At 63.2% G+C, this 55283-nt stretch carries 54 protein-coding genes and 4 tRNA genes (2 of these 58 only partly in view); 12 read left to right on the plus strand and 46 right to left on the minus strand.

All coding sequences use genetic code 11. The features are described 5' to 3' along the window. The 4 genes from ACMV8A_RS08415 to ppsR all read left to right on the plus strand — a co-directional run. Window positions 1-276: the 3' portion of an electron transport complex protein RnfA gene (locus tag ACMV8A_RS08415; protein ID WP_495325327.1), read on the plus strand. Its footprint begins 306 nt before the window's first position; 276 of the gene's 582 nt are visible here — the last part of the coding sequence; its start codon lies off the left edge, out of view; it ends in the stop codon at window positions 274-276. Beyond that, window positions 276-479, plus strand: coding sequence for a hypothetical protein (locus ACMV8A_RS08420; protein WP_495325328.1), 204 nt, complete (start codon window positions 276-278; stop codon window positions 477-479). Before ACMV8A_RS08415 ends, ACMV8A_RS08420 begins: the two co-directional genes overlap by 1 nt. Window positions 480-498: 19 nt before the next feature. Further along, window positions 499-2919 (plus strand): phosphoenolpyruvate synthase, encoded by a 2421-nt coding sequence (gene ppsA / locus ACMV8A_RS08425; RefSeq protein ID WP_495325329.1) that lies wholly within the window; start codon window positions 499-501, stop codon window positions 2917-2919. A gap of 111 nt (window positions 2920-3030) precedes the next feature. Continuing rightward, entirely contained in the window at window positions 3031-3867 is an 837-nt protein-coding gene (ppsR, locus tag ACMV8A_RS08430; RefSeq protein WP_495325330.1) for a posphoenolpyruvate synthetase regulatory kinase/phosphorylase PpsR, read from the plus strand. Between the two features lie 73 nt (window positions 3868-3940). On the opposite strand, the gene ACMV8A_RS08435 is transcribed toward ppsR, so the two are convergent. The 17 genes from ACMV8A_RS08435 to ACMV8A_RS08515 all read right to left on the minus strand — a co-directional run bounded on the left by ACMV8A_RS08435 (window position 3941) and on the right by ACMV8A_RS08515 (window position 21098). Then, a tRNA-Leu gene (locus tag ACMV8A_RS08435) sits at window positions 3941-4027 on the minus strand. Between the two features lie 79 nt (window positions 4028-4106). Then, a complete protein-coding gene (locus ACMV8A_RS08440; RefSeq protein ID WP_495325331.1) occupies window positions 4107-5156 on the minus strand; it encodes a protein-glutamate methylesterase/protein-glutamine glutaminase in 1050 nt (349 codons plus the stop codon). A gap of 1 nt (window position 5157) precedes the next feature. Next, the gene (locus ACMV8A_RS08445) at window positions 5158-5655 is read right to left on the minus strand and encodes a chemotaxis protein CheD (RefSeq protein ID WP_495325332.1); all 498 of its coding nucleotides are present in this window, start codon (window positions 5653-5655) and stop codon (window positions 5158-5160) included. Next, window positions 5652-6452: a CheR family methyltransferase gene (locus tag ACMV8A_RS08450; RefSeq protein WP_495325333.1), complete on the minus strand. Its 801-nt coding sequence runs from the start codon at window positions 6450-6452 to the stop codon at window positions 5652-5654. Before ACMV8A_RS08450 ends, ACMV8A_RS08445 begins: the two co-directional genes overlap by 4 nt. Before the next feature lie 2 nt (window positions 6453-6454). Further along, window positions 6455-7189, minus strand: a complete 735-nt coding sequence (locus tag ACMV8A_RS08455) for an oxygen-binding di-iron domain-containing protein (protein ID WP_495325334.1) — start codon at window positions 7187-7189, stop codon at window positions 6455-6457. Then, the gene (locus tag ACMV8A_RS08460) at window positions 7186-7821 is read right to left on the minus strand and encodes a hypothetical protein (RefSeq protein ID WP_495325335.1); all 636 of its coding nucleotides are present in this window, start codon (window positions 7819-7821) and stop codon (window positions 7186-7188) included. The genes ACMV8A_RS08455 and ACMV8A_RS08460 overlap by 4 nt, the downstream gene beginning before the upstream one ends. Before the next feature lie 9 nt (window positions 7822-7830). After that, entirely contained in the window at window positions 7831-9780 is a 1950-nt protein-coding gene (locus ACMV8A_RS08465) for a methyl-accepting chemotaxis protein (RefSeq protein WP_495325336.1), read from the minus strand. A 31-nt stretch (window positions 9781-9811) separates the two neighbouring features. Further along, window positions 9812-10339: a chemotaxis protein CheW gene (locus ACMV8A_RS08470; RefSeq protein ID WP_495325337.1), complete on the minus strand. Its 528-nt coding sequence runs from the start codon at window positions 10337-10339 to the stop codon at window positions 9812-9814. A gap of 2 nt (window positions 10340-10341) precedes the next feature. Next, a complete protein-coding gene (locus ACMV8A_RS08475) occupies window positions 10342-11979 on the minus strand; it encodes a methyl-accepting chemotaxis protein (RefSeq protein WP_495325338.1) in 1638 nt (545 codons plus the stop codon). Window positions 11980-12034: 55 nt separating this feature from the next. Continuing rightward, window positions 12035-14215 (minus strand): chemotaxis protein CheA, encoded by a 2181-nt coding sequence (locus tag ACMV8A_RS08480; protein WP_495325339.1) that lies wholly within the window; start codon window positions 14213-14215, stop codon window positions 12035-12037. A 25-nt stretch (window positions 14216-14240) separates the two neighbouring features. Further along, the gene (locus ACMV8A_RS08485) at window positions 14241-14525 is read right to left on the minus strand and encodes an STAS domain-containing protein (RefSeq protein WP_495325340.1); all 285 of its coding nucleotides are present in this window, start codon (window positions 14523-14525) and stop codon (window positions 14241-14243) included. Window positions 14526-14539: 14 nt separating this feature from the next. Next, a complete protein-coding gene (locus ACMV8A_RS08490) occupies window positions 14540-14908 on the minus strand; it encodes a response regulator (protein WP_495325341.1) in 369 nt (122 codons plus the stop codon). Between the two features lie 11 nt (window positions 14909-14919). Continuing rightward, window positions 14920-16107, minus strand: coding sequence for a methyl-accepting chemotaxis protein (locus ACMV8A_RS08495; protein ID WP_495325342.1), 1188 nt, complete (start codon window positions 16105-16107; stop codon window positions 14920-14922). 10 nt (window positions 16108-16117) lie between these two features. Then, the gene (locus ACMV8A_RS08500; protein ID WP_495325343.1) at window positions 16118-16540 is read right to left on the minus strand and encodes a hypothetical protein; all 423 of its coding nucleotides are present in this window, start codon (window positions 16538-16540) and stop codon (window positions 16118-16120) included. 14 nt (window positions 16541-16554) lie between these two features. Beyond that, window positions 16555-17097, minus strand: coding sequence for a chemotaxis protein CheW (locus ACMV8A_RS08505; RefSeq protein ID WP_495325344.1), 543 nt, complete (start codon window positions 17095-17097; stop codon window positions 16555-16557). A 183-nt stretch (window positions 17098-17280) separates the two neighbouring features. Next, window positions 17281-17910: a response regulator gene (locus ACMV8A_RS08510; protein WP_495325345.1), complete on the minus strand. Its 630-nt coding sequence runs from the start codon at window positions 17908-17910 to the stop codon at window positions 17281-17283. Continuing rightward, the gene (locus tag ACMV8A_RS08515; protein ID WP_495325346.1) at window positions 17907-21098 is read right to left on the minus strand and encodes a PAS domain S-box protein; all 3192 of its coding nucleotides are present in this window, start codon (window positions 21096-21098) and stop codon (window positions 17907-17909) included. The genes ACMV8A_RS08510 and ACMV8A_RS08515 overlap by 4 nt, the downstream gene beginning before the upstream one ends. 76 nt (window positions 21099-21174) lie before the next feature. On the opposite strand from ACMV8A_RS08515, the gene ACMV8A_RS08520 reads away from it, so the two are divergent. Further along, the gene (locus ACMV8A_RS08520) at window positions 21175-21834 is read left to right on the plus strand and encodes a nucleotide-binding protein (RefSeq protein WP_495325347.1); all 660 of its coding nucleotides are present in this window, start codon (window positions 21175-21177) and stop codon (window positions 21832-21834) included. A 73-nt stretch (window positions 21835-21907) separates the two neighbouring features. Here the strand turns inward: ACMV8A_RS08520 and ACMV8A_RS08525 are convergent. The 6 genes from ACMV8A_RS08525 to ACMV8A_RS08550 form a co-directional block, all read right to left on the minus strand. Continuing rightward, window positions 21908-21981 (minus strand) — tRNA-Cys (locus ACMV8A_RS08525). 72 nt (window positions 21982-22053) lie between these two features. After that, a tRNA-Gly gene (locus ACMV8A_RS08530) sits at window positions 22054-22129 on the minus strand. A 55-nt stretch (window positions 22130-22184) separates the two neighbouring features. Continuing rightward, window positions 22185-22772 (minus strand): CDP-diacylglycerol--glycerol-3-phosphate 3-phosphatidyltransferase, encoded by a 588-nt coding sequence (pgsA, locus tag ACMV8A_RS08535; RefSeq protein WP_495325348.1) that lies wholly within the window; start codon window positions 22770-22772, stop codon window positions 22185-22187. Window positions 22773-22778: 6 nt separating this feature from the next. Continuing rightward, entirely contained in the window at window positions 22779-24620 is a 1842-nt protein-coding gene (gene uvrC / locus ACMV8A_RS08540) for an excinuclease ABC subunit UvrC (protein WP_495325349.1), read from the minus strand. Window positions 24621-24675: 55 nt separating this feature from the next. Beyond that, a complete protein-coding gene (uvrY, locus tag ACMV8A_RS08545; protein ID WP_495325350.1) occupies window positions 24676-25314 on the minus strand; it encodes a UvrY/SirA/GacA family response regulator transcription factor in 639 nt (212 codons plus the stop codon). 324 nt (window positions 25315-25638) lie between these two features. Further along, a tRNA-Ser gene (locus ACMV8A_RS08550) sits at window positions 25639-25728 on the minus strand. 157 nt (window positions 25729-25885) lie between these two features. On the opposite strand from ACMV8A_RS08550, the gene ACMV8A_RS08555 reads away from it, so the two are divergent. Next, a complete protein-coding gene (locus ACMV8A_RS08555; RefSeq protein WP_495325351.1) occupies window positions 25886-26554 on the plus strand; it encodes a Bax inhibitor-1/YccA family protein in 669 nt (222 codons plus the stop codon). Window positions 26555-26650: 96 nt separating this feature from the next. On the opposite strand, the gene mltG is transcribed toward ACMV8A_RS08555, so the two are convergent. The 10 genes from mltG to ACMV8A_RS08605 form a co-directional block, all read right to left on the minus strand. Beyond that, window positions 26651-27670 (minus strand): endolytic transglycosylase MltG, encoded by a 1020-nt coding sequence (gene mltG / locus ACMV8A_RS08560; protein ID WP_495325352.1) that lies wholly within the window; start codon window positions 27668-27670, stop codon window positions 26651-26653. Then, entirely contained in the window at window positions 27663-28475 is an 813-nt protein-coding gene (gene pabC, locus ACMV8A_RS08565) for an aminodeoxychorismate lyase (RefSeq protein WP_495325353.1), read from the minus strand. Before pabC ends, mltG begins: the two co-directional genes overlap by 8 nt. Before the next feature lie 41 nt (window positions 28476-28516). After that, window positions 28517-29755, minus strand: a complete 1239-nt coding sequence (gene fabF / locus ACMV8A_RS08570; protein WP_495325354.1) for a beta-ketoacyl-ACP synthase II — start codon at window positions 29753-29755, stop codon at window positions 28517-28519. 92 nt (window positions 29756-29847) lie between these two features. After that, window positions 29848-30084, minus strand: a complete 237-nt coding sequence (gene acpP, locus ACMV8A_RS08575) for an acyl carrier protein (RefSeq protein ID WP_495325355.1) — start codon at window positions 30082-30084, stop codon at window positions 29848-29850. A 147-nt stretch (window positions 30085-30231) separates the two neighbouring features. Further along, window positions 30232-30975, minus strand: coding sequence for a 3-oxoacyl-ACP reductase FabG (fabG, locus tag ACMV8A_RS08580; protein WP_495325356.1), 744 nt, complete (start codon window positions 30973-30975; stop codon window positions 30232-30234). A 10-nt stretch (window positions 30976-30985) separates the two neighbouring features. Further along, window positions 30986-31918: an ACP S-malonyltransferase gene (gene fabD / locus ACMV8A_RS08585; protein ID WP_495325357.1), complete on the minus strand. Its 933-nt coding sequence runs from the start codon at window positions 31916-31918 to the stop codon at window positions 30986-30988. A 133-nt stretch (window positions 31919-32051) separates the two neighbouring features. Beyond that, window positions 32052-33014 carry a beta-ketoacyl-ACP synthase III gene (locus tag ACMV8A_RS08590; RefSeq protein ID WP_495325358.1) on the minus strand — a complete coding sequence of 321 codons (963 nt, stop codon included), beginning with the start codon at window positions 33012-33014 and terminating at the stop codon, window positions 32052-32054. Further along, window positions 33011-34042: a phosphate acyltransferase PlsX gene (plsX, locus tag ACMV8A_RS08595; RefSeq protein WP_495325359.1), complete on the minus strand. Its 1032-nt coding sequence runs from the start codon at window positions 34040-34042 to the stop codon at window positions 33011-33013. Before plsX ends, ACMV8A_RS08590 begins: the two co-directional genes overlap by 4 nt. A 104-nt stretch (window positions 34043-34146) precedes the next feature. Next, window positions 34147-34326, minus strand: coding sequence for a 50S ribosomal protein L32 (gene rpmF, locus ACMV8A_RS08600; protein WP_495325360.1), 180 nt, complete (start codon window positions 34324-34326; stop codon window positions 34147-34149). Window positions 34327-34351: 25 nt separating this feature from the next. Further along, the gene (locus tag ACMV8A_RS08605) at window positions 34352-34867 is read right to left on the minus strand and encodes a YceD family protein (protein ID WP_495325361.1); all 516 of its coding nucleotides are present in this window, start codon (window positions 34865-34867) and stop codon (window positions 34352-34354) included. A 340-nt stretch (window positions 34868-35207) separates the two neighbouring features. Here ACMV8A_RS08605 and ACMV8A_RS08610 point away from each other — a divergent pair, with 340 nt between their 5' ends. From ACMV8A_RS08610 to ACMV8A_RS08620, 3 genes are all read left to right on the plus strand, one after another. Then, complete coding sequence (locus tag ACMV8A_RS08610) at window positions 35208-36626, plus strand: acetyl-CoA carboxylase biotin carboxylase subunit (RefSeq protein WP_495325362.1); 1419 nt, start codon at window positions 35208-35210, stop codon at window positions 36624-36626. A 27-nt stretch (window positions 36627-36653) separates the two neighbouring features. Further along, window positions 36654-38477 carry a sodium-extruding oxaloacetate decarboxylase subunit alpha gene (gene oadA, locus ACMV8A_RS08615; RefSeq protein ID WP_495325363.1) on the plus strand — a complete coding sequence of 608 codons (1824 nt, stop codon included), beginning with the start codon at window positions 36654-36656 and terminating at the stop codon, window positions 38475-38477. Between the two features lie 178 nt (window positions 38478-38655). Next, window positions 38656-39228: a Maf family protein gene (locus ACMV8A_RS08620; RefSeq protein ID WP_495325364.1), complete on the plus strand. Its 573-nt coding sequence runs from the start codon at window positions 38656-38658 to the stop codon at window positions 39226-39228. 56 nt (window positions 39229-39284) lie between these two features. On the opposite strand, the gene ACMV8A_RS08625 is transcribed toward ACMV8A_RS08620, so the two are convergent. The 3 genes from ACMV8A_RS08625 to rluC are packed head-to-tail and all read right to left on the minus strand — an operon-like array spanning window position 39285 to window position 41915. Then, on the minus strand, window positions 39285-40247 hold the full coding sequence (locus ACMV8A_RS08625) for a S49 family peptidase (protein ID WP_495325365.1): 963 nt from the start codon (window positions 40245-40247) through the stop codon (window positions 39285-39287). Between the two features lie 49 nt (window positions 40248-40296). Then, window positions 40297-40968, minus strand: coding sequence for an HAD-IA family hydrolase (locus ACMV8A_RS08630; protein WP_495325366.1), 672 nt, complete (start codon window positions 40966-40968; stop codon window positions 40297-40299). Further along, on the minus strand, window positions 40968-41915 hold the full coding sequence (gene rluC / locus ACMV8A_RS08635) for a 23S rRNA pseudouridine(955/2504/2580) synthase RluC (protein WP_495325367.1): 948 nt from the start codon (window positions 41913-41915) through the stop codon (window positions 40968-40970). Before rluC ends, ACMV8A_RS08630 begins: the two co-directional genes overlap by 1 nt. A gap of 359 nt (window positions 41916-42274) precedes the next feature. Here rluC and rne point away from each other — a divergent pair, with 359 nt between their 5' ends. Continuing rightward, the gene (gene rne / locus ACMV8A_RS08640; RefSeq protein ID WP_495325368.1) at window positions 42275-44869 is read left to right on the plus strand and encodes a ribonuclease E; all 2595 of its coding nucleotides are present in this window, start codon (window positions 42275-42277) and stop codon (window positions 44867-44869) included. 77 nt (window positions 44870-44946) lie between these two features. On the opposite strand, the gene ACMV8A_RS08645 is transcribed toward rne, so the two are convergent. Then, on the minus strand, window positions 44947-45423 hold the full coding sequence (locus ACMV8A_RS08645; RefSeq protein ID WP_495325386.1) for a low molecular weight protein-tyrosine-phosphatase: 477 nt from the start codon (window positions 45421-45423) through the stop codon (window positions 44947-44949). Window positions 45424-45484: 61 nt separating this feature from the next. On the opposite strand from ACMV8A_RS08645, the gene ACMV8A_RS08650 reads away from it, so the two are divergent. After that, window positions 45485-45757 carry a hypothetical protein gene (locus tag ACMV8A_RS08650; RefSeq protein ID WP_495325369.1) on the plus strand — a complete coding sequence of 91 codons (273 nt, stop codon included), beginning with the start codon at window positions 45485-45487 and terminating at the stop codon, window positions 45755-45757. A gap of 13 nt (window positions 45758-45770) precedes the next feature. On the opposite strand, the gene kdsB is transcribed toward ACMV8A_RS08650, so the two are convergent. The 7 genes from kdsB to ACMV8A_RS08685 all read right to left on the minus strand — a co-directional run bounded on the left by kdsB (window position 45771) and on the right by ACMV8A_RS08685 (window position 52974). Further along, window positions 45771-46529, minus strand: coding sequence for a 3-deoxy-manno-octulosonate cytidylyltransferase (gene kdsB, locus ACMV8A_RS08655; protein ID WP_495325370.1), 759 nt, complete (start codon window positions 46527-46529; stop codon window positions 45771-45773). Then, complete coding sequence (locus tag ACMV8A_RS08660) at window positions 46529-46708, minus strand: Trm112 family protein (protein WP_495325371.1); 180 nt, start codon at window positions 46706-46708, stop codon at window positions 46529-46531. Before ACMV8A_RS08660 ends, kdsB begins: the two co-directional genes overlap by 1 nt. Window positions 46709-46714: 6 nt before the next feature. Continuing rightward, complete coding sequence (lpxK, locus tag ACMV8A_RS08665) at window positions 46715-47689, minus strand: tetraacyldisaccharide 4'-kinase (protein ID WP_495325372.1); 975 nt, start codon at window positions 47687-47689, stop codon at window positions 46715-46717. A gap of 87 nt (window positions 47690-47776) precedes the next feature. Further along, on the minus strand, window positions 47777-49552 hold the full coding sequence (gene msbA / locus ACMV8A_RS08670; RefSeq protein ID WP_495325373.1) for a lipid A export permease/ATP-binding protein MsbA: 1776 nt from the start codon (window positions 49550-49552) through the stop codon (window positions 47777-47779). Window positions 49553-49556: 4 nt separating this feature from the next. Beyond that, window positions 49557-49979 carry an ExbD/TolR family protein gene (locus ACMV8A_RS08675; RefSeq protein ID WP_495325374.1) on the minus strand — a complete coding sequence of 141 codons (423 nt, stop codon included), beginning with the start codon at window positions 49977-49979 and terminating at the stop codon, window positions 49557-49559. Beyond that, on the minus strand, window positions 49976-50605 hold the full coding sequence (locus ACMV8A_RS08680) for a MotA/TolQ/ExbB proton channel family protein (protein WP_495325375.1): 630 nt from the start codon (window positions 50603-50605) through the stop codon (window positions 49976-49978). The genes ACMV8A_RS08675 and ACMV8A_RS08680 overlap by 4 nt, the downstream gene beginning before the upstream one ends. Window positions 50606-50676: 71 nt before the next feature. Next, entirely contained in the window at window positions 50677-52974 is a 2298-nt protein-coding gene (locus ACMV8A_RS08685) for a DNA internalization-related competence protein ComEC/Rec2 (protein WP_495325376.1), read from the minus strand. A 68-nt stretch (window positions 52975-53042) separates the two neighbouring features. Between ACMV8A_RS08685 and ACMV8A_RS08690 the strand changes: the two genes are divergently transcribed. Beyond that, window positions 53043-53585, plus strand: a complete 543-nt coding sequence (locus ACMV8A_RS08690; protein ID WP_495325377.1) for a DUF2062 domain-containing protein — start codon at window positions 53043-53045, stop codon at window positions 53583-53585. Window positions 53586-53631: 46 nt separating this feature from the next. On the opposite strand, the gene lolD is transcribed toward ACMV8A_RS08690, so the two are convergent. Next, a complete protein-coding gene (gene lolD, locus ACMV8A_RS08695) occupies window positions 53632-54309 on the minus strand; it encodes a lipoprotein-releasing ABC transporter ATP-binding protein LolD (RefSeq protein ID WP_495325378.1) in 678 nt (225 codons plus the stop codon). Then, on the minus strand, window positions 54302-55283 hold the 3' portion of the coding sequence (locus ACMV8A_RS08700; protein WP_495325379.1) for a lipoprotein-releasing ABC transporter permease subunit. The gene runs 266 nt beyond the window's last position; 982 of the gene's 1248 nt are visible here — the last part of the coding sequence; its start codon lies beyond the right edge, outside the window; its stop codon occupies window positions 54302-54304. The genes lolD and ACMV8A_RS08700 overlap by 8 nt, the downstream gene beginning before the upstream one ends.

Below are 55283 nucleotides of genomic sequence, written 5' to 3' on the forward strand. Positions count from 1 at the left end.
GCCCTCGGCATCTTCCTGCCGCTGATCACCACCAACTGCGCCATCCTCGGCCTGGCCCTGTTCCAGACCGCCAAGGAATACGACTTCGTGCAGTCGGTCAGCTACAGCCTGGGCGCCGGCACCGGCTTCATCCTGGCCCTGGTGCTGATGGCCGGTCTGCGCGAGAAGCTGGAGCTGGCCGAGGTGCCCACGGTGAGCCAGGGCGCGGCGCTCAGCCTGATGCTGGCCGGCATGCTGTCGCTGGCCTTCATGGGCTTTGCCGGACTGGGGGCCTGATGCTGCTGAAACAATTTCTCATGGCCGGCGGTGCTATCCTGTTGTTGTTGCTGGGATGGATCGCCGTACAGAAGGTGGCGCGGGCCTTTGCCCGCCGTCACCCCGAGTTCGGTGCCTACCGCGAGGCGGGCGCCGGGTGTGGAACCGGCAAGTGTGCCTGCGCCAGTGCCGATTACTGTCGCAAACGCGATGTCGAACATTAATAACGACTGGGGAATGGTGATGAATTCCGTGATCCAACCACCAACCGAACAAAGGGGTGTAACAGTGGACGAACGCGTGATCTGGTTCGAGTCTCTCGGCATGGATGATGTGGCGCGGGTAGGCGGCAAGAATGCCTCCCTGGGGGAAATGATCCGGGGGCTCACCGCCGCCGGCGTGCGGGTGCCGGATGGCTTTGCCACCACCTCCGCCGCCTTCCGCGAGTTCCTGCGTCATGGCCATCTGGCCGAGCGCATCAACGCCCGCGTCAGCAAGCTCGACATCGACGACGTCGAAGAACTGGCCCGTGCCGGCGCCGAGATCCGCCAGTGGATCATCGACACCCCCTTCCCCGACTCGCTCAACGCCGCCATCACCGCCGCCTGGCGCAAGATGGAAGAAAAAGCCGGTGGTGAGGTCGCCGTGGCGGTGCGTTCCTCCGCCACCGCCGAGGACCTGCCCGACGCCTCCTTCGCCGGCCAGCAGGAAACCTATCTCAATGTGCGCGGCCTGGATAACGTGCTGACGGCGATCCATCACGTCTTCGCCTCGCTCTACAACGACCGCGCCATCGCCTACCGCGTGCACCACAACTTCGAGCACCACGAGGTGGCGCTGTCCGCCGGCATCCAGCGCATGGCCCGTTCCGACATCGGCGCCGCCGGCGTGATGTTCACCCTGGACACCGAGTCCGGCTTCCGCGACGCAGTGTTCATCACCGGCGCCTACGGCCTGGGCGAGACCGTGGTACAGGGCGCGGTGAATCCGGACGAGTTCTACGTCTACAAACCGGCCCTCGCCGCGGGCAGGCACGCCATCCTCAGCCGCAAGCTGGGCAGCAAGGCGATCAAGATGATCTACGGCGACAGCAGCGCCCACGGCAAGACCACCAAGACCGTGGACGTGGCCGAGTCCGAGCGTCAGCGCTTCTGCCTCACCGACGAGCAACTGCTCGATCTGGCCCGCCAGGCGGTGATCATCGAGCAGCATTACAAGCGTCCGATGGACATCGAATGGGCGCTGGACGGCACCGATAACAAGGTCTACATCGTGCAGGCACGCCCGGAGACGGTGAAGAGCCGCAGCAACGGCCAGATGATCGAGCGCTACCGCCTGAAGGAAAAGGGCGAGGTGCTGTCCCAGGGCCGTGCCATCGGCCAGCGCATCGGCGCCGGCCCGGCCCGCATCATCATGGACATTTCACAGATGAGTTCGGTGAAGCCCGGCGACGTGCTGGTCACCGACATGACCGACCCGGACTGGGAACCGATCATGAAGCGCGCCTCCGCCATCGTCACCAACCGCGGCGGCCGCACCTGCCATGCGGCGATCATCGCCCGCGAGCTGGGCATTCCGGCAGTAGTCGGCTGCGGTGATGCCACCAGGCACATCAAGGACGGCGTGGATGTCACCGTCTCCTGCGCCGAAGGCGATACCGGCCACATCTACAAGGGCAAGCTGGATTTCGAGGTGCAGCGCGCCGACGCCGGCAAGATGCCCGACCTGCCGGTGAAGATCATGATGAACATCGGCAACCCGGGCCACGCCTTCGAGTTCGCCAACATCCCCAATGCCGGTATCGGTCTCGCCCGCCTGGAGTTCATCATCAACTCCACCATCGGCGTGCACCCCAAGGCGCTGCTCGACTTCGACAACCAGAGCGATGAGATCAAGCAGGCCATCACCAAGCGCATGGCCGGCTACCGCGACCCGGTGAGCTTCTACGTCGAAAAGCTCACCGAAGGCATCGCAACCCTCGCCGCCGCCTTCAACCCCAAGCCGGTGATCGTGCGCATGTCGGACTTCAAGTCCAACGAGTACGCCAATCTGCTGGCCGGCGACGGCTTCGAGCCGCACGAGGAAAACCCGATGATCGGTTTCCGCGGCACCTCGCGCTACCTGTCGGAAGACTTCCGTCCCTGTTTCGCGCTGGAGTGCCGCGCCATCCGCAAGGTGCGTAACGACATGGGTCTGACCAATGTCGAGGTGATGATCCCCTTCTGCCGCACCCTGGAAGAGGCGGAGCAGGTGGTCAAGCTGCTGGCGGAGAATGGCCTGAAGCGCGGCGAGAACGGCCTGCGCGTGATCATGATGTGCGAGATCCCGTCCAATGCCGTGCTGGCCGATGAGTTCCTCGAATACTTCGACGGCTTCTCCATCGGCTCCAACGACATGACCCAGCTCAGCCTGGGCCTGGATCGCGATTCCGCTCTCATCGCCCATCTGTTCGACGAGCGCAACCCGGCGGTGAAGAAACTGCTCAGCATGGCGATCAAGGCAGCCAAGGCCAAGGGCAAATACGTCGGCATCTGTGGCCAGGGCCCGTCCGACTACCCCGACCTGGCCGACTGGCTGGTGAAGGAAGGCATCAGCAGCGTGTCGCTCAACCCCGACACCGTGGTCGATACCTGGCTGTATATTGCCAGCCAGCAGGGGAAGTAAACCAAAATCATCCGCAAATGAATGCCAATAAACGTGAATACCGCAGTACGATTATCATTTGCGTACATTCGCGTTCATTTGCGGATTCATTTTTAAACCCTGGATATCAATGTGACTGAACCGCAACACCGGCCCGTCTTCTTTGTCTCCGATCGCACCGGCATCACCGCCGAGACCCTCGGTCACAGCATGATGACGCAGTTCGACGGCGTGGAGTTCAGCTATACCCGTCTGCCCTTTCTCGATACGGCGGATAAGATGGCCGAGGCGGTGCAACGCATCAATGCGGTGATGGCGCAGGACGGCGTGCGCCCCATCGTGTTCAGTACCCTGGTGGATGCTGAACTACTGGAGCAGATGCGGCGCGACTGCCGGGGACTGGTGTTGGATTTCTTCGATGCCTTCAACGCGCCGTTGGAAATCGAACTGGGCATCAAGGCCTCCCACGTCATGGGGCGTTCCCACGGCATGGGCAACTTCGCCAATTACACCGCACGTATCGAGGCCCTCAACTTCGCCCTCAACAACGACGATGGCGTCAGCACGCGCAACTACGGCTCCGCCGACATCATCCTCATCGGCGTGTCGCGCTCGGGAAAAACGCCGACTTCGCTGTTCCTCGCCCTGCAATACGGCGTCTACGCCGCCAACTACCCGCTCACCGAGGAAGACCTGCAACTGCGCGCCCTGCCCGAGGCCCTGCGCCCGCACCGCGAGAAACTGTTCGGCCTCACCATCGACCCGGACCGTCTGCAACAGATCCGCAGCGAGCGCCGTCCCAACAGCCGCTACGCCCAGTCCACCCAGTGCCAACTGGAAGTGGACGCAGTGGAAAGCCTGTATCGCAAGGAAGGCATCCGCTTCCTCAACACCACCCACATGTCCATCGAAGAGATTTCCACCACCATCCTGCAAACGGCCGGACTCAAACGTCGTCTGTCCGGCTGAAACAGCCGCATCACCCGTGCGTGCTGCCGCAGGCACGGGGCGAATGCCCTATACAGGGATGGATTGGAAAGAATGGTGCCCGGGACCGGAATCGAACCGGTACGGTGTTGCCACCGAGGGATTTTAAGTCCCTTGCGTCTACCAATTTCGCCACCCGGGCAAGGCTGCGGAGGCCGGCATTCTACCGAGAATCAACCATGTAATAAAAGTTTCACCCCAGATGAGATGGCATATGGCCATCAGCCGGTAAGGCGCATGATCTCCCCCGCCAGTGCCTCCAGCGGCATCACGCTGCGGGCGCCGCCCAGCTTGATGGCCTCCTTGGGCATGCCAAATACCACGCAGCTGGCCTCGTCCTGGGCGATGGTATGGGCTCCGGCACGCGACATCTCCAGCAGGCCGCTGGCGCCGTCGTCCCCCATGCCGGTCATGATCACGCCCACGGCGTTGGCCCCGGCATGGCGCGCCACCGAGCGGAACAATACATCCACCGAGGGCTTGTGGCGGTTCACCGGCGGGCCGTCGCGCACTTCGACCAGATACTGCGCGCCGCTGCGCTTCAACAGCATATGACGCCCGCCGGGCGCTATCAGGGCCAGGCCGGGGCGCACGCGGTCGCCGTCGCGGGCCTCGCGCACCTCCAGCTGACACAGACCGTTGAGCCGGCTGGCAAAGGCGGCGGTAAATTTTTCCGGCATATGCTGCACCACGACGATGCCGGGGCAATTGGCCGGCAATGCGGTCAGCACCACCTCCAGCGCCTGGGTGCCGCCGGTGGAGGTGCCGATGGCCACCAGCTGTTCGGTGGTACGTAACGAAAAGCTTGACGCAGCGTCAGGAGTGGCCATGGCAGGCGCCACGTCGCGAAGTGACGCAGTGCGCCCCACCCGGGCACGGGCGGCGGCCCGCACCGCCTTGAGCAGATGGGCCGTTTCCTCCTGCAGAAAGTCCTTCACCCCCACCTTGGGCTTGGTGATGATCTCCACCGCACCCGCCGCCAGGGCCTGCATGGTGGTCTCGGCGCCGCGCTCGGTGAGGGTCGAGCACATCACCACCGGCGTCGGCCGTTCCGCCATCAGCTTGCGCAGAAAGGTGATGCCATCCATGCGCGGCATCTCGACGTCCAAGATGATGACGTCGGGCCACTCCACCTCCATGCGCTTCATGGCGAACACCGGATCGGCCACCGCGCCAATCACCTCCACCTCACTGTCGGTAGCCAGAACCTCCTTGATGACCTGACGGATTACCGCAGAGTCGTCGACGATCAATACCTTGATGGCAGCCATCTCAACTCCTAGGAATAACGGTGGTGATATCGGTACGCACACAACTCACCGTGCCGTCCTGCAGGTCGAGCAGGACATTGCGATAGCGCGCCGTGCCCACATCCCGCTGCATGATGCGCAGGCCGAGGCGGCGGCTGAGCCGGTCGGCCATCTCGATGTTCTGCGCCCCCACCAAGGGGGTCGCGTTGGCTGGCACGTGAGGAAACATATTGCCGCCGCCGAACAGCCAGACCTTGTATTCGCGCAGGGAACTGCCCTCCTTCAATGCCGCCAGACGCAGCAGCTCTATCGCCTCGTCACCATAGCGACCATCCAGCGGGCCGTCGGTGCCGTGGCGCTGCGGCAGCACGTAATGGCACATGCCGCCCAGCAGGCGGCGCGGATGCCACAGCACCATGGCTACGCAGGAGCCGAGCACCGTACGCACCCGCCCCTGCCCTCGTCCGAAGAATATCTGCCCCGGATGGAGGAACAGGACATCGTCGGTCGGGAGGGTCATTTAAGCTGATAGATGGACGGCGACAGCGTACGAAATCGTTCACTGACGCCGTTGAGCGTCTCGGAGTGGCCAATGATAAGATGGCCGCCGGGTGCCAGTTGGTTGGCCAGCCGCTCGATGAGGCGCGCCTTGGTGTCACGCTCGAAATAGATCATCACATTGCGCAACATAATCAGATCGAATTTCTGTGCCATTTCCCAGGCGCCGTTCAGATTGAGCTGGCGGAAGTTGACCGCCTCGCGCAAACGGCGTTCGATGGCGAAGTTGCCCTGCTGCTCCCGTACACCCTTCATACAGTAGCGTTTGAGATACTCGGCCGGAATATGACGTGCCTCGGCCAGCGTATAGACACCACGTCGCGCCTTGTCCAACACCTGGCTGCTGATATCGGTGCCAAGCAGGCTCCAGCGGCCATGGCCCAGACGATCGGCCAGCACCATGGCCAAGGTATAGGGTTCCTGACCGGACGAGCAGGCTGCACTCCATACCTTGAACTCACCGCCGCGATGGTGCGGCAGGATCTGCTCGCGCAAAAATTCAAAGTGGCGCGGTTCGCGGAAAAAATAGGTTTCATTGGTAGTGAGCAGGTCGACCAGCACCTGCTGCTCCGCCGGTTCCTGGCCACTGGTCACCAGACGGTAATACTCGCTGTAGCTGTTCAGCGCATGGTGACGCAGCCGGCGCCCGAGCCGGCCACTGACCAGCGCCTTCTTGGCGCTGGACAGATGGATGCCGGCCAGTTCGTAGATCAGGCGGCTGAAGCGATCAAACTCATTGTCGCTCAACGGCACATTCATGATCATTTCAACCCCACATCAAGGCGATGGAACCAATCGATGAAGCGTTTGACATCGTCACCGCGGTAGATGGCGCCGTGCTGCGGGCATAGCATGTCGATCTCCATGCTGGAGACACGTTCACACCACTGATCCTTGTGATAATTGGACCCCATCCAGCGGCGATGAAAGCCTTCCGCATGGCGGATGTGGCTGGCGAAATCGTCCACGAACAGACCGGCGTCATGGTCCGGCAGCAGGCCGGCTCCGACATCGCCGGAGAAGAGGATGCGCGCCTTGGGGTCATACAGGTGAAAATTGCCGGAAGAATGCAGGTAGTGCGCCGGAATGAACTCCAGCTTGAGACCATTGAAATCCATGGTCATCCCCTCATCGGGCAAGGCGATGAATGTTTCATCAGTACCGCCGAAGTGGGGGATGAATCCAGTCCACAGGCGACTGAGGTAGCATTTCAGCTCCGGCTTGAAGTCCAGCCACAGGCCCAACGACGAAATGATGTCCGGGTCCTGATGCGAGGCAAAGATCGCGGCGATGCGCGTCGGGTCATACTCGCGGCTGATGGCGGAGAACACCGCTGGAAATATCTCCATACCACCCGGATCGGTCAGCAGGGACTGCTCGCCCTTGGCGATCAGATATTCGTTGGTGTCGATGATGTAATCAGGGCGTGCCGGGTCGCGCGCCACCACCGCCCAACGGTGATCGCCATCGGCGTAAATGGTTTCCAGTTTTTTCATGCTGCCAGCTCCCTGCGCCCACCCAGATGGTGCAGCGCCTCAAGTAAGAGTGATTCGATGGCCTCTACCGTAAGGCCGGTTTCATCCGCCACACTGCGCAAGCGCGCTTCGGCGGTGGCGCCGGCACTGCCCGCCTCGATCTTGCCGAGCACCGCCAGGCTGGCGCCGATCTGGCACAGGCGCAGTGCCCGCTTCACCGCATTGCCCACCTGGCTACGTGCCTCCGCCAAACGTTTCATCCGATGTTCGCGCTTGGCCAGTACGCGACGGCGGAAACCGGCCATGGCCAGCTGTTCCAGACCATCGCTGCACTGCTGCAAGGCGTCTGCCGCCAGCTCGCCGTAGTGCATGTCACGCTGGTACTCCACGGCATATTCCACCAGGCGTTCCACCTCCTGTTGCAGCTGTGCCATCACCTGCCCCAATTGACTGCTGAAGCTGCGCAGCTGGGCGGTCACGCGGACGAAACCCTGTGCGGATCCCCCGGCGGTACGCGCGGTGAACATGGCATTGAGTGAACCGAGATAAACCTGGCGCGATAGGCGCACCACCTGCTTGATGGCCTCATTCAACTCGGCACTGTCATGAATTACATTGCCTTGCCGCACCATCCCGAAATTCAAGATTTGCATGACTGTCTCCTAGGCCGGCTGCGGGCAATAGTCGCCATCGCCCATGGCCATGACGCCCTGCATGGCCGGGTGCGGGGCTGCGGCAACCGTGGTCTGTGCCAAGCGGAAGAAGGCCACTGCTTCGATCAGCTGCTGGGCCTGGGCGCTCATCTCTTCGGCGGTGGATGCCAACTCTTCCGACGAGGAGGCATTCTGCTGCGCCATGCGATCCAGTTCGGACATCGACTGATTGAGCTGGCCGATCGCTCCGGTCTGACCTTCGGCGGCCTGGGCGATCTGCTGCACCAGATCTGCCGTCCCGGTAATCGCCGGCACCAGGCTCTGCAACAATTGGCCGGCATTTTCGGCCACACTCACGCTGTTGGCCGCCAACTCACCGATCTCCTTCGCCGACCCCTCGCTGCGCTCGGCCAGCTTGCGCACCTCCTCGGCCACCACGGCAAAGCCCTTACCCTGTTCGCCGGCGCGGGCTGCCTCGATGGCGGCGTTTAGGGCCAGCAGGTTGGTTTTGTAGGCAATATCCTCGATGATGCCGATCTTCTCGGCAATCTTCTGCATCGCCAGCACCGTCTCGGCTACCGCCTTGCCACCCTCTTCGGCCTGGCGCGCCGCTGCAGTTGCGCTGGCGGCGGTGGTGCGCGCCTCGGCGGCATTGTGCTGTACGGCACCGGCGGTCTGGTGCAGCACGGCACTGGTATTTTCCACCGATGCCGCCTGTTCGCTGGCGCCCTGACTGAGGGATTGTGCCGTGGCACTGACCTCCTCCGAGGCCGACGACAACGCATCCGCGGCGCCGCCCACCTCGCCGATGACGCGCGCCAGGCGCTGCACCATGTATTTCAAGGCCGCCAACATCTGGCCGGTTTCATCCGTGGAATTCGCCTGCACCTGCACGGTCAGATCGCCGTCCGCCAGGCGCTTCGCCACCTCCACCGCCTGTTGCACCGCGCGGCTGATGACCCGGGTAATGAACCAGGTGGTGCCGAGGGCAAACAGCACCGCGACCAAGGTGATGCCGATGGACAGGTTACGCGCAGCAAGGGCCACATCCAGGCGATTCATCACGGCGTGATCAATGTCTTTGGACAGCCGCTCCTCCACCTCGCGCAGACGGTCGATGCGCGCGGTGGCGGCATCGAACCAGTGGGTCGGATCCACACCGAAGCTCAGCGCGCCCTCCGCCTCCACCCGCGCCTTGAGCGCGGCCACCGTATCCACCGCCGACCCGCGCACGGTCTGCTCGAAGAGGGCCAGCTGCCCGATGCTGGCAAAGCGGTTGAACACGTCCAGGTAGGTTTCAAAGGCGGAGCGATTGAGGTAATAGCGTCGCTGCATCTCTGGAGTGAGACGGTCGGCGGCGAACACATTGGCCAGAATGGCGCGCTCGATACCGGCACGCTCCTTGGCCTCGAGGAAGTTGGCGTAGGCGGAGGCCAGCCGGGCCACTTCGGCATTGGAGCTGAGCGAGGCGATCAGGGAGGGGACCGTCAGCAGTGAACCGATGGTCTGCGAGTAGTAGCCGATGGCCTGCGGACCGGCGATGGTCTGCTGGCTCACTTCACCACGCACCGTGGCCAGCCGATTCAACTGTGCCGCGGCGGTCTCGACGGCCGTGCGCAGGGCGACTATCTCCACCTGAGCATAGGTACCACTCACTACCCGCTGCATGGCGGTGTAACGCCCGTCAGTGATGCGGCGCTGCTCGGTCAGCTCGTTGCCGAAGCGCCCCCCCTTGCTGCCCAGGTAGCCGGCGGTCATGCCGCGCTCCTTCTGCAGTTCATGCACCAGGTCGCCCACTGCCGTGGACAGTTCGGCCATGGCATGCAGCTGTTCCATTTCTACCGCCGCCTGCATACGACGTGCGGTGGCGTCGAAGGAAAAATAGATGACCGGCACTAGCATAACTGCCGTCAGCACCAGAAGCTTGTGCGCAATGCGCATATTATAGAACCAACCCATACCCCCTCCCTCCTGCCCTAGTCCTTTGCGGCTATTGGCCTTGCGCCTGGGCATAATTCGTCTGGGTCAACTCATCCACGGCCAGGATGCGCTCCACGTCCAGCAAGATCACGAACTCGCCCTTGACCTTGGCCATGCCACGCATGAACTCCGTGCGCAGCTTGCCGCCGAAGTTTGGCGGCGGTTCGATTTCGCTCACATCCAGGTCCACAACTTCATTGACCGCATCCACCAACAGGCCAACCATGTCGCCGGAAAGGCCAATAACATCGGCTTCCACGATGACGATACAGGTACGGCGGATCACTGTCGTTTCACCGCGACCAAAGCGGAGCGCCATATCGATGACCGGCACGCCGCGTCCACGCAAATTGATGGAACCGCGCACGAACGGTGGCATCATCGGCACCGGTGTGATGGCGGCGTACTCGATGATTTCGCGGATACGCAGCACTTCGATGCCGTAGCGGTTGTCACCCAGGGAGATCGACAGATACTTGTTCAACTCCGCCCCCCCCGCACGGGGGGAGCTGTTGCTGTGGGCACCGGCCAGATTCATGATCAAGCCACCTCGCGCTCGAACGGCTCAAAGTCATCGTCGTGGTGCTCACCTTGGGCTGGCCGGGTGATTGTTGTGCGCTTCATGCTCGCCACCTTGCCGCGCTTGGGCGCTGCCAGGATTTGCCCCTGCTTCAGCTTGAAGAAGCTGATGGTTTCGATGAGTTGCTGTGCCTGGGCGCTCATTTCTTCGGAGGTGGAGGCCAACTCCTCGGACGACGAGGCACTCTGCTGAGCGACCTTGTCCAGCTCGGACACGGCCTGATTCAGCTGCACGATGCCAGTGGACTGTTCTTCGGACGCGGCGGTGATCTCCTGTACCAGGTCGGCGGTACGCTTGATGGACGGTACCAGCTCTTCCAGCAGGCGACCGGCATTCTCGGCAATGCTCACGCTGTTGCCTGCCAGGTCACTGATCTCCTGCGCCGACACCTGGCTGCGCTCGGCCAGCTTGCGCACCTCGTCGGCCACCACCGCGAAGCCCTTGCCATGTTCGCCAGCACGAGCCGCTTCAATGGCGGCATTGAGGGCCAGCAAATTGGTCTTGTAGGCGATGTCCTCGATGATGCTGATCTTCTCGGCGATCTGCTTCATCGCCTTTACCGTATCGGTCACCGCCTTGCCACCTTCGGTCGCCTGCTGCGCCGCATTGGTGGCGATACCCTCGGTCACCTTGGCGTTCTCGGCATTCTGCTGCACCGAAGCCGCAGACTGCTCCAGGGTCGCGCTGGTCTCTTCCACACTGGCCGCCTGCTCGGAGGCGCCCTGACTCAGCGACTGCGCGGTGGCACTCACCTCTTCCGAGGCAGAGGACAGGGAGTCGGCGGCACCGCCCACCTCGGCGATCACCTTGGACAGGCGCTGCACCATGTTCTGCATCGCCTGCAGCAACTGACCAGTTTCGTCCTTGCTCTGTACCACCAGATCCATGGTTAGGTCGCCATCGGCCATGCGGTTTGCCACGCTCACCGCCTCATTCAGCGGACGGGTGACGCTGCGCATGATCCAGAAGGCGATGGCACTGCCCAACAGGGTGGCGAGCACCGCCAAACCGATCATCAGGTTGCGGGCGGCGTTATAGATAGCTGTGGTTTCTGCGCCGGTCTCTTCCATCGCTTTGCCCTGGAAATCGATCAACGCGCTTACTGCGTCCAGATAGGTACCCTGCCCCTGGCGCACCGTAGTCAAGAGATAATCCGCCGCCTCCCTGCCACGGCCATCGGCTATCATCTTCAGATAGGTGTCCTGAACAGGAACATAGGCGGCACGCGCCGTCTTCACCGCCGTCATCATCGCCCGGCCCTCCTCCGAGGTAATCGTCGGATCAAGCTGTTCGATGCGCTCGACAATGGTCTTGCGCGCCTGTTCGATACGGGCCAACTCACGATCGATCTGCGCCCTGTCGCGCGTGGTCAATTCCAGCAGTCCGACATTGCGCATGGCGCGGGCGATGGTGTTGATGTTGTCGATGATGTCGTTGGCACGTACTGCCTTGGGCCAGCGGTCCTCCACCAACAGGTCGGTACTGGTGTTGATTTGCGCCATCCGCGTGATGCCGACCAGCGCCACCACAATCATCAACACAATCACCAGACCAAACCCAAGGCCAAGCCGGGTGCCAATCTTCATGTTCTTGAACATGCTCTGTCTCCTCATGCGCCGTGGCGCGTATTTGCGTTATTTGGATAACAACAATTCATGCGGCAGCCAGCTGGCTGTTTCGCGCCGTCATACCAGAACCGGACGCGGCCGCCTGTACCAGTTGGGGGATATCAAGAATGATGGCCACATCGCCACTCCCAAGGATCGTGGCGCCGCTGACACCACGCAGGGAACGGAATAGCTTGCCCAGCGGCTTGATGACGGTCTGGAACTCGCCCAGCAGCTCGTCGACCACCAGCCCGGCCTTGGTGCCGGCGTACTGCACCACCACGATATTCTCCCTGCCGCTACCTCCGGTCTGTTCATCGAATACTTCATGCAACTTGAGGAAGGGCAGGATTTCTCCGCGCAGATTGATATAGCGGGCATCGGGGTTGTCTTGCTTATCCCTGTCACTGACCTCGATACACTCCAGCACCATATCGAGGGGGATGACGCAGGATGACTCGCCGACGCGCACCAGGAATCCATCGATGATGGCCAGGGTCAGTGGCAGGCGGATACTGAAGACAGTGCCGACACCCGGCGTGGTATCCACGTCCACCGTGCCGCGCAAGGCCTCGATGTTGCGCTTGACCACATCCATGCCGACCCCGCGTCCGGACAGGTTGGTCACCTTGTCCGCGGTGGAGAAACCCGGCTCGAAGATCAGGCGCACGATTTCCTGCGCCGTCAGCTGCTGGTTGGCCGGCACCAGACCCTTTTCCCGTGCCTTGGCTAGAATGCGCTCGCTGTCCAGGCCCTTGCCGTCATCGGACACCTCGATGACGATACTGCCGGAGTCATGATAAGCATTGAGACGTACCGTGCCGTGGGCGGGCTTGCCGCGTGCCAGGCGTTGCTCCGCCGCCTCGATGCCGTGATCCATGGCATTGCGCACCAGATGCATCAGCGGGTCGCCGATCTTCTCCACCACCGTCTTGTCCAGCTCGGTCTCGCCACCGCTGATCTCCAGCCTGATGTCCTTGCCGATCTCCTGGCTGACATCACGCACCACGCGCTGGAAACGGTTGAAGGTATCGGCGATCTGCACCATGCGCAGGCGCAAGGCACTGTCACGGATCTCTTCCACCAGGCGCCCCATGGCAGAATTGGATTCCAGCAGTTCCTCGTCACCGCGGCGGTGGGCCAGCAAGGTGGTGGTAGCACCGGCGATGACCAGTTCCCCCACCAGGTTGATCAGGTGATCCAGCTTGTCGGCATCGACGCGTATGCTGTTGCGACCGCGCTCCTGCGTCTGCCGGCTCTGCTGCTGCTTGGCCGCGGCAGCCTCCACCACCTGGGGTTCGACCAAACCACTCTCCACCAGCAGCTCACCGATGCGCTCGTGGGGAATATGTGCCGCATCTTCGGCACGCTGGAAGCGCAATGCCGCCTCCAGTTCTTCCGCCGTAAGGGCACCTCCGCGCACCAGGATTTCTCCCAGGCGCAGGTCTTCCTCAGGCAGTTCGTTGATCAGGCGGATGTATTCGCCCACATCGGCACGCGGCTCGATGATGCGGATCTCCGCATCGTCGCGAAAGAAGTCGAATGCCTCTTCGATGGCCTGACGGTGCTCACCGCTGCGCAGGTCGATCTCCAGTCCCATATAGCAGGCCTCGGGGTCGATGGCAGGAAGCGGCGGAACACGGTCGGTCATGGCAGTGACGCAGACCAGATCGCCCAGTCGCGCCAGATAGCGCAGCAACCCCAGCGGATCGAGTCCGTTGCGCAGGACGTCGGCGGAGAAACGCAGCGAGATATGCCAGGTATCGGTCTGCACCGGCCGGGCCGCGGTGCCGCGCACACGTCCCGGCGCCACAGGCGCCGGAACCGCCGACACACCAGCTTCGAGAAAGCGCTCCAGCCCGGCGCGCAAGTTGCTATCCGTCGCCTCCAGTGCTGCATCGCTTCCGCTATTGGAAACGGCGCGCTCTACCAGCTCCGCCATGTGGTCGCGGCACAGCAGCAGCAGGGCCACCAGCTCACCATTGATGATCAGTTTGCCGTTGCGGGCACGGTCCAGCACATTCTCCACGACGTGGGTAAAGGCCTCGACCGCGTCGAAGCCAAATACCCCGCTCGACCCCTTGATGGTATGGGCGGCGCGGAAGATGGCGTTTATAAGATCTTTATCATCGGGCTGGTTTTCAATCCTCAGCAGGGCCGCCTCCATATCCTCCAGCAGCTCCCGGCTCTCCAGCAGAAACGTATTTTGCGCTTCCTCGAAACTCATATTCCCCTCCTCCTTGCGGTCGGGATCAGGCGGCAAAGGCCTGGCTCATGCCCAGCAGATGCAATGCCTCATGGATGGCCGGGCTGGCACTGGCAATCTGCACCACACCACCGCCGGCCTCGATCGAATGCTTGAGGGACAGCAGCAGCTGTATGCCGGCGGTATCGACCTCGGACACCGCACCGAGATTCAGCGCCACACAGCCGCCGCATTCAGCCACGGGCAGCAGCAGCTCCTTCAGCTCCATGCTGCGAAAAATGGTCAACTCACCGACCAGTTCCACCGTCTGCACTGGCTCAACCTTGTTCATGTAATCTCTCCGCCTCAGGGCAATATCAGCTTGGAAACGGCAGTCAGCATCTGATCCGGCTTGAACGGCTTCACCACCCAGGCCTTGGCGCCGGCGGCCTTGCCGCGCTCCTTCATGTCATCACCGGCCTCGGTGGTGAGCATGATCACCGGCGTGAATTTGTAGGCCGCGTTCTTCTTCATCTCCTCGACGAAGGTGAGGCCATCCATGTTCGGCATGTTCACGTCGCTGATGACCAGATGAATCTTGTCGCCATTCAGTTTTCCCAGCGCGTCGCGTCCGTCCGCTGCCTCGGTCACGTCATAACCCGCGCCACGCAGGGCGATGGCTACTACCTGACGCAGAGAGGCGGAGTCATCGACGACCAGTATTTTCTTTGCCATGTTTTGTCTCCTTAGAAGAACGTAATATCGTCATCGGCGGTCTGGGCCACATGCCTGCCCGCGTGAATTGCCCGCTGTTCGCTGGTGGTGTAGCTGCTGTGCATCACGGCCATGAACCGCTCCAGGTCCAGATGCGCCGTAGCATCGCCCTCGGCCAACCGCTCACGCTGCTGTCCCAAATCCTGCTGGAAGTGGTTCATGGTGCCGGTGATGGCCGCCAGGATCTGGCTGACGCGGTCCTGGAATTGCAGTGACACCAGGATGTCGGCGATCTCGTCGCGAATACCGGCGCTTTCCTGTTGCAGGATTTCCGCCGACTGTCCCAGGCCACCGGCGGCCTCCTCCAGGCGGGCCAGTACACGCTGAATGGCACCATCGGCATCATCGACCACGCGCGCGTCTTGCTGCTCGGCACTCTTTGCCGCCGCCAGGGTGGCGGTGATGGCGACACCGATGTTCTGCACCTTGATGCCGATGTTCTGCCCAGTTTCGCCTGACAGGGTCGACAGCTTGCGCACCTCGTCGGCCACCACGGCAAAGCCGCGCCCGGCCTCGCCGGCACGCGCCGCCTCGATGGCGGCATTCAGCGCCAGCAGGTTCGTTTGTGAGGCGATCATCGCCACCGCCTCGGCCATCTTCTGCAGTTCGTCGACAAAGTCACCCATTTCGGCGATCTGGCGGAACATCACATCCTTGGCGGATAACACCTGGCGCAAGGCCTGCACCACCGCCATGAGTTCGCGGCGGCTGTCGGCGAACAGGGCGTTGAGCGCCCCTTCGTTGCCCATATGGCCACCAGCCGACTGGGACGCGTTGACCGCGTTCTCCAATCTCTGCACCAGGGCCGAGAAGCGGCCGGCCAGTGCGGTAATTGCTGCCTCGGTCTGGCCTCGGGCCGATTCCACATGGTTCGCCCACAACGGCAGTGCGCTCTCACATGCCTGCTGCACACCGGCGACCTGACGCTGATTGTGCAAGATGCCGATCTCGGTCCGCGCCGCACGCAACTGCCCGTGCAGACGCGCCACCTGGGCGCGGCTGGTTGCCGTCAGCACCCAAGCCGCCATACCGCCCGCCGCGATGGCCAGCATGGCCATGGGCCAGCCGGGCAGCATGGCACCGCCCGCCCCTACTAGTCCGACACTGAGCGGCAGGGCCAGCGACAGCATACCGTCACGTTTGTTGATTTCCGTTTCCATGCATTACACCTCACACAACGTGGTGGCGCGCGGTTTGCGCCCGTTCATGACTGCGCACCAGCTGCCGCAGCAATATCGGCAGGTATTCGAAATCACGGTTCAGCTCCAGGGCGTAATCCACACCCAGCGAGTTGGCGTGAAACAGGTATTGCCCGTCGAGCCGATCGCACAGCAGAACCACGGCCAGGCCGTGCGGGCGCGCCCCCAACTGCTCGAGCGCCTCGAAGCTGCTGGCATCGGACAGACGCGTTCCCAGCAACAGCAGGTGCGGCCGGGTGGTATGAACGCGGGCGGCAAAGCGCGCAATGGACTGCTCCTGCGCCACCAGTTCCAAACCGGATTGTTCCCGTACCAGTTCCAGCAAACGATTGCGTACCTGGTCCACCGCCTCTGCGATGAAGACCCGCATCGGGGCTACGGCAGAAATCGACATGGGCCATGTCCCACTCATACCGCATGAGCGACGGCTCCACCGCCGATCAGCTCTGCCAGTTCTTCGATGGAAAAGGTATTGGCCGGCGCCAGAATGGTCACGAACTTGCCGCGCACCTTGGCCATCGCAGCGATGAAGTCCGGGCGCACGCTGAGGCCAAAGCTGGGGGCCGGTTCCAAATCGTCGGCAGCCACGTCCAGTACCTCATTCACGGCATCCACCACCACGCCGACATTCATGGATTCATCCTCGGCCTGCACTCCCAGCACCACGATGCAGGTACGCTTGCCCAGCACGCTACGCCGACGCCCCAGCCTTACGGCAAGGTCAATGACGGGGACCACGCTGCCACGCAGATTCAATACGCCGCGCACATGGGGCGGCGTCATCGGGATGCGGGTCACACTGCCAAATTCGAGGATTTCCTTGACCACATCGATGGGCACGGCATAGGTTTCACCGGCCGCGCTGAAAGACAGCACTTTCTGTACGGCCTCCTGCGCACCAACGGCAGCCGGCAGATTGCCGGGGACCATCAACTGTTGTGTTGCTTGCATGTTCAGCACCTTGTGCGTCCTCTTCGAGTGGACGCCATAGTGCTGGAAGGGAAAGGACGTAAGTAGCGGACGAAGCCGCTATTTTGTGCGGGGGTCTGTCTTAGGGGGTGTCCGTGTCTGTCCTACAGCAGTTATCACCTCAGTGGTAGACCCGGGAGACGGTGCAGCATATTAGCCGGAAGGTTATCCGGTCAGGCCATGCTTGACTGCGTAGTGGGTAAGTTCGGCGTTGTGCTTCATTTTCATCTTTTCCAGGATGCGGGTACGGTAGGTGCTCACCGTCTTGACGCTCAGCGCCATCTCCTCCGCGATCTCCGACACCGTCTTGCCCGAGGCGATGCGGCACATGACATCATATTCGCGATTGGATAGCTGCGTGTGTGGCGGCTTCTCGCCCAGGCTGTCCAGCTCATAGGCCAGCACCTCGGCCACTTTCGGGCTGATATAGCGTCCACCGGCGGAGACCTTGTGTATGGCCTGCAACAACTCATCCGGCGCGCTCTCCTTGGTCATATAACCGGAGGCACCGGCACGCAGGGCGCGCACCGCATACTGGTCTTCGGGATACATGCTCAAGATCAATACCGGCAGTTTCTTCCATTCAGCCTTGATCAGGCCCAACAACTCAATGCCGTTCTTGCCGGGCAGGGCGATATCCAGCAGCAGCACGTCACAATCGTGCGCGCGCAGCAGCCGCAATGCCTCGTTACCATCACCGGCCTCCAGTACCTCGATGGGCTCGGGATGTTCAGCCAGGATCTGCTTCATGCCGGCACGCACGATGGCGTGATCATCGACGATTAACACCTTCATGGCATCACCTCTTCTGGCGCCTGCAGTTCCTTCAGTGGCAGGCGCAATGTCACCGTCAGCCCCTGGTGGCGGATGGACTGGATATCAAGCGTCCCGTGCAGGGAGTGGGCGCGCTCACGCATGCCGAGCACACCGTAGGAGCCCGGTTTGCGCAACTGTTCAGGCTCAACTCCCTGACCATCATCGGCAACTTTCAATACGAAAACCTCATCCTCCACCAATGCCTCGACAGTCACGCGCCGCGCATGGGCATGTTTCAGGGCATTGGTCAGCGCCTCTTGCAGGGTACGGAAGGCAGCTACTGCCAACGTTGGAGAGAGCGTCATGTGGCTAACGTCAGGAGTCATACCCAGCCGCAGTTCGGTCTTGATGCCGCTCCGCTTGCCAAACTCATGCAACTGCCACTCCACAGCCGGAATTAGCCCCAGGTCATCTAGAATGGCGGGGCGCAACTCGGTAATGATGCGCCGCATCGACTGAATGGCCGTATCGGCCAGGCGGGTCATGTCACCCATCTTCTCACTCACGCGCTCATCCGCCGGGGGGCAGCGCCGCTTTAGCCAGGCCAGGTCCATCTTGATAGCGGTGAGCAAACCGCCGAGGTCATCGTGAATCTCCCGCGCCAGATGCGCTCGCTCGTCTTCACGCACCGTATCCAGATGAGTGGCAAGATCGCGCAGACGTCCGGTTGCCTCCTGCCGCTCCCGCTCCTTGCCCTGCACATCCAGGGCATGCGAGATGTCGTCGGCCAGAATTGTCAGCAAGCCAAGCACGTCGCGGGTAAAGTAACCGGGCACCTCGGCATAGACCATCATAGCGCCAGCTGGTCGTCCTGCGACACGAAATGGCAATGCCACCGACGAACGGTAACCCCGGGACAGGGCCGCGTCGCGCCAGGGTTCCATGCGCGGATCCGTGGCGATATCGTTTACCACCATGGTTTGATCGTTGAGGATCGCCTGCGCTGTAGGTCCCCGCCCCTGCGCCGGATCGGCGATGGCAATGGCACGCAAGGCGTGCAGATAGCCATGCTCAAAGCCATCATAACTGACGGGCAGCACCCGTTGTTGCTCCGCATCCAGCTCACCGATCCAAGCCATCAGAAAACCGCCGGTGCTGGTGAGACTGCGACAGATGGCATGATACAACGGATCCCGCTCCGCACTATCGAGCACCGCCCGATTGGTTTCACGCAAAACCCCATACAGGCGATTGAGTTCGCCGATGCGTTGCAGCGCCTCCTTGTAGGCGGTCACATCACGCATGATGCCCTCGATACCTACCGCCACACCGTCCGCATCCAACATGTAATGGCAATTGGCCGATATCCAGTGCACGCTGCCATCCACATGACGCAGGCGCGCCTCGAAATTGCTCGCCTTGCCATCGCCTTGCCGCAGAGCCTCGTGCAGGCGTTCCATGACACCGTGCTCCACCATATGGCGCGCCGCATTCCAGCCGAGCACCTGCGCCGGCGTGCGCCCGGACAAATCGACTATCGAAGGCGACACCCAGCGCAGCGTGCCATTCATGTCGGTCTGGAAGATCACATCCTGCACATTGCGCACGATGCCATCCAGCTGGCGCTCGGCAGCCACCAGCCGGTTACGCGCCTGCTCGGCCTGGTGGCGCAATTGCGCCTGATGGATCAGCGTGCCGCAGACATTCAGATAAGGCTCAAGCCAGGCGGCCTGGCTCAGGGCGTAGGGTGCGGCACTGCCCCCCAGTACGGCAACGCCATTCCGTTGACCGGCGTAGTTGAGGGGCAGCAACAACAGAGAGGATGCGTCCGCAACCACATGCGGCATCCCCTGTGCAACGACAGTGGGCCAGTGTGTGGCCAACTGGTCGCTGGCCGGTACGCTTGCTACTTTGGCATCCTCCATCACTGCCAGGTAACACCATCTATCTTGCGACGGCGGCATCAGCTCGGCCAAGAATCCATACGTACTATCGGTAAGGGCGCATAATTTGTGTAGCGCATAGTCAAAGACGGCATGAGGCGAGCCGTCGGTGAAGTAGGCATTCTGGGTTTCATGTGTCGCCTGCAACAACCGGTTACTGCGCAGCAGCTCTGCCGTACGTTCGGTCACGCGTCGCTCCAGCTCGGCCTTGGCCTGATACAGGGCATCCTCTGCCTCGCGCCGCGCGGTGATGTCGCTGACTATGCCGGTGAACAGGCGTTGCTTGCCGACCCAGGCCTCACTGACGGCCAGTTCCATGGTGAACTGGCTGCCATCGCGGCGCACACCAAGAAATTCCGTGCGTTGGCGCAAACGCTTGGCCTCGCCGCCGGCAAGATAGTGCGCGACGAACCCCTGATGTTTGTTGCGGTAGTGGGGTGGGATGATCAGGGCCAAGGGCTGGCCGATGGCCTCTTGCGTGCTATAGCCAAATATTTCCTCGGCCGCCCGATTGAACTCGACGATGGTGCCAGTTTCATCGATGGTAATGATGCCCTCTGCGGCCGTGCCCAGCACGCTGCGCAGGCGCGCCTCATTGCGCTCGATGCGCATGAGCACTGGATTCAGTCTGCGGGTAAACAAGGCGGCACCAAACAGGATCAGCAGCAAGGCCACACCCAAACTACCGGCAGTCGCGGCAAACAGCGGCTGCATGATGTTACGCCACGGAACTCGGGCGACTACGCCCGCCTCCAGCAATGGCAAGGGTTCATAGGCCATCATCATCCGGGGGCCATCGGCCAGCCGTACGGCAATGGCATCCCCCCGGCTGACTTCTGCGATGGCTCGCTGCTCCTCAGGACCGAGCGCCAACCCGGGCGCATCATGCAGTGTCGTTCCTCCATGGCTGCGCGTCAGGACACGATACAGCCGTGCATCCTTTTCCTGTACAACCTGTATGTCGGTCTGATTCTCCACCAGACCATACCCCTTGGGCATGGCAGCGACCCTAGCCAGGGTCTGCTGCAACAACTCGCCCGCATCCAACGGCACCGACCGGGTTGCATGTACCTGTTCGGCGATCGCCATGATGACCCGCGCCTCGCCGTCGGCCAGGGCGGCCAGACTGTGGCGGGCCTGCTGCAATACTAGGTGGTACATAAAGAATATACCCACCGCCCCGGTCGCCATGGCTGTCAGGGTGAGCAACGCAGTAAGCGTAATCAGCCGCTGTCGGCTGCTCTGCTCACTATTCCTCGCCTCCTGTTCCCTGAATGTGGCCATGCCTGGAGTCGTGCCCTTTCACTGATTTGCAGGCAATATACCAAAATGTCTTACGTTCCTTGCTATGGAGGCTCGTGTGCGTTCCATAACCCTGATAAACGCCAAGGGCGGCAGCGGCAAAAGCACCCTGGCTTGTAATCTGGCCAGTTTTCTTGCCTGCTGGGGGATCCGCGTCACCCTGGTGGATTTCGACCGCCAGGGTTCCGCCCTGGATTGGCTGGCAGCACGACCGGCAACCTGCCCCACCATTCGCGCCATACGCGCCGATAGCGGCCAGCCCATTCCGGCAGACAGCGACTACCGCATCCTGGATGTGCCGGCCGGCATTCACGGCCCGGCACTGGCACATTTGCTGCGCTTATCCGATACGGTGATCATCCCGGTGTTGCCTTCGCCCATGGACATCCGTGCCGCCGGGCGCTTCATTGCCGAGCTGTTGCAGAGCGAGGGTTACACGCCGGAGTTACGTGTCTGTGTCGTGGCCAACCGGGTGCGTACAGCGACTCAGAGTTACCGTGCCCTGGAGCGGTTTCTGGCACGCCTCGGTATCCCCTTCATTGCACGCCTGCGTGACACCCAGAGTTATCTGCGCGCCACCGAACGCGGGCTCGGCATCTTCGAATTGCCGCGGCGTGAGGTGATTGTTGATTTGACCCAATGGCAACCGTTGATTGCCTGGGTATGTGGCGATCCGCGTCTGACGCTGGTGCCACCTATTGCAGAAAAAGAACAATAGAAGGGCCGCGCGCGACGCATGCGCCTAGCGGACAAGCCGGCGCACAGATACGCCTATGCGGAGAAGAGTTAAGTGGAGGCTGGACCCGGAATCGAACCGAGGTACACGGCTTTGCAGGCCGCTGCATAACCACTCTGCCATCCAGCCGAAACTGCTGTCAGGCGCTGCCAGCGCCTAAATGAAAAACCCCGGGCAGCTACTTGTCCGGGGTTTCGGAATTGGAGCGGGAAACGAGACTCGAACTCGCGACCCCAACCTTGGCAAGGTTGTGCTCTACCAACTGAGCTATTCCCGCGCTGCCAAATGAGCCGCCTATTTTAGTGACAGCGTGGATTCTGTCAAGCGCCATTTCAGCCGTTAGTGCCTGTTTTTTTATCGCCATTCAGCACGGGCCAGGCCGCCATGAGGTAAACCGTCATGGACCACAGTGTCAACAGGGCCGCCACATACAGCAGATAAAACCCGGCCTCCGCCATATCGATGCCGAACAGCGGCTCGCGATACAGCAACAGCAGCAAGGCCAGCATCTGCGCCGTGGTCTTCACCTTGCCGATGTAATTGACCGCCACCTTGCGCGTCGCCCCCACCTCCGCCATCCACTCGCGCAGGGCGGAAATGGTGATCTCGCGGCCGACGATGATGGCGGCCGGCAGAGCCATGAGTATGCCGTGGTACTCCGTGGGGTTGCGATCCACCAGCAGCACCAGCGCTGTGGCCACCATCAGCTTGTCCGCCACCGGGTCGAGAAAGGCGCCAAAGGCCGAGGTCGCCCCCAGGCGCCGCGCCAGATAGCCGTCCAGCCAGTCGGTGACCGCCGCCAGGCCGAAGATGGCCGTGGTGATCAGGTGTGACCAGCCCACCGGCAGATAGAAGAACAGCACGAAGATCGGGATCAGGCCGATGCGCAGCAGGGTCAGGCTGTTGGGGATGTTGAGCATCGAACCTTATTCCGGGTGCAGTGCATCGTAGATACGTTGGGCGAGCTGGCGGCTGATGCCGTGGACCTTGCTCAGGTCTTCGATGCCGGCACGCGCCACCTCCTGTAATCCCCCAAACTGGCGCAAAAGCTCCTGCCGGCGTTTGGGGCCGAGGCCAGGGATATCCTCCAGGCTCGATGTGCGCCGCACCTTGGCACGGCGCTGGCGATGTCCGGTGATGGCGAAGCGGTGGGCCTCGTCACGCACCTGCTGGATCAGGTGCAGGGCCGGCGATTCAGGCGGCAGTATAGTGGGCGCCTCCCCCCCGGACAAGACGAGCTGCTCCAGCCCCGCCTTGCGTGTCGGCCCCTTGGCCACGCCCACCACCAGGATACCGGCCACCGCCAGCTCCTCCAGCACATCATGGGCCTGCCGCACCTGACCGAGGCCACCGTCGATGAGCAGGATGTCCGGCGCCTTCCCCTCACCCTCCTGCAAACGGCGGAAACGGCGCGTCAGGGCCTGGTGCATGGCAGCGTAATCATCGCCCGGAGTGATGTCCTCGATGTTGTAGCGGCGATAGTCGGACTTCACCGGCCCCTCCCAGTCGAACACCACGCAGGAGGCCACGGTGCGCTCGCCCATGGTATGGCTGATGTCGAAACACTCGATGCGCTGCGGCATGGCCTCCAGCTTCAGCGCCTCCTGCAGGGCTTCGAATCGGCCGAGCAGATTGGCCTTGGAGGCCAGGTGGGCGGCCAGGGCATGCTGGGCGTTGCTGCGCGCCATCTCCACCCAGCGTGCCCGCTCACCGCGCAGGCGACTGCTCAGGGCCACACGGCGGTCGGCCTGCTCACTCAACACCTCGGCCAGCGCCGCCTCCTCCTCCAGTGGCTGGCCGAGCAGGATTTCCGGTGGAATGGGACGCTCGCCCTGGGCATCGGTCAGATAGTACTGCGGCAGGAAGGCACTGAGCAGTTCGGCCGGATCCGCCCCGGCGGCGTTGCGCGGATAGAATATCTTGTTACCGAGATTGTGGCCGCCACGGATGAAAAACACCTGCACGCAGGCCGCGCCGGCCGCGCTGGCCACGGCAATCACATCGCAGTCGGCGCCGACATTGCCGCTGATGTATTGCCGTTCCTGCACCCGGCGCAGGTTGGCGATCTGATCGCGATAGAGTGCCGCGGCCTCGAAGTCGAGTTCTGCTGCCGCGGCCTCCATGCGGCGTACCAGCTCATCGATGACCTCACTGTTTTTTCCCTCCAGGAACATCACCGCATGGCGCACCTGCTCCAGATAGCGCTCGCGCGTTACCAGGCCGACGCACGGACCGCTGCAGCGCTTGATCTGGTATTGCAGGCAGGCGCGAGAGCGGTTGCTGTAAAAGGTATTGTCGCACTGGCGCACCGGAAACAGCTTCTGCATCAGGTTGAGGCTTTCGCGCACCGCGTTGGAGCTGGGATAGGGGCCAAAGTAGCGGCCGCGGCCGCCACGCTTGCCGCGGTAAAAACTCAGCCGCGGAAATTCGTCGTCGGACAGATGGATGTAGGGGTAGCCCTTGTCGTCGCGCAGCAGGATGTTATAACGCGGCTGCAACGCCTTGATCAGATTGTTCTCCAGCAACAGGGCCTCACCTTCCGTATGGGTGACGGTCACCTCGATGTGCTGGATCTGCGCCACCAGCGCCTGGGTCTTGGCGCCGCTGTCGCTGCGGGTGAAATAACTGGCAACGCGCTTTTTCAGATTGCGCGCCTTGCCGACGTAGAGGATATCGCCGGCGGCGTCGAACATGCGGTACACGCCGGGCCGGGCAGTCAGGGTCTTGAGAAAGGCCTTGCTGTCGAAAGGAGGAAGCGGGGATGGCATGCGCAGACTTTAGCAGACCCACGCCATGGTGCGGCGTGGCGGTACAAGGAGCCGATCAGGCGATGTTGTCCAGCATGCCGTGGCGCATGGCCAGGCGGGTCAGCTCGGCATCGGTGCGCACACCAAGTTTTTCATACAAGCGGTAGCGATAGGTGCTGATGGTCTTGGGGCTGAGGCAAAGCTGTTCCGAGATGTCGGCCATCTTGTTGCCCTGCATCAGCATCATCAACACCTGCAGCTCGCGCCGCGACAGGCGCTGGAACGGCGAGTCGGTGCCCGGCAACAAGGACAGGGCCAGAGACTGGGCAATGGTGGGGCTGATGTAGCGCTTGCCGGCTGCCACCTGATGGATGGCCTGGACCATCTCATCCACATTGCAGCCCTTGCTCAGATAACCAACGGCACCGGCCTTGAGCAGCTGGCTGGGGAAGGGATCGTCCGTATGTACCGTGAGAACAATGACCTTGATCGCAGGATAGGAATGGACCAGGCGGCGGGTGGCCTCCAGACCGCCCATACCCGGCATGCTGACATCCATCAACACCACATCGGGCTGAAACTTGCGCACCGAATCGATGGCGGCCTCCCCGCTGTCGACCTCGGCATACACCTTGATGCCCTTGACGTCAGTAAGCAGGCGCCGGATACCCGTGCGCACCAGCTCATGGTCGTCAACCAGAAGGACGTTAATCATGTACAGATTCTTGCCGGCCCAGAAATCAACCCCCGAAAATACAGCATTCGGCGTAATAATCAAGCTTACCTGGCCGACAAAACCCTTACCAATAGCGCGCCTTTGTTGCTTGTGTGACGGGGTTCACGCATTGCGCCGGTATCGGGATACGATGGGATTGGCGGAGAGGGTGGGATGACGCGCCCCGTTGGGGCTTGCCCTGCGGGCCGGCCTGCGGCCGTTCAAAACGGCGATGCCGTTTTGTCGAACCCGCCATTTCGATACCGTGGGTTCGAATCCCGACCGCAACTACAGTAAGGCTTTGCCGGATGATAGGCATTTGACTGGCGGAGAGGGTGGGATTCGAACCCACGGTAGACTCGCATCTACAACGGTTTTCAAGACCGCCGCTTTCAACCGCTCAGCCACCTCTCCGGAGGAGGCGGAAGGATACCCCATCATCCCCCTTTTCTGCCAGCGGGTTGACCTGCCCGCCCAGCCCGCTATGCTGTCGGCAGCCGATGGGGAACCTGCACCCGTGTGCACGGGTCACAGTGTCCAGACGCAACCAACAACAACATGAGGAAGACCCATGAGCTCCAACGAGTTTGCCGTTGCCCGTTCGACTACCGCGGTACAGGAAAGCAACAAGCTGATCCGCAACACCTATACCCTGCTGGCGATGACGCTGTTGTTCAGCGCCTTCACCGCCGGTCTATCCATGACTCTGAACCTGCCCCACCCCGGCCTGCTCATCACCCTGGTGGGCTACTTCGGCCTGCTGTTCCTTACCACCAAGCTGCGTAATAGTGTGTGGGGCCTGGCCTCGGTGTTCGCCCTCACCGGCTTCATGGGGCTGACCCTCGGTCCCCTGCTCAACGCCTACCTGAGCCTACCCAACGGCACCGAGCTGGTAATGACTGCCATGGGTATGACCGGCGTGATCTTCCTCGGCCTGTCGGCCTACGCCATCAGTACCCGCAAGGACTTCAGCTTCATGGGCAGCTTCCTGCTGGCGGGCATCCTGGTGGCCTTCCTGGCGGGTCTGGCGGCCTACTTCTTCACCCTGCCCGGTCTGGCCCTGGGCGTCTCCGCCATGTTCGTGCTGCTGATGTGCGGCCTGATCCTGTACCAGACCAGCGCCCTCGTGAACGGCGGCGAGACCAACTACATCATGGCCACGGTGACCCTGTACGTCAGCATCTACAACCTGTTCACCAGCCTGCTGCACCTGCTCGGCGCCTTCAACGGCGACGACTGAGACCAGACAGTCACCCGCTAAAAAACAAACCCGCCGTAAGGCGGGTTTGTCGTTTTGGGAGGAGCAGCCTTGCCCCACGGTTTGCGGCTGACTGCCTCAAGGCGGCGTGCCGCGTCCCAGTTGGTAGTAACGTACCGCCCGGTTGTGCTCTTCCAGGGTGGCGGAAAAGTGATGACTGCCGTCACCGCGGGCGACAAAGTACAGCGCCTCGCCCGGTGCCGGATGCAGCGCGGCGTGGATGCTATCGCGCCCCGGCATGGCGATGGGGGTGGGCGGCAGACCGTGGCGGGTGTAGGTGTTGTAAGGCGTATCAGTCACCAGGTCACGCCGGCGCAGGTTACCGTCGAAATCCAGTCCCATGCCGTAGATGACGGTGGGGTCGGTCTGCAGGCGCATGCGCTTTTGCAGGCGACGCACGAACACGCCGGCGATGGCGCCCCGCTCGCTCGGCACGGCCGTCTCCTTTTCGATGATGGAGGCCAGCACCAGGGCCTCGTCCGGCGTTCGCAGTGGGAGTCCTTCGCTGCGTCGCTCCCATTCATAGGCCAGCACATCACTCATCTGGCGGTAGGCGCGACGCAGAAACTCCACGTCACTCAGGCCGCGCGGAAAATGATAGGTATCGGGAAAAAAACGCCCCTCCGGATGTTCGTCGGCATAGCCCAGCCGCGCCATCACCTCGCCGTCGGTCAGTCCGGCCAGGGTCTGCATCAGGTAGGGGCTGGTGCGCACCGCGTCCATCACCTGGCGGAAGTTCCAGCCCTCCACCAGGGTCAGCGCGTAAAGCTGCACGCGCCCCTCCACCATCGCCTGCAGCAGTTGGCGCGCGGTCATGCTGCGGTCGATACGATACTCGCCGGCGCGGATCTGGTGCGCCGTGTCGGACAGGCGCGCCATCCAGACGAAATAGCGCGCACTGCTGATGTAACCTTCACTTTCCAACTGACGCGCCACAGCCGTGAGCGAGGCACCGGGGCGCACCTCGATCAGCGTCCCCTCCTCCGCCACCAACAGCGGCGCGCTGACGAAGGATTGATAACCGAAACCGAACCAGCCACCCACCAGGCTGAGCAGCAGCAACAATGCGCCCAACAGACGAAACAAACGTTCACCCATGGGAGACGGCTCCAACGGCCTGTTGCAGGCGTCGCGTCAGGGGGCCAGGGATAAACTCGCGCTCCTGAAAACGGCGCACCGGCCAGATGCCGATGAGGCTGTTGCAGACAAACAGTTCGTCGGCCCGCCCCACCTCCGTCAGTCCCAGCGGCATCGCCGCACAGGGAATGCCCAGCTCCGCGGCCAGCGCCATCACGTGGCCACGCATGACCCCTGCCACGCCGCAGTGTTCCAATGCCGGGGTGCGCAGCTCCCCGTCACACACCAGAAAGACGTTACTCATGGTGCCCTCGATAAGCAGGCCATCGGTATCCAGCATCAGCCCTTCGGCGATGGCCGCATCATCCCATTCGTTGCGCGCCAATACCTGTTCCAGACGGTTGAGGTGCTTGATGCCGGCCAATCGCGGATTGCGGCCCAGGCGCGTATCGCACAGGCGCACCGCGACACCCTGCTGCCAGCAGTGCGCGGGATAGTCGGGCCAGGGATGAAGCGAAAGGATGCGGCGCGGCACGCTCTGCAGTGCAGGCCGATAACCGCGCCCACCGGAGCCGCGTGTGATGATGATTTTGAGTACCCCCCGCCCGCTCGTCGCACACAGAGCCTGCGCCTCACTCTGCAACAGTTCCTCTGCCGGAAGCGTAATACCCAGACGGCGGCTATCCCGTTGCAGCCGTGCCATGTGCTGCGGCCACAACTGCGGGACAGCATCACGTACGGCGATGGTCTCGAACAGGCCGTCGCCGTAGAGCAGGCCGCGGTCATCGGCTGCTATGCGGTCGCTGTCCTTGCCGTCGATCAACATGGGAAAAACACAGGCCCGCACTCGCGGGCCTGTGTATTGGCTTAGATCTTCTTGAACACCAGGGTGCCGTTGGTGCCGCCGAAACCAAAGGAGTTCGACAGGGCAACCTCGATCTTGCGTTCCTGTGCCGTGTTCGGCACATAGTTCAGATCGCACTCCGGATCCTGATTGAAGATGTTGATGGTGGGCGGCGCCACCTGATCACGAATCGCCAGGGTGGTGAATACCGCCTCGATACCACCGGCGGCGCCAAGCAGATGGCCGGTCATGGACTTGGTGGAACTCATCGCCAGCTTGTAGGCGTGGTCGCCGAAGGCAGCCTTGGCGGCATCGGTCTCGGCCTTGTCGCCGGCCGGCGTCGAGGTGCCGTGGGCATTGATATAATCCACCTGCTCCGGGTTGATGCCGGCATTGCGCAGGGCCGCCTGCATGCAGCGCTTGGCGCCGTCACCGCCGGCAGCCGGCAGGGTCATGTGGTAGGCGTCGCCGCTCATGCCGTAACCGATGATTTCGGCGTAGATGCGTGCGCCGCGCGCCTTGGCGAACGCATACTCTTCCAGCACCACCACACCGGCGCCGTCGGACAGCACGAAACCGTCGCGGTCCTTGTCCCACGGCCGGCTGGCGGTGGTCGGGTCGTCGTTACGGCTGGACAGGGCACGGGCGGCACAGAAACCACCCAGCCCCAGCGGCGAGGTGGCCATCTCGGCACCACCGGCGATCATCACGTCGGCATCGCCATACTCGATGATACGTGCGGCGTCACCGATGCTGTGGGTGGCGGTGGCACAGGCGGTGACCAGGGCGATGTTCGGGCCCTTCATGCCGTACATGATCGACACATGACCGGAGATCATGTTGATGATGTTGCTCGGCACAAAGAACGGGGAAATGCGGCGCGGGCCGCTGGACATCAGGCTTTCGTGCGCACGCTCGATGCCGGGCAGACCACCGATGCCGGAGCCGATGGCCACACCGATGCGCTCGGCGTTTTCTTCCGTCACGGTCAGGCCGGAATCTTCGATGGCCTCCTTCGCTGCGGCGATGCCGTAGTGGATGAAGGGGTCCATCTTCTTCGCCTCTTTAGGCGAAAGATAGTTCTCGGCATTGAAACCCTTCACCGAACCGCCAAAATGGGTGGTGAATGCCGAGGTATCGAAATGAGTGATGGGGGCAATACCGCTCTTGCCGGCCAGTATGCTCTCCCACGATTCCTTAACGGTCAGGCCGACAGGGGAAACCATGCCCAAGCCCGTGATCACAACGCGCCGCTTAGCCAAGGGACACACCTCTTTGAAATTTGCTTCCTGTTAAAGCGCGAGGCCGCGACCACTCAGCGTGGTTCGGCGGCCTCGTCAGGTACAACAGGCAATCAGCCCTGGTGGGCGTTGATGTAGTCGATAGCCTGCTGAACCGTGGTGATCTTCTCGGCGTCTTCGTCCGGAATCTCGGTCTCGAACTCCTCTTCCAGAGCCATCACCAGCTCGACGGTATCGAGGGAATCAGCGCCCAGATCGTCGACGAAGGAGGAGCTGGTTTGTACCTCTTCTTCCTTAACTCCCAACTGCTCGACAACGATCTTCTTGACGCGTTCTTCGATGCTGCTCATGACAGGTATATCCTCCAAAGATAATTGACCGCGGTATTGTATTTAAATCCACCGCCCTATGCCAGACAAAAGATGGTGCCGCCAAACTCTCGAAAAAGCTTTACAAAAATGAAATAACCAAATGTTTATCAAGGCGTATTTATCACACTACGCCATGTACATACCGCCGTTCACGTGCAGGGTCTCACCGGTGATGTAGCTCGCTTCCGGGGAGGCCAGGAAGGCCACCGCCGCCGCGATCTCCTCCGGCTGCCCCAGGCGATTGAGCGGGATCTGCTTGAGCAAAGTGTCCTTGTGCTCATCAGCCAGGGCACGGGTCATGTCGGTATCGATGAAGCCCGGCGCCACCGCGTTGACGGTGATGCCGCGGGCACCGACTTCGCGCGCCAGCGATTTGGTGAAGCCGAAGATGCCGGCCTTGGCGGCGGCATAGTTGGTCTGGCCGGCATTGCCGGAGGCGCCCACCACCGAGGCGATACTGATGATGCGGCCCTTGCGCGCCTTGGTCATGGCGCGTACGCAGGCCTTGGACATGCGGTAGACGGACTTCAGGTTGGTGTCGATGATGGCATCCCACTCGTCGTCCTTCATGCGCATCAGCAGGTTGTCGCGGGTGATGCCGGCGTTGTTCACCAGCACGGTCGGCGCGCCGAACTCCTTGGTGATGGCATCGAGCACCGCATCGATGCTCTCCTGCTCGGTGACGTTCAGCACCACGCCTTTGCCCTTCACCCCCGCCTCTTTCAGGTAGGCGGTGATCTGCTCGGCGCCGCTCGCGGAGGTCGCAGTGCCGATTACCGTGGCACCACGCTGGCCCAGGGCCAGGGCGATGGCCTTGCCGATACCACGGCTGGCGCCGGTGACGAGGGCGATTTCGTTTTCCATGGACATGCTTTTCTCCTCAGCTCAGAGCCGCCAGGGCCTCATCCAGGCTGGCGGTATCGACGATGGCGAAAGTCTTCATCTCTTTGACGATGCGCTTGTTGAGACCCACCAGCACCTTGCCGGGACCGCACTCGACTAGGGTATCGATCCCTTCGGCGGCCATCTTCTGCACCGTCTCCACCCAGCGCACCGGACTATACAACTGGCGCGCCAACGCCTGACGCATGGCAGCGGCGTCGGCGGCCACGGCCACATCCACGTTGTTGATGACGGGGATCTGCGGCACCTGCAGGTTGATGCCGGCCAGACGCTGGGCCAGACGATCGGCGGCGGGCTGCATCAGGGCACAGTGGGACGGCACGCTCACCGGTAGCGGCAGCGCGCGCTTGGCGCCCATGGCCTTGGCCGCCTCCATGGCGCGCTCCACTGCCGCGGCATGGCCGGCGATCACCACCTGACCCGGGGAATTGAAATTGACTGCGGCAACCACCTGGCCTTGCGCCGCACCGGCACAGGCCTCGACCACCTGCGCATCCTCCAGACCGAGGATCGCCGCCATGGCGCCGGTACCGGCAGGAACGGCTTCCTGCATGTAGCGGCCGCGCTCGGCCACCAGGGCCACGCCGTCGGCAAAGGCCAGCGCTCCAGCACATACCAGCGCGGTGTACTCGCCCAGGCTGTGGCCGGCCATCACCGTCGGCGCCTGGCCATTTTTTTCCTGCCATACGCGCCAGGCCGCCACACCCGCGGTAAGCATGGCCGGCTGGGTGATGTGGGTCTGGTTCAATTCATCGGCCGGGCCGTTTTGGGTCAGCTGCCACAGGTCGTAGCCCAGCGCTTTGGATGCCTCGGCAAAGGTATCGCGCACCACCGGATAGGTACCGGCCAACTCGGCCAGCATGCCGACAGACTGGGAACCCTGACCGGGAAAGACAAAGGCTAAAGACATGAAATCCCCCAGACGTTATCTTTTTTACTTAAAGATCAAAACTGTCCGCAAATAAAAGCAAATTCACGCGAATGGAAACCCGGTATTTGCGTCCATTCGCGTTCATTTGCGGACTTACGATTTTAACAACGGATTAGTAGCGCACCAGGGCCGAGCCCCAGGTGAAGCCGCCGCCGAAGGCCTCCAGCAGCAGCACATCACCGCGCTGGATACGACCGTCACGCACCGCGGCGTTCAACGCCAACGGCACCGAGGCGGCCGAGGTGTTGCCATGCTCCGCTACGGTCATCACCACCCGATCCATGGTCATCTTCAATTTCTTGGCGGTGGCCTGGATGATGCGGGTGTTGGCCTGGTGCGGCACCAACCAGTCCACCTCGCCCTTGTCCATGTGGTTGGCTTCCAGCGTTTCATCGACGATGCGGCCCAGGGTATTGACCGCCATCTTGAATACTTCGTTACCGCGCATCTCGATGTACGGGCCATCCTCACCCTGCACTCCTTCCGACACGCCGCCATTGGTGGTGAGCAGCGATTCGTAGCTGCCATCGGCGTGCATGTGGGTGGAGAGGATGCCCGGCTCGCTGCTTGCCTGCAGCACCACAGCGCCGGCGCCGTCACCGAACAGCACGCAGGTGTTGCGGTCGGTCCAGTCGACGATGCGCGACAAGGTCTCGGCACCGATCACCAGCGCGTTGCGTACGCCGCCGGCACGAATGAACTTGTCGGCCACGCCGAGGGCATAGACGAAACCCGTGCACACCGCCTGAATGTCGAATGCGGGACAGCCATGAATGTCGAGACGCTGCTGCAGCAGGCAGGCGGTGCTGGGGAATACGCGATCCGGCGTGGTAGTAGCGACGATGATCAGGTCGATCTCGTCCTTGCCGATGCCGGCGGCGTCCAGTGCCTGGCGCGCGGCCTGCTCGGCGAGGTCGCAGGTAGTCTGACCATCAGCGGCGATGTGACGTTCCTTGATGCCGGTCCGATCGGTGATCCACTCGTCCGACGTGTCGACCATCTTTTCCAGATCGGCGTTGGTCAGCACCTTGTCGGGCAGATAGCCGCCCGTACCGATTATGCGTGAGTAATTCAAACCGCGCGCCTTTCTTCCAACAGGTTGGTCAGTTGTTCCCGAATGCGCTCGGGGACATTTTTGCGCGTCTCCACCACCGCCTCATGGATGGCGCGGGTGTAGGCGAATACATCGGCACTGCCGTGACTCTTGATCACAATGCCACGCAGGCCTACCAGGCTGGCGCCATTGTAGCTGCGCGGGTCGATACGCGCACGGAACGCCTTCAGCACCGGCAGGGCGACCAGACCGGCCAGGCGCGTCAGCAGATTGCGCTTGAACTCCTGGCGCATGTAGTGGCTGATCATCTTGGCCACGCCCTCGCTTGCCTTGAGCGCCACGTTGCCGATGAAACCGTCGCACACCACCACGTCCACGGTGCCCTTGTAGATGTCATCGCCTTCGACGAAGCCGACATAATTCAGGCCACTTTGCTGCAGCAGGCGCGAGGCTTCCTTCACCTGCTCGTTACCCTTGATCTCCTCCTCGCCGATATTGAGCAGGCCGACGCTGGGCGCCTCGATGTTGCCCACGGTCTGCGCCAGCACCGAGCCCATCACGGCGAACTCGTACAGGTTCGCGGCGCTGCTGTCGATATTGGCGCCGAGATCGAGCACGTAGGATTGACCGCGGATGGTCGGCAGGGCAGTGAGGATCGCCGGACGGTCGATACCCGGCAGGGTCTTGAGCACGAAACGGGCGGTGGCCATCAGCGCGCCGGTGTTGCCGGCGCTGACACAGGCCTGCGCCACGCCATCCTTCACCAGATTGATGGCGACGCGCATGGAGGAGTCTTTCTTGTTGCGCAGGGCGTGGGACGGCAGATCGTCCATGCTCACCACCTGGGAGGCATGGTGCACGCGCAGGCGCTCGGCAGCTACGGCCGGATGCCGGCGCAGCTCGGTGTCGAGGATTTGCTGGTCACCGACCAGGATGATGGAAAGTTCAGGGTGGGTCTCGATGGCCTGCAGGGCTGCTGGTACCACCACGCCGGGGCCGTGATCGCCCCCCATGGCATCGAGCGCAATAATCGTTGTCGGAGCCGTCATCGCAATGGATCAGTTTGGGTCAGACACGCGAAAGCGGCCTCAACGAAACCGGTTGCACTGGCAACCGGCACGCGAGGCCGCTCTCACAGTGGCACCGCCTGATCTTACTCGCCCTTGACGTTCAGCACCTTGCGGCCACGGTAGTAGCCATCGGGGCTGATGTGGTGACGCAGGTGGGTCTCACCGGTGGTCGGTTCGATGGAAATGGCGCCCGCCTTCAGTGCATCGTGCGAACGGCGCATGTCGCGCTTGGAGCGGGTCTTGCGGTTTTGCTGAACAGCCATGGTGTTACCTCGTTAAAGAGTCTTGCTAATGGTTTTTAAGTCCGGCCAGGACTGCGAACGGATTTTCGCGCGCGGCCCCGGCCTTATTGTCCGCCCCCACCCCCGTTACCGCCGGCGCACACTCACCTTCGGCGTGGCGCGGCACGATGGGCAGGGAAAGAATCAATTCGTCTTCAATCACCTCACGCAGAAACAGCGGTTCCTCCGTGACATACAGTGGTTCGTAGATCCCCGGCAGGTTTTCCGCCTGGGTCTCGCTGGTCACCACTCCCAGCAGGCGCTCCACCTCGATAACGTGGCGTACCGGCCCCAGACAACGCTGACAGACCAGGCTCACCTCGGCCTTCAGGTGCAGGCGCATGAACGTGCGCCGCTCGGCATCGATATCGAAATCCAGCGCCACCTCCACCTCGCCCTGCGCGTCAGCCAGCAAGGGCGCAAAGCGCTCCATCTCCGCCAGGGGCAGACGGCCACGCAGTTGCGCGCCGGCCCGGGCCAGACGCAGCGGATCAATATGGAGGGGAAGACGCTCGTCCGACATAAGCGGCGCATCTTACTCCGCACGCCCGCTTTTTGTCAAAACCGTTTTACTCGGAAACTCCTTCTGATTCCGTAGCTTCCATGGCAGGGGTCACACTTTTGTCTTGACAAGGCGGGGCGATTTCCCTAAATAGCATGGGGCAGAAAACGGCATATCCCCCTATGCCGTTTTTTTTGCCTTTAATCCCGCAAGTCCATTTGGGAGCCGCGACACAACCCCGGCGCGTTTCCTGACCGACTTTCTGGATTTAATTCACCCAAGGAAGCTAGTCGGACCCGGACCGGTCTGCCGCACTGGTTATATATGGTGATGGCGGCCGGAACGACAGCGAGAGCCGCCCGTGATAAAGAAAATCCTCATCGCCAACCGTGGCGAAATTGCCGTGCGCATCGTGCGTGCCTGTGCCGAGATGGGCATCCGCTCCGTGGCGGTCTATGCCGAGGCCGACCGCCACGCGCTGCACGTCAAGAAGGCCGATGAGGCCTACAGCCTCGGTCCCGACACCGTCGCCGGCTATCTGAACGCCCACCGCCTGGTCAACCTGGCCGTCGCCACTGGCTGCGACGCCCTGCACCCCGGCTACGGCTTCCTGTCGGAAAATCCCGAACTGGCCGAGATCTGCGCCCGCCGCGGCATCATCTTCATCGGCCCCGACGCCGACGTGATCCGGCGCATGGGCGACAAGACCGCCGCCCGTGAGGCGATGATTGCCGCGGGGGTTCCCGTCACCCCCGGCTCCGACGGCAACGTGGAGTCGCTGGAACACGCCGTCGAGGTCGCCAAGACCCTGGGCTACCCGGTGATGCTGAAGGCCACCTCCGGTGGCGGCGGCCGTGGCATCCGCCGCTGCGAGAGCGAGGAGGAGTTGCGCCGCAATTTCTCCCGCGTGGTTTCCGAGGCCACCAAGGCCTTCGGCAGTGCCGAGGTATTCCTGGAGAAGTGTATCGTCAACCCGCGCCACATCGAGGTGCAGATCCTGGCCGATGCCCACGGCAACGTCATCCATCTCAACGAGCGCGACTGTTCCATCCAGCGCCGGCACCAGAAATTGATCGAGATCGCCCCCTCCCCCCAGCTCAATCAGGAGCAGCGCGACTACATCGGCGGCCTGGCGGTGAAGGCGGCAGCGGCGGTCGGCTACCGCAATGCCGGTACGGTGGAGTTCCTACTGGACAAGGACGGCACCGTCTATTTCATGGAAATGAACACCCGCCTGCAGGTGGAGCACTGCGTCACCGAGGAGATCACCGGTGTGGACATCGTGCAGGAACAGATCCGCGTCGCCGCCGGCCTGCCGCTGCGCCATGCCGGCCTGACCCTGCGCCCGCGCGGCTACGCCATGGAGTTCCGCATCAACGCCGAGGACCCCAAGAACGGCTTCCTGCCCAGCTTCGGCAAGGTCACCCGCTACTTCGCGCCCGGCGGCCCCGGCGTGCGCACCGACGGTGCGCTCTACACCGGCTATGAGATTCCGCCCTACTACGACTCCATGTGCGTGAAGCTGATCGTCTGGGGACCAGACTGGGAAACCCTGCTCAACCGCGCCCAGCGTGCCCTGCGCGACATTGCGGTCTACGGCGTGAAGACCACCATTCCCTACTACCAGGAGATCCTCAAGAACGAGGAATTCCGCAGCGGGCGCTTCGATACCGGTTTTGTCGATGCCCACCCGGAACTGGTGGACTACTCCATCAAACGGCCGCAGCGTGAGATCGCCGCTGCCATCGCCGCCTCCATTGTTGCCTCCATGGGGCTTTAAGCCTGCCAACCTACGGAAACTGACACAATGCCCAAGGTTCATATCACCGAAACCGTATTGCGCGATGGTCATCAGTCGCTGATCGCCACCCGCATGCGTACCGAGGACATGCTACCCATCTGCTCAAAACTGGATCAGGTGGGCTTCTGGTCACTGGAGGTCTGGGGCGGCGCCACCTTCGATGCCTGCCTGCGCTTTCTGAAGGAAGACCCGTGGGAGCGTCTACGCGCGCTGCGCAAGGCCCTGCCCAATACCCGCCTGCAGATGCTGCTGCGTGGTCAGAACCTGCTCGGCTACCGTCACTATTCCGACGATGTGGTGCGCGCCTTTGTCGAGCGTGCGGCCAGCAACGGCATCGATGTATTCCGCATCTTCGACGCCCTCAATGACACGCGCAACCTGCGCACTGCCATCGAGGCGGTGAAACAGAACGGCAAGCACGCCCAAGGCGCCATCAGCTACACCACCAGCCCGGTCCACGGCATCCCGCAATTCGTCACCATGGCCAGGGAAATGGAAGCCATGGGCTGCGACAGCATTGCCATCAAGGACATGGCCGGATTGCTTACACCGAGCGCCGCCACCGAACTGGTCGATGCATTGGTCGCTGCCGTGAAGTTGCCCATCGCCATACACAGCCACGCCACCGCCGGCCTCGCCAGCATGTGCCAACTCAAGGGCATCGAGCATGGCGCAGTACAGATCGATACGGCCATCTCCGCCTTCGCCGGAGGCACCTCGCACCCCCCCACCGAGTCCATGGTGGCGGCCCTGCGCGGTACCGAATACGACACCGGCCTCGACCTCGCCCTGTTGCAGGAAATCGGTTTCTATTTCCACGAGGTGCGCAAGAAGTATCACCAATACGAAAGCGAATACACCGGCATCGACACCCGCGTGCAAATCAACCAGGTGCCGGGCGGCATGATCTCCAACCTGTCCAACCAACTGCGCGAACAGGGTGCGCTGGGGCGCATGAACGAGGTGCTGGCCGAGATCCCGCGCGTGCGTGAGGACCTGGGCTATCCCCCGCTGGTCACCCCCACTTCGCAGATCGTCGGCACCCAGGCGGTGCTCAACGTGCTCACCGGCGCGCGCTACAAGAACATCACCAACGAGGTGAAATTCTATCTACAGGGCCGTTACGGCAAGGCGCCGGGCACGGTCAACTCCATCGTCCGCCAGCAGGCGATCGGTAACGAAGAAGTGATTGAATGCCGTCCCGCCGACCTGCTCAAGCCGGAGCTGGACAACCTGCGCGATCAGGCCGGCGCCCTCGCCCACAGCGAGGAAGATGTACTCACCTTCGCCATGTTCCCCGAGGTGGGCCGCGAATTCCTCGAGCAGCGCGAAAAGGGCGAACTGAAGCCGGAACCGCTGGAGCCGCTGCCGAGCGAGAATGGCCACATCAGCGCCGCCCCCACCGAGTTCAACGTCACCATGCACGGCGAGACCTACCACATCAAGGTCACCGGCACCGGCCACAAGAACCGCCAGCAGCGTCCGTTCTACATCACTGTGGACGGCCAGCCGGAAGAGGTGAACGTCGAGATACTGGAAGAGCTGTTCTCCGAGGTGGCCGACGCCAGCCCCGCCAAGACCAGCAACGGCAGCAGCAAGCGGCCGCGCGCCACCAAGCAGGGCCATGTCACCACCTCCATGCCGGCCGCCGTGGTCGACGTGATGGTCAAGGTGGGCGACGAAGTGAAGGCCGGTGCCCCAGTGCTGGTGACCGAGGCGATGAAGATGGAGTCGGAGATCCAGGCGCCGGTGGCCGGCAAGGTGGTGGCCGTGCATGTGGTCAAGGGTGACCGCGTCACACCGGATGAAGCCCTGGTCGAGATTGAATAAACCCAACAACGGCAAGTCCGCCAATGAACGCGAATGGACGCAATCAGGCGGCCGGATCGAGACGGTGAGACTGCGACGCCACCTCAGCTGCGGATGGGCAGGCCACCCGCGTAACACTACGACTATTCGCGTCTATTGGCGTTCATTTGCGGACTGATTGAGGCTTTCAGAATAAATCATGCTGGTACTCGCCTCCACCTCGCCCTATCGGCGCGAACTGCTGCTCCGCCTCGGTCTCGAGTTCGAAACCGCGGCCCCCGACACCGATGAAACGCGACTGCCGGGCGAAACGCCGAAACAACTGGTGCGCCGCCTGGCCGAAGCCAAGGCACGCGCCGTGGCGAAAAGTCACCCCAATGCGCTGATCATCGGCTCGGATCAGGTGGCGGTACTTGGTGATCGTATCCTGGGCAAACCGGGCGATCACGCCACCGCAGTGCAACAGCTGACCGCCGCCTGTGGCCGTCGGGTAACCTTTCTCACCGGCCTGTGCCTGTACAACAGCAGCAATGATCGCGGTCAGGTGGATGTGGTGCCGTATACGGTGGAATTCCGTGCCCTCAACGCCGTGCAGATCGAGAACTATCTCAGGCGCGAGCAGCCCTATAACTGTGCCGGGAGCTTCAAGTCGGAAGGCCTGGGCATCAGCCTGTTCCGCCGCATGGAAGGCGACGACCCCAATGCCCTCATCGGGCTGCCGCTGATCCGCCTCATCGACATGCTGGGGGCGGAAGGGGTGAACGTCTTGTAAGTTTCGCGTTTCGAAAATCGCAACACATTCTTGCCGAAACTCGAAACTGAATTTGACTACCTGACTTGCCCCATCCCCAGCAGGTTGCCAAAGCTGGTGGCCATCGCTGCGCCCAGACTGGCCGCCAGGCGTTCGAAATAGCGCGGGCGCGGCGTGAAGTCGACGATGTTCTCGGCGCCGATCACCTCGCGTGCCACCTGGCTGGCACTGGCCAGACCATCCACCAGTCCCAGCTCCATCCCCTGCTCACCGGTCCAGACCAGACCGCTGAATACAGCGGGATTGTCGGGCAGACGCTCGCCGCGCCCCTCCTTCACCGCGGTGATGAACTGTTGGTGAATGTCCCCCAGCAATGTCTTGATGTGCTCCACGTCTTCAGGCCGCGACGGCGAGAAGGGATCGAGAAAGCCCTTGTGCTCGCCGGCAGTAAGCAGGCGGCGCTCGACGCCCAGCTTGTCGAGGGTGCCGACGAAGCCGAAGCCGTTCATCAGCACACCGATGGAGCCCACCACGCTGGCCTTGTTGGCATAGATCGAATCCGCGGCGGCAGCGATGTAATAGCCGCCGGAGGCGCACATGTCGCTGACCACGGCATAGACAGGTGTCTCGGGATATTTCTGGCGCAGCCGTTTGATCTCGTCGTAGACATAGCCGGACTGCACTGGGCTGCCGCCGGGGCTGTTGATACGCAGGATGACACCGGCGGTATTCTTGTCGGCAAAGGCATTGCGCAGGCCGGTAACAATATTGTCGGCGCTGGCCTCGGTGCCGTCGGCGATCACGCCCTTCACCTCCACCAGCGCGGTGTGGCGCCCGCTCTTAACGCTGCCGCTACCCAACCTGTCGGGCATCATCAGCACCAGCAAGGCAAACAGGTAGAGGAACATCAGCCCCTTGAAGAAGATGCTCCAACGGCGGGCACGGCGCTGCTCGTTGAGCGAGGCAAAGGCCAGGCGGTTGAGTACATCACGCTCCCAGGCCGCATCCTTGTCCAGTTTTCTCTCTTCGGTCGGTTCCATCGTCAGGCAGTCCTCGTCAAAACTTCAGGGATAGAGGGTGACAGCCGGTTTACGCGATACGGCGTCTGGCGTCATCCTGCAGCCACAAGGGCAGATCGCCGATGCGATCCAGGCAACCCAGCGGGCCATGTTTTAACAGGCGCTCCGGGTGATGCACGCCGTAGCTCACCGCCAACGCATGGGTCTGGGCGTTGCGTGCCATTTCCATATCGTATTCGGTGTCGCCGATCATCAGGGTCGCCTGCGGCTCGGCGCCCAGGTGCTCCATCAGTTCCAGCAACATCTGCGGGTGGGGCTTGGAAAAGGTCTCGTCGGCACAGCGGGTGGCGTGGAACAGCGGCCCCAGGCCGGTCTCCTCCAGCACCTTGTCCAGCCCGCGGCGCCCCTTGCCGGTGGCCACAGCCAGCAGATAGCCCTGTGCGGCCAGGCCGTGCAGCACCTCGGCTACCCCCTCGAACAGGGCCGACGGCGTGGGATCGGCCACCAGAAAATGGTGACGGTAACGCTCCACCAGGGCCTGCTGGGTGGCCGTATCGCTGCCGGGAAACAGGGTGTTGATGGCCTCGGCCAGTCCCAGGCCGATGATGTTGCGCAGCGCCGCCACGTCTTTGGGCGGCAGGCCGAGGTCACCGATCGCCCCTTGCAGGCAGGCCACGATACGGGCCTCGGAATCCATCAGGGTCCCATCCCAGTCAAACACCAGCAAGTCGAATCTCTGCATCACTCCGCTTCCAGTCTGTCCAGCACGCTGCGCAACTCGTCGCCCAGAGGGGCGCTCACGCTCACCACCTGGCCGCTCTCCGGCAAGGTGAAACTGAGGGCGCTGGCGTGGAGAAACAAGCGCTTCAGCCCTACCTCGGCCATGCGCTTGTTGAAAGCCTCATCGCCATATTTGTCATCCCCGGCGATGGGATGACCGATGTGGGCGGCGTGTACGCGAACTTGGTGGGTACGGCCGGTGATAAGTTCCGCCTCGACCAGGGTGGCGTCCCTGAACACGGTCAAAGGCCGGAAGATGGTCCGGGCCGGTTTGCCCTCCGGCGACACCTTGACCATACGCTCGCCGGACTGGGTCACATTCTTCAACAGCGGCGCCTCCACCCGGCGCTCGCCACCGCGCCAGCATCCCTTGAGCAGGGCGAGATAGCGCTTGTCGCTGCCACCCTCGCGCAACAGCTCATGAAAGGCGCGCAGCACGCTGCGCTTCTTGGCGATGACGATGCAGCCCGAGGTATCGCGGTCCAGCCGGTGGCCCAGTTCCAGGAACGGCGCCTCCGGCCGCAAGGCCCGCAGGGCCTCGATGAGGCCATAGCTGAGGCCGCTGCCGCCATGGACCGCCAGGCCGGAGGGCTTGTTCACTATCAGCAAGCCCTTGTCCTCAAACAGGATACTGGCGTTGACCCGCTCCAGCGCCCGATCGCCGGGACGGGCCGGAGCCTCCTCCTCACTGACGCGAATAGGCGGAATACGGATGGCATCTCCGGCCTTTATGCGGTAAGTCGGCTTGATTCTGCCGCTATTTACCCGGACCTCGCCGGTGCGCAGAATGCGATAGATACGGCTTTTCGGCACCCCCTTGAGCTGGGTCAGGAGATAATTGTCGATGCGCTGCCCCTCATCGGCGGCGGCAACCTCGATCGTACGGGCAGCTGGCTGAGTCATAAGCAAATCATATCAATTCGCCGCGGCGATTGATGCCCCTTTACATCATTGATATAGTTGCACGCTGCCACTCATGTAGCCGCTTGTCTTTTCTGCCAGATCGCGCTGCATGCCATGGCGGCGTCCCTAGGACGCAAAGATTATTTTGGTCCCTTTCCCGCCTGGCCGGCGAAAGGGTTAAAAAGAGATGCAGTGGCGGCAATACCGTCACCCAAACAACAAAGTGCTCCTCCCCCCCGGACACAGGTTCGGCCGGAACGGGGTGAGCTGGCCGAGTCCCGCCCGCAGGCGTCCCGCAGCCGCTCCCCGCCGCCCCTGAACCGCCATGTGCCCGGACGGCAGTCGAGCGCCCGAGAGACGACAACATGAAACGCATGCTGATTAACGCAACTCAGCCCGAAGAGTTGCGTGTGGCGCTGGTCGACGGCCAGCGTCTGTACGACCTGGATATCGAAAGCACCTCCAGGGCCCAAAAGAAATCAAATATTTACAAAGGCCGCATCACCCGCGTCGAACCCAGCCTGGAGGCGGCCTTCATCGATTACGGCGCCCAGCGCCACGGCTTCCTCCCCCTCAAGGAAATCTCCCGCAGCTACTTCCGGGCTGATGCGGATCTGTCCGGCCGCATCAACATCAAGGATGTGCTGCGCGAAGGCCAGGAAGTGGTCGTGCAGGTGGAGAAGGAGGAACGCGGCAACAAGGGCGCGGCCCTCACCACCTTCATCAGCCTGGCCGGCCGTTATCTGGTACTGATGCCCAACAATCCGCGCGCCGGCGGTGTCTCGCGCCGTATCGAGGGCGAAGATCGCAGCGAAATGCGCGATACCATGGCCCAGCTCAACATCCCCGAGGACATGGGTCTCATCATCCGCACCGCCGGCGTCGGCAAGAGCGCCGAAGAGCTGCAGTGGGACATGGACTACCTGCTGCAGGTGTGGAGTTCCATCGAATCCGCCGCCCAGGAGCGCCCCGCCCCCTTCCTGATCTATCAGGAAAGCAACGTCATCATCCGCGCCATCCGCGACTACCTGCGTAACGACATCAACGAAATCCTGGTGGACGAACCGGGCGTATTCGAACAGGGCCGCGACTTCATGCAGCAGGTCATGCCGCAGCACCTGAACAAGCTCAAGCTGTACCAGGACAAGGTACCGCTGTTCACCCGTTATCAGATCGAGACCCAGATCGAGTCGGCCTTTACCCGCGAGGTGCAACTGCCCTCCGGCGGCGCCCTGGTCATCGACCACACCGAGGCCCTGATCTCCATCGACATCAACTCGGCCCGCGCCACCAAGGGCGGCGACATCGAGGAGACGGCCCTCAACACCAACCTGGAGGCGGCCGATGAAGTGGCCCGCCAGTTGCGCCTGCGCGACCTGGGCGGCCTGATCGTCATCGACTTCATCGACATGACCCCGGCGAAGAACCAGCGCGAGGTGGAAAACCGCCTGCGCGATGCCCTCAAGCAGGACCGTGCCCGCGTCCAGGTAGGCCGCATCTCCCGCTTCGGCCTGCTGGAAATGTCGCGCCAGCGCCTGCGCCCCTCCCTGGGCGAATCCAGCCAGATCGTCTGCCCGCGCTGCCGCGGCCAGGGCACCATCCGCGGCGTCGAGTCCCTCGCCCTCTCCATCCTCCGCGTCATCGAGGAAGAGGCCATGAAGGAGAAGACCGGCAAGGTGCAGGCCCAGCTGCCGGTGGCCGTGGCCAGTTTCCTGCTCAACGAGAAGCGCCACGTGCTCAATGCCATCGAGGAGCGCCAGAACGTGCAGGTGGTACTGGTGCCCAACCCCCACCTGGAGACCCCCAGCTACGAGGTGGAGCGCATCCGTGCCGACGACCTGGAACAGATGCCGCGTCAGCGTCCCAGTTATGAATTGATTGTCCGCCCGGAAGAGACCGCCGAAACCAGCGGTGAGACACCCAAGCTGCGTGCCGAGGAGCCGGCCGTGAAGTCCGTCATCCCCGCGACGGCCCCGGCCCCGGTGGCTGCAACCGCAGAAGCGGCGCCGAGCCAGCCCGGCCTGCTGCGCCGCCTGTTCGGCAGCCTGTTCGGCGCGGCGGAAAAGGCGGCAGAGGAAACGAAACCGGCCCGCCCCGAGCCGCGCCGTGAGCGCAGCAACCAGCAGGGTTCGCGCCGTGGTCAGGGCGAAGGACGCGGCGAACGCGTCGAACGAGGTGAGCGCAGCGAGCGTGGTGAACGCGGCGGCGAACGTGGTGAGCGCGGACGCGGCCAGCAACGTCAGCAGCAGCCACGCAACACCCAACCGCAGCAACCACGCCAACCGCGGCCGCCGCGCCCGGTGGCTGAAGAGGAAGCCGCCGCTCCCCCAGCCGAAGAGGAAGTCGTAGCCAGCGCCGAGCAACTGCCGGGCAGCGAGGGCGAACAGCAGCCGGCCCGTGAAGAGCGCAGCGGCTCCCGCCGCGGCCGCCGTGGCGGTCGCCGCCGCCGTCGTTCCGGTAGCGAGGGTGCGGATAACGCGGACACCGAAGCCCCCCAGGAGCAGGATAGCGACGCCGATACGGGTAGCGACGGAGCTGACGAGGCATCGCAGCGCGAGAAACCTGCCCCGCGTCCCGAACCGGTGGCGACAGAGATACAATCGCGCACCGAAAGTCCCGTCGCCACACCCGTAGCCGAGGTCTTCTCGCCCGAGCCGCGCCCAGAGGTCGCACCGGTTCGAGAGGAGCCGCGTGAGGAAATTACGCCACCGGCACCCCGCCCGGTAGCGCAGGTGGCCGAAACCGTTCAGCCTGCGGCGCCTGTCGCGGCTGAGCGTCCGGCAGCATTGGCGCCGCAGCCGGTGGAGACTTCCAGACCGGCGGCCATGGAAGCGGCTCCGGCCTTGCAACAGGTGGAAACGGCTAAACCGGTCGCGCCCGTGGAAGTGGAACGTGCGAGCATACTTGCACCGCAGCCGAGCCTGTTCCCGGCAGAAAACAAGGAAGAGCCGAAGAACTGATGTTCTGACACCGGATAAAACAAAACGGGGAGCCTTGGCTCCCCGTTTTGTTTTATCCGGCTACAGCCTTGCCAGACCTAAAGGCCGTGGCGGCTGCGAATCTCCGCCAGCAGGCCCTGCGCTGCGGCCTCCACCATATCGAATACCCTCTCAAACCCCTCCGCGCCGCCGTAATAGGGATCCGGCACCTCGCGCTCCCCCAACTGGGGCGCAAACTCCAGGAACAGGCGCAACTTATGCTCCTGCCCCTCCGGACACAACCCGGCCAGCAGGGCATGGTTGTCCCGATCCATGGCCAGCACGTAATCGAAGATGTGGAAATCCTCCCGCAGCGCCTGGCGCGCCCGCTGCGTACTCAGATCGATGCCACGCCGCCGCGCCGTCTGCTGGGCACGGGGGTCGGGCGGATTGCCCACGTGGTAGGCGTGGGTACCGGCAGAATCCACCTGGATCTGCCGCTCTAATCCCGCCTCACGCACCAAATGCTCAAAGTAACCATGGGCCATGGGCGACCGGCAGATATTGCCCATGCACACCATCAAAACCTTCACCATGTCGCTCACCACCTGTTTCCGCTACACTCAATTCCAGACCATTACACTTTGGTAATGCCGTATGGATTGTATCAATCTGTCCCTGAGCCAGCTACGCAGCCTAATTGGTCAGCCGGTATCCCACCGCGGTGCCGCCTGCCACGTCATCGAGGTACTGGTGGATGGACCGACCTTGGTGCTGCAGGACGCCGGCCCTACCACCGACATGCAGGACAACCAGTTCGGCGACCCCGGACGCTATGTGCCGCGCATCTATACCATCCCCCTGCTCGATGACGGCGGCGGCGCCGTCCATCCGGATTTTGCCCGCCTCGGCCTGCTGGCCTGCGATTAAGCTCCCCGGAAGATCAACCGGCGATGGCGCGGCGGACGCGCTCCAGGTCATCCGGGGTGTCGACGCCCGGTGCCGGCGGCACGGTGGCTTCGGCGACATGGATGCCGACGCCGTGCCACAACACACGCAACTGCTCCAGCACCTCCATGCGCTCCAGGGCACAGGGCTCCAGGGTGACATAGCGCTTGAGAAAGCCGGTGCGGTAGGCGTACAGGCCGAGGTGGCGGTAGTGCACGGCCTGGGCCGGCAGTTCCGCGGTGGTGACGGCAAAGGCGTCGCGGTCCCAGGGAATCACGGCGCGGCTGAAATACAGCGCCATACCCTCGCGATCCATCACCACCTTCACCACATGGGGGTCGAACAGCTCCGCTGCCGTATGGATACGCGTGCATAAGGTCGCGACCTCAGCGTGAGGATGGGCCGCCAGATTATCGGCCACCTGCTTGAGCAAAGCCGGCGGCATCAAGGGTTCGTCGCCCTGCAGATTGACCACGATCTCGTCGTCGTCGTACCCAAGAGTCCTTACCGCCTCGGCCAGGCGATCACTGCCCGAAGCATGTTCCGGGGAGGTCATGCACACCGCAGCACCGAAACCGCGCGCGGCCGACTCGATACGCGCATCGTCCGTGGCGATCACCACGCTGGCCGCGCCGCTGGCAACAGCCTGCTCGTAGACGCGTTGCAGCATCGGCTTGCCACCGATATCAAGCAGCGGCTTGCCTGGCAGACGCGTGGAGGCGTAGCGAGCCGGGATCAGCACACGGAAGGACATCAGACCTCCTCCTCGGGCGCCAACGGGCGCGCCTCATCCTCCAGCATCACCGGAATATCATCGCGGATCGGATAGGCCAGGCGATCGGCCTTGCAGATCAGTTCCTGCCGATCCTTCTTGTACACCAGCGGCCCCTTGCACAGCGGGCACACCAGGATATCGAGCAGCTTCTTGTCCATCTTCCATCACCTCGCCAATAGGGAGAGCAGTCGGGCTCCAAACTCATCGGGCAACTGCGCATCGACGGCGACCACCCAGAGTTGTTCATCATCATAGCGGCGGCATTTTACGCCGTCTTTTTCCGTCATCAGCACCGGCAATCCGTCACCGAACTGCACATCGGCCACACTATAGCGGTAGTGATCGGGAAAGGCATGTTCGACGACATTGATCCCCTGCCCGCGCAGCAGTTGAAAGAATCGCGCCGGGTATCCGATACCGGCCACCGCATGTACCTCGCTGCCACGAAAATCCTCCAGACTCCGGCGGGTGCCGTCACGCAAATGGACCACGCCCGCCGGCTGCAACGTCATCAGGTGTTCACCCTGTTCCGCCGCGCCATTGCCGACGCGCAGGTCGACTCCGCGCAGTCGCTCCGGTGCCTCGCGCAATGGCCCGGCCGGCAGGCAGAAGCCATTACCCAGACGGCGCTGCCCATCGAGCACGGCGATCTCCACATCGCGCGCCAGACGGTAATGCTGCAAGCCGTCATCGGAGAGGAGGATGTCGCAGTCATGCTGTTGCAGCAGCAGGCGCGCCGCCGCGACGCGATCCGGCCCCACCGCCAGGGGGCAGCCGCTGCGCTGGGCGATCAGCACCGGCTCATCGCCGACCAGCCGTGGATCGGAATCCTTGTCGACCGGCTGCGGCCACTGCGCGGCCAGACCACCATAACCGCGGCTGATGATGCCGGGGCGGTAACCCTGCGCGCGCAGGAAGTGTGCCAGCCAGATCACCAGTGGCGTCTTGCCGCTGCCGCCGACGGTGATGTTGCCCACCACCACCACCGGCACCGGCAGCCGCTCGCTGGGCAGCCAGCCATGACGGTAGGCTGCACGGCGCAGCGCCACCAGGGCACAAAACAGCCAGGACAGCGGCAACAACAGCAGCGCCACCGGGTTGAGGCTGTACCAGTAGTGATCGAGTCGCTTCAAGTTCAACTCCCCGGAGTCCACCACGGAGAGCCACGGAGAAAGAACGCCGAAAAACGTGTTCTCCGTGATCTCGGTGCTTCAGTCCGACCGTTGTCAGCCTTCGGTTTTTGCTGCCGCCGGTTCGTCGCGGAATTGCAGGTTGTGCAGCGCGGCGTAATGGCCATTGTGCGCCAGCAATTCCCGGTGCTTGCCCGCCTCGACGATGCGCCCCTTGTCCATCACCACGATGAGATCGGCGTTTTCGATGGTGGACAGACGGTGGGCGATGACCAGGGTGGTGCGGTTCTGCATCAAGGCCTCCAGCGCCTGCTGGATGTGGCGCTCGGAGTGGGTGTCCAGCGCCGAGGTGGCCTCGTCGAGGATCAGGATCGGCGCATCCTTGAGCAGGGCGCGGGCAATGGCCAGGCGCTGGCGCTGACCGCCGGACAGCAGCACGCCGTTCTCCCCCACCAGGGTGTCGAGCCCGAGCGGCAGGTCGCGGATGAACTCCATGGCGTGGGCCGCCTCGGCGGCGCGCTCCACCTCGGCGCGGCTGGCGCCGCTCATGCGGCCGTAGGCGATGTTGTGCTCAATGGTGTCGTTGAACAGCACGATGTGCTGGCTCACCAGGGCGATCTGATCGCGCAGGTTCTCCAGTTCCAGGTCGCGGATATCGATGCCATCGAGCAGGATCTGCCCCTGCTGCACATCGTAAAAACGCGGCAACAGGGCAACCATGGTGGACTTGCCGCTGCCCGAGCGCCCCACCAGGGCCACGGTCTGGCCTGGTTCGATGTTCAGACATACGTCGTGCAGCACCGGTGCCTGCGCGCTGTCGTAATGAAAGGTGACGCCGCGGTATTCCACCGCGCCGCGCGCGCGCTCGATACGCTGCTTGCCCGCGTCCACCTCCAGCGGCGTATCGAGGAAACCGAAGATACTCTCCGCGGCGGCCAGGCCGCGCTGCAACACCACGGTGACGCGTGTCAGCCGCTTGGCCGGGGCGTACATCATCATCATCGCGGCGAGAAACGACACGAAGGCACCCGGCGTGATCTTGTCCAGCATCGAATCCAGGGTGGCGACATAGATGATGCCGGCAGAGGCCGTGGCGGCAATGAACTGCACGATGGGCACGCTGGCGGCGACATTGGATTCCAGTCGCAGGGTGAGGCGGCGATTGCGCTCGTTGGCCTCGTCGAAGCGTCCGGTTTCGTAGGCCTGGCCGCCGAAGGTCTTCACCACCCGCTGCGCCTCGATGGCCTCCTCCGCCACATGGGCCACATCACCCACCGAGTGCTGGATGCGCGAGCTATAGCGGCGCGCATGGCCGCTGATGGTGTTGATCACCTTGGCGATGATCGGCGCGCCGAGGAACAGGATCAGCGCCAGTTGCCAGTTGAGATAGAGCATCCAGCCCAGCAGGGCGATCACCGTCAGCGTGTCGCGGATCAGGACACTGACCGCCTCGGTACTGGCCATGGAGACCTGTTCCACATCGTAGATCAGCTTGGAGATGAGATTGCCCGAGGCGGTGCTGTCGAAATAGGCCACCGGCAACTTGAGCAGGCGGCGGAACATCTCGCCGCGCAGCGTCTTGATCACCTGCCGCGCCACCCACTGCATGCCCATGGCGGCGCCGTAGCTGGCGATGCCGTTGAACAGAAACAGCACGATCATCACCACCGGCGCCCATTTGATCACCGCGCTGTCGCGCTCGACGAAGGTACCATCCATCATCGGCTTGATCAGCGCAGCAAAGGCGGCCTCGCTGGCGGCAACCACAATCAGCGCCAGAGAGGCGGCGAGGAACACGCGCCAGTGCGGCAGCACGTAGCGCAGCAGGCGACGGTAGAGGCGCAGCGACTCGCCCGGCAATGGGTTAGGCATCTGCTTACTGTCCCTCGGCGGGCTGGCTGGTGGCGAAGGTGAGATGGACGAAGCCGAGCTGGCGAGCCGCATCCATGGCGGTGATCACCGCCTGGTGCGGCGTGCGCCGGTCGGCGCTCAGGATCACCTGCGGCTTGGCTTCATCGCCGGCGGCCTTGGCGATGGCCTGCTTCAGCGTCTCCAGCCGGGTGTTGATCACCTCCTGCTGGTTGACGAAGAAACGGCCCTCGCCGTCGATGCTGATCTCCACCACCTTGCGTTCGCTCTGTAGGATCTCGCCGCTGGCCTCGGGCAGCTCGATGGCGATCTCGGTTTCGCGATTGAAGGTAGTCGACACCATGAAGAAGATCAGCAGCAGAAACACCACGTCGATGAGCGGTGTCAGATTGACATCCGGCTCCTCGCGGCGCTTAGGTTGGAAATTCATCCGCCACTGACCTCGCCGGCCTCGCGCTCACCGTGGATCACTTCCACCAGCTTGAGCGCCTCCTCCTCCATCTTCAGTACCAGGGCATCCACCTTGCCGCGGAAGTAGCGGTAGAACATCAGGCTGGGGATGGCGACGGTAAGACCGGCGGCGGTGGTGATCAGTGCCTCGGAGATGCCGCCGGCGAGCACGCCGGGATTGCCGACGCCCTGAGTGGTGATGGCGGTGAACACCTTGATCATGCCGAGTACGGTACCGAGCAGGCCGAGCAGCGGTGAAATGGAGGCGATGGTGCCGAGGGTGTTGAGGTAGCGCTCCAGTTCCAGCACCACCTGGCGCCCGGTCTCCTCCAGGCTTTCTTTCATCACCTCACGGCTGTGGGCCATGTTGAGCAGGCCGGCGGCCAGGATACGGCCCAGGGGCGAGCTGTTGCGCAGGGCCCGCACCCGCTCCGGGGTGAGTTGGTTGTTCTTGCGCCAGTTCCATACCTGCGCCACCAGATTCTTCGGCGTGACCTTGTCCTGACGCAGGCTCCAGAAACGTTCCCCGATGATGGCCAGGGCGGCGATGGAACAGAGGATAATCGGCACCATCAGCCAGCCGCCGGCGACAATAATCTCAAACACCCGTCATTCCCCTCGAAATTACAGCCACAAAAAGTGGCGACACTGTACCAAATGTGGCCCACCCCACACCATCATTGACTGAACCAGTAACGCCGCGCCTGCTGCCGCCACGACACCACTGCCGCGCCCTCCGCGCCGAGCTGCACGGTGATGGCGCCCTGCGCCGCCGTGTCGTGCAGCTCGGCGCCGGCATGGCGGTAGCGTGCCGCCACCGTCGGATGCGGGAAGCCGTAGCGGTTGCGGTAGCCTACGGCAAACAGCACGTGGCGCGCTGCCACTGCCGTCACGAACGGCACGGTGGACGAGGTCTTGCTGCCGTGATGGGGCGCCACCAGCACCTCGGCCGCCAGTTGCTGCGGCACACTGGCCAGCAGTTCGCGCTCCGCCGCCGCCTCGATGTCGCCGCTCAACAATACTGCGGCGCCGGCCGTGCTGATGCGCAGCACACAGGAACTGTCATTGCCGCGCCCGCTGGGCACACCCTCGGGCGGCGGAAACAGCAACTCGAAATCCACGCCATCCCAGTGCCAGCGCTGACCGCGGCCACAGCGCTGGTGCTCGCGCCAGGGCAGGGGCGCGGCGGCGCCGCTGAGGAAGCGCCCCACCTCCAGCGCCTCGAACACCGTCCCGGCACCGCCGGCGTGATCGCTGTCGCCATGACTGAGGACCAGGGTGTCGATGCGACGGATGCCGTAGTGATGCAGCACCGGCACGATGATCATCTCCCCGGCATCGTTGTCCGGACCATAACGTGGGCCGGTATCGTACAGCAGGGTGTGCTGCGCGGTACGTACCAGCACCGCCAGCCCCTGCCCCACGTCCAGTACCGTCACCGAGGCCTCGCCCGGCAGCGGTGCCGCCGGCCGCACCAGCAGCATGGGAAGCAACCACAACACCCCCAGCCAGCGGGCCGGCCAGCCCCGCGGCGCCAGCAGCCAAATTAGGCCCAGCGCCGCCGGCAGCAGGGTCCAGGGAGACGCCGCCCATACACTCCACTGCGGCGGCAACAACCCGGTACACCACCCCAGCCACCACCACAAGACATCCAACCCCAGCGTGGCCAGGGACAACACCGCCGTCCCGCCCCACGACCACAGCGCCACCAGCACGGTACCCAAGAGCACCAGCGGCACCACCAGCAGCGAGACCCATGGCACTGCCAGCAGGTTGGCCAGGGGCGAGATCAGCGGCACCTGCTGGAACCACACCGCCAGCAGCGGCGCCAGACCCAGCGCCACCAGCACCTGCACCCGCCCCCAACGCCACCACCAGCCGGAGGCGGCAAGACGCCCGCCCATGCCGTAGAGGATCACCGCCACCGCGCCGAAGGACAGCCAGAAGCCGGGCGACAACACCGCCAGCGGGTCGAGCAGCAGCACGGCCAACAAGGCCAGGGACAAGACCCGCGCCGGCCGCAGGGCGTGACCGCCGTACAGCGCCAGCATCGCCACGGCCACCATGATCAGCGCGCGCTGCGTCGGTATGGAAAAACCCGCCAGGGCGGCATACAGCGCCGCGGCGATGAGGGCCGCCACGGCCGCCGCCCTGGGGGCGGCCACACGCTCGGGCCAGGGCCAGAAGCGGCGCACCAGGAAGAACAGCAGGCCGGCCACGATGCCGATGTGCAGGCCGGAGATGGCGATGAGATGATTGGTGCCGGTGGCGCGCAGCCGTTGCCACTGCTCGCGCGTCACGCCCTGCCGCTCGCCCAGGGCCAGGGCCGCCACCAGCCCGCCGAGGGGATGCTCGCCCACCGTAGTACGCAACCGCTCATGCAGGCCCTGGCGCAGGCGCTGCAACGGAAAGGCACCGCTGTCCGCGGCGAGCAATGCCGTATCGGCCCCGGGGCGCACATAGCCGGTGGCACGGATGCGCTGCTGGAACAGCCAGCCCTCGTAATCGAAGGTGCCGGGATTGGCCATGCCGTGTGGCCGCTTGAGGCGTACCTGCAGGCGCCAGCGCTGACCGGCCTCCAACTCCGGGTAGGGGCGATACCAGGCCAGCCGCACCCGTCCCGGCGCAGGAAGGTCGTCACCGCGATGGCGCAGCCGCTCTACTTCGAACAGAAAGCGGACGCGCTGCTCATCCGTTTCCGGCAGGCTCGCGACCACCCCCTCCAGCACCACATCCTCGCCTTCCAGCGCGGCGGGCAGCTCCCGGTGCAGGACGTAGGCGGCATGGAGCCAGGCCCAGAGCAGGCCGGCGACGGCCAGGGACAGGGGACGCGCGATGCGGCGCCAACGTGGGCGTACCAACCAGGGCAGTACGAGTGACGGCAACAGCACGGCCAGCCAGGCGAGGCGCGGCACCTCGGGCTGAAATTGAAAGATGACAATACCGCCAAGAAAGGCCAGCGTCCCTGCGACCATGTTCCTTGTCCCTGGCTGATGGTGGATAATAGGGCGCCCGTTCAGCCCAGGCGTATTCCCGCCCCACGATGCCGAAAAAATTCCTCAAGCGCCTGATGCCGGATCACCGCATGATCCGCGAACACAAGCATTTGCGCATCTTCGGCACCCTGCTGCACGACCCGAACCTGTTTCACCTCAACCGCCGCTCGGCCTCCGGCGCCTTTGCCAACGGTCTGTTCTGGGCCTTCATCCCGATGCCGTTCCAGATGCTGCCGGCAGCGCTGTTCGCCATCGCCTTCCGCGTCAACCTGCCGCTGTCCATTGCCCTGGTGTGGATCACCAATCCCATCACCATGCCGCCGATCTTCTACTTCTGCTACAAGGTGGGCAGCTGGCTGCTGGACATGCCGGTACATACGGTAGAGGCCCATTTCAGCCTGGAGTGGCTGCGCGCCGAACTGGCGGTCATCTGGCAGCCGTTCCTGCTCGGCTGTCTGGTGGTGGCCACAGTCAGCAGCCTGCTCGGCTACTTCGCCATCCGTGGCCTGTGGCGCCTGCAGCTGATTCGTCACTGGCAGCACAAGAAGCGCGAGCGCGAGCTGCGCAAGACATTCGAGAACAAACCGTAGGCACGGCCCTGCCGCGATTGCACCGTGTATCGCGGCAGAGTCGCGCCTACGTCACGATCCTGCCGTCTTCCAACCGCAGTATGCGATGCATGCGCGCCGCCAGTCCCATGTCGTGGGTCACCACCACGAAACTGGTCTGCAGTTCCTCGTTCAGCTCCAGCATCAGCGCATAGACCTGCTCCGCGGTGTTGTGATCCAGATTGCCGGTGGGCTCGTCGGCCAGCACGCATTGCGGCCGCGTGACCAGCGCGCGCGCCAGGGCGGCGCGCTGGCGTTCGCCGCCGGACAGCTCGCCCGGCTTGTGCATCTGACGATGGCCGAGACCGACGCGCTCCAGCAGTTCGCCGGCGCGGCGTGCCGCCTCGGCCGGCCGCGCGCCCTGGATGAGCAACGGCATGGCGACATTTTCCAGCGCGGTGAATTCGGCCAGCAGATGATGGAATTGATAGACGAAACCCAGCGCGCGGTTGCGCAGGCGGCCACGCGCCGCCTCGCCGAGGCTCGCCATGTCCTGGCCATCCACCTCGACGCGACCGCTGCTCGGCAGATCGAGACCACCGAGCAGATGCAGCAGCGTGCTCTTGCCGGAGCCGGAGGCACCCACCACCGCAACGCGCTCACCGCGCGCCACGCCGAGATTCACGTCGCGCAACACCTCCACCGCCTGCGGACCTTCGGTGTAGGTCTTGCCCAGCCCCTGACAACTCAACACCATCTCACTCATAGCGCAGCGCCTCCGCCGGCTGGGTGCGCGCCGCGCTCCAGGCCGGATACAGGGTGGCAATGACGCTGAGCAGGAACGACACCACCGCAATGCGCACCACGTCGGCACCATTCAGGCGCGAGGGCAGATTGCTGATGTAGTACACGTCCGCCGGCAGGAACTGTACCGAGAACATGCGCTCGATGGCCGGCACGATGGTCTCCACATTGAGCGCCAGCAACACGCCGCCGATGACGCCGAACAGGGTGCCGATGAAACCGATCACCGTGCCCTGCACCATGAACACCCCCATCACCTCGCGCGGCGCGAGGCCCAGGGTGCGCAGAATGGCGATGTCGGTCTTCTTGTCGGTCACCACCATCACCAGGGTGGAGACGATGTTGAAGGCGGCCACCGCCACGATGAGAAACAGGATCACGAACATCACTGTCTTCTCGGTGCGGATGGCGCGGAAGAAATTCGCATGCTGCTGGGTCCAGTCACTGACCATATAGCTGCCGGGCAGGGTCTGCGCCATTTCGCGCACCACCCACGGCGCACGGAACATGTCCTCCAGCTTGAGGCGCACCCCGGTCACCTCCCCCGGCATGCGGAACAGGATCGCCGCATCATCCAGGTGCACCAGGGCCAGGGCGCTGTCGTACTCGTACATGCCCACCTCGAAGATGCCGCTGACGGTGAAGCGCTTCAGCCGCGGCAACACACCGGCGGGGGTGACGTTGGCCGACGGCGTCACCAGGGTCACCTTGTCGCCCACCATCACGCCGAGGATGCGCGCCAGGTCGACGCCGAGCACGATGTTGTATTCACCGGCACGCAGGTCGTCGAGGCTGCCAGTGAGCATCTTCTCGCCCACCTCCGACACCGCCGGCTCCTCCGCCGGCAGCACGCCGCGAATCAGCGCGCCGTTGACCCGCGAGCCCTCGATCAGCATGCCTTCCTTCTGGATATAGGGCGCCGCGCCGAGCACCCGC

The sequence above is a fragment of the Sulfurivermis sp. genome (genome assembly GCF_059410345.1).

What these genes read in the sequence shown, in the direction of transcription:
- ACMV8A_RS08420 (WP_495325328.1), top strand. Translation starts at nt 276, where the DNA reads ATGCTGCTGAAACAATTTCTCATGGCCGGCGGTGCTATCCTGTTGTTG.
- ppsA (WP_495325329.1), top strand. Translation starts at nt 499, where the DNA reads ATGAATTCCGTGATCCAACCACCAACCGAACAAAGGGGTGTAACAGTG.
- ACMV8A_RS08440 (WP_495325331.1), bottom strand. Translation starts at nt 5,156, where the DNA reads ATGGCTGCCATCAAGGTATTGATCGTCGACGACTCTGCGGTAATCCGT.
- ACMV8A_RS08445 (WP_495325332.1), bottom strand. Translation starts at nt 5,655, where the DNA reads ATGACCCTCCCGACCGACGATGTCCTGTTCCTCCATCCGGGGCAGATA.
- ACMV8A_RS08450 (WP_495325333.1), bottom strand. Translation starts at nt 6,452, where the DNA reads ATGAATGTGCCGTTGAGCGACAATGAGTTTGATCGCTTCAGCCGCCTG.
- ACMV8A_RS08455 (WP_495325334.1), bottom strand. Translation starts at nt 7,189, where the DNA reads ATGAAAAAACTGGAAACCATTTACGCCGATGGCGATCACCGTTGGGCG.
- ACMV8A_RS08460 (WP_495325335.1), bottom strand. Translation starts at nt 7,821, where the DNA reads ATGCAAATCTTGAATTTCGGGATGGTGCGGCAAGGCAATGTAATTCAT.
- ACMV8A_RS08465 (WP_495325336.1), bottom strand. Translation starts at nt 9,780, where the DNA reads ATGGGTTGGTTCTATAATATGCGCATTGCGCACAAGCTTCTGGTGCTG.
- ACMV8A_RS08470 (WP_495325337.1), bottom strand. Translation starts at nt 10,339, where the DNA reads ATGAATCTGGCCGGTGCCCACAGCAACAGCTCCCCCCGTGCGGGGGGG.
- ACMV8A_RS08475 (WP_495325338.1), bottom strand. Translation starts at nt 11,979, where the DNA reads ATGTTCAAGAACATGAAGATTGGCACCCGGCTTGGCCTTGGGTTTGGT.
- ACMV8A_RS08480 (WP_495325339.1), bottom strand. Translation starts at nt 14,215, where the DNA reads ATGAGTTTCGAGGAAGCGCAAAATACGTTTCTGCTGGAGAGCCGGGAG.
- ACMV8A_RS08485 (WP_495325340.1), bottom strand. Translation starts at nt 14,525, where the DNA reads ATGAACAAGGTTGAGCCAGTGCAGACGGTGGAACTGGTCGGTGAGTTG.
- ACMV8A_RS08490 (WP_495325341.1), bottom strand. Translation starts at nt 14,908, where the DNA reads ATGGCAAAGAAAATACTGGTCGTCGATGACTCCGCCTCTCTGCGTCAG.
- ACMV8A_RS08495 (WP_495325342.1), bottom strand. Translation starts at nt 16,107, where the DNA reads ATGGAAACGGAAATCAACAAACGTGACGGTATGCTGTCGCTGGCCCTG.
- ACMV8A_RS08500 (WP_495325343.1), bottom strand. Translation starts at nt 16,540, where the DNA reads ATGTCGATTTCTGCCGTAGCCCCGATGCGGGTCTTCATCGCAGAGGCG.
- ACMV8A_RS08505 (WP_495325344.1), bottom strand. Translation starts at nt 17,097, where the DNA reads ATGCAAGCAACACAACAGTTGATGGTCCCCGGCAATCTGCCGGCTGCC.
- ACMV8A_RS08510 (WP_495325345.1), bottom strand. Translation starts at nt 17,910, where the DNA reads ATGAAGGTGTTAATCGTCGATGATCACGCCATCGTGCGTGCCGGCATG.
- ACMV8A_RS08515 (WP_495325346.1), bottom strand. Translation starts at nt 21,098, where the DNA reads ATGGCCACATTCAGGGAACAGGAGGCGAGGAATAGTGAGCAGAGCAGC.
- pgsA (WP_495325348.1), bottom strand. Translation starts at nt 22,772, where the DNA reads ATGCTCAACATCCCCAACAGCCTGACCCTGCTGCGCATCGGCCTGATC.
- uvrC (WP_495325349.1), bottom strand. Translation starts at nt 24,620, where the DNA reads ATGCCATCCCCGCTTCCTCCTTTCGACAGCAAGGCCTTTCTCAAGACC.
- uvrY (WP_495325350.1), bottom strand. Translation starts at nt 25,314, where the DNA reads ATGATTAACGTCCTTCTGGTTGACGACCATGAGCTGGTGCGCACGGGT.
- ACMV8A_RS08555 (WP_495325351.1), top strand. Translation starts at nt 25,886, where the DNA reads ATGAGCTCCAACGAGTTTGCCGTTGCCCGTTCGACTACCGCGGTACAG.
- mltG (WP_495325352.1), bottom strand. Translation starts at nt 27,670, where the DNA reads ATGGGTGAACGTTTGTTTCGTCTGTTGGGCGCATTGTTGCTGCTGCTC.
- pabC (WP_495325353.1), bottom strand. Translation starts at nt 28,475, where the DNA reads ATGTTGATCGACGGCAAGGACAGCGACCGCATAGCAGCCGATGACCGC.
- acpP (WP_495325355.1), bottom strand. Translation starts at nt 30,084, where the DNA reads ATGAGCAGCATCGAAGAACGCGTCAAGAAGATCGTTGTCGAGCAGTTG.
- fabG (WP_495325356.1), bottom strand. Translation starts at nt 30,975, where the DNA reads ATGTCCATGGAAAACGAAATCGCCCTCGTCACCGGCGCCAGCCGTGGT.
- fabD (WP_495325357.1), bottom strand. Translation starts at nt 31,918, where the DNA reads ATGTCTTTAGCCTTTGTCTTTCCCGGTCAGGGTTCCCAGTCTGTCGGC.
- plsX (WP_495325359.1), bottom strand. Translation starts at nt 34,042, where the DNA reads ATGACGGCTCCGACAACGATTATTGCGCTCGATGCCATGGGGGGCGAT.
- rpmF (WP_495325360.1), bottom strand. Translation starts at nt 34,326, where the DNA reads ATGGCTGTTCAGCAAAACCGCAAGACCCGCTCCAAGCGCGACATGCGC.
- ACMV8A_RS08605 (WP_495325361.1), bottom strand. Translation starts at nt 34,867, where the DNA reads ATGTCGGACGAGCGTCTTCCCCTCCATATTGATCCGCTGCGTCTGGCC.
- oadA (WP_495325363.1), top strand. Translation starts at nt 36,654, where the DNA reads ATGCCCAAGGTTCATATCACCGAAACCGTATTGCGCGATGGTCATCAG.
- ACMV8A_RS08620 (WP_495325364.1), top strand. Translation starts at nt 38,656, where the DNA reads ATGCTGGTACTCGCCTCCACCTCGCCCTATCGGCGCGAACTGCTGCTC.
- ACMV8A_RS08625 (WP_495325365.1), bottom strand. Translation starts at nt 40,247, where the DNA reads ATGGAACCGACCGAAGAGAGAAAACTGGACAAGGATGCGGCCTGGGAG.
- ACMV8A_RS08630 (WP_495325366.1), bottom strand. Translation starts at nt 40,968, where the DNA reads ATGCAGAGATTCGACTTGCTGGTGTTTGACTGGGATGGGACCCTGATG.
- rne (WP_495325368.1), top strand. Translation starts at nt 42,275, where the DNA reads ATGAAACGCATGCTGATTAACGCAACTCAGCCCGAAGAGTTGCGTGTG.
- ACMV8A_RS08645 (WP_495325386.1), bottom strand. Translation starts at nt 45,423, where the DNA reads ATGGTGAAGGTTTTGATGGTGTGCATGGGCAATATCTGCCGGTCGCCC.
- ACMV8A_RS08650 (WP_495325369.1), top strand. Translation starts at nt 45,485, where the DNA reads ATGGATTGTATCAATCTGTCCCTGAGCCAGCTACGCAGCCTAATTGGT.
- kdsB (WP_495325370.1), bottom strand. Translation starts at nt 46,529, where the DNA reads ATGTCCTTCCGTGTGCTGATCCCGGCTCGCTACGCCTCCACGCGTCTG.
- ACMV8A_RS08660 (WP_495325371.1), bottom strand. Translation starts at nt 46,708, where the DNA reads ATGGACAAGAAGCTGCTCGATATCCTGGTGTGCCCGCTGTGCAAGGGG.
- msbA (WP_495325373.1), bottom strand. Translation starts at nt 49,552, where the DNA reads ATGCCTAACCCATTGCCGGGCGAGTCGCTGCGCCTCTACCGTCGCCTG.
- ACMV8A_RS08675 (WP_495325374.1), bottom strand. Translation starts at nt 49,979, where the DNA reads ATGAATTTCCAACCTAAGCGCCGCGAGGAGCCGGATGTCAATCTGACA.
- ACMV8A_RS08685 (WP_495325376.1), bottom strand. Translation starts at nt 52,974, where the DNA reads ATGGTCGCAGGGACGCTGGCCTTTCTTGGCGGTATTGTCATCTTTCAA.
- ACMV8A_RS08690 (WP_495325377.1), top strand. Translation starts at nt 53,043, where the DNA reads ATGCCGAAAAAATTCCTCAAGCGCCTGATGCCGGATCACCGCATGATC.
- lolD (WP_495325378.1), bottom strand. Translation starts at nt 54,309, where the DNA reads ATGAGTGAGATGGTGTTGAGTTGTCAGGGGCTGGGCAAGACCTACACC.